The organism is Streptomyces sp. NPDC046900 (assembly GCF_040644975.1).
GTDB lineage: Bacteria > Actinomycetota > Actinomycetes > Streptomycetales > Streptomycetaceae > Streptomyces.
The window spans coordinates 1-55,433 of sequence record NZ_JBEYXD010000057.1; the positions used below are offsets into that span (position 1 = coordinate 1).

Sequence of the window (55,433 nt, forward strand, 5' to 3'; positions counted from 1 at the left end):
TCTGCGGTGAGGACGGTCGCAGAACACTGAGCACATGCGCCGGACTCTCACCCGGCACAAGCCGCACATAATTGGTCCTGCCCCAGTGGTAGGTGACGGACGACGGTGTCACCTCGGCGCCCCAGCGGTCGGTGCCGGGGGCGAGCTCGCGCATCGGCGGCCATGGACCGGGCCGCCCCTGCGGGTCCGTGAGCACGACGTCGGCGGCGACGGCGTCGTGCCCCTCGCGGAAGACCGTCGCGGAGATCTCGAACTCCTCGCCCACCACCGCCTTCGCCGGGCGGCGGCCACCGTCGACAGCGGGCCGGACGTCCACGATCGGAATGCGTCCGATCACGGGCCTGGTGCCCCCGGCGACAGGCGGCGCACCGTCCCCGTGCACGGCCTGCGGTTCCATGGATGTCACCTCCTCCCCGGTCTCGGGCCCGGGTGGCCGCCGGCTCTCCGGTCCTCGTTCACCACTGTGTACGGCGTCGCCTACGCGGTCGCCGTGGGCCGAGTGCCGCCCGCGGTTCGCTCGCGGGGCCGGTGGGTGTTCAGATACAACTCGGCGGCGTCGACGGCCTCGCGCGCACAGCGCTTGCCCATCAGCACGCACAGCGTGTAGCCCGTGTTCTCGAAGTTGCCCCGCACCGCCCGGTTTTCGGGGGACGCGAGCATCAGGCGCTCCCACGCCCGGTAGCGCTCGAGATGTCTGGCGACCTCGGCTCTGGCCGGCAGCAGCATGGCACCGGTCACCTCCCAACGTCTTCGCTGGAGCACGGATCCGGACGGTTCGCGGGTGGTTCGCGCGTCGCTGTCCGGACGGTGCGTGAAGGCCGCGCACGGAGTGAGGGTTGATCCGTTACGGCGATCGAGACTTTCACCCATGGTGCACGGCACATCACGTAGCGTCCTGTTCGGAATTCAACCACTGAGTCACGTGTGCACCCGTGTTTCGGGAATGTCTCGTGTTGCACGAATGGAGTAGTGCTCTCACCCTGGTACTGACTCAGGAGCGACGAACGCTCACGCTTCGTGTTCGGGGCTCGGCCCACCTGGGAGCGAGGAGAGGCGAGAGCTTCGCCGGTGAGGAGCCAACGAGAATGAACACCCCAGCGCCCTGCTACTACCACCTCGACGTGGAGATCAGCCCCGAGCGAATCGGGCAGGTCCGGCGGATTCTGGCCGCCCATCTCCGGTACTGGAACCTGGAGACCCTCGTCGAGCCCGTCTGCCGCTGCTCGGACGCGCTGCTGCGCACGATCGACGCACACGCGGTGGACAAGAACGCCACCATCGAGATGTGGTGGAACGGCCATCACCTCATCACCGCTGTCCAGGACAGCGAGCGGGACATCCGGCCGCACTACGCGCCGAGCGGCTGCCTCGCGCAGATCGCAGCGCTGAGCAACGGCTGGGGGTGTTGTGCCACCGACACCGGCGGCAAGATCATCTGGTTCTCGCAACGAGCCCGGACCGGTGACCACGCCCCGCTCGTCCCCCTGGGCCCCTCGCCGAGTCTGCGCGAGAGACGCCCGCTTCCGCGTGCGCTGCCCCTGACGGCGGATGCCGCCGCGCGGGAACGGGAACATACGTCGGCCTGGCGGCGGGAGCCCGCCGTGGCCCCGGCCTGACGACCGGTCGCCGGTGTGTCCGCCGAGGCGGACACACCGGGCCCTGCGCCCGGCCGCGGCGCCTGCCGCACTCACGGCGGGGTGCGTCGTCACGGCCCAGCCGACACAAGCCGCCGGCCGTTGCCGACCAGGCCTCGGCTTCCCGCGGAGCAAACACTGTCCGCAGAGGCGGACTCACCGGGCGGCTGACTCGGCCGCGATGCTGTCGCACTCACGGCGGGATCCGTCGTCAGTACGGCGCCGGAGGGCCCAGCCGACACATGCTGCGCGCCGTTGCCGGCCACGTCTCCGCTTCCCCCGGGGCCACCCAACTGTCCGCCCAGGCGAACTCACCGGCCGCGACGCCTGCTGCACTCACAGCGGGATCCGTCGTCAGTACGGCACCGGACGGCTCGCGCTCATGACGTCCGTCCAGCCGACGCATGCCGCGCGCCGTTGCCGGCCAGGTCTCCGCTTCCCGCGGAGCCACCCGCTGTCCACCCAGGCGGACACACCGGGCCCTGCGCCCGACCGCGGCGCCTGCCGCACTCACGGCGGAGTCCGTCGTCAGTACGGCGCCGCACGGCTCGTGCTCGGCCAACCCGTGGCCCCCTGACCACACTTCCAGCGCACCCGACCGCCTTCCGGTCGGCCACCGCTCCGCCCGCGGCGGCCCTTGCCGGCCGCAGCCCAGGCCGGGGCGCCATGGAAGACGTCCGGGCCCGGTCGGCGAAGGCACGGCTCGGCCTGGTGACCGTACGTCGTCAACCGGCCGTAGGCGCCCGGACGTTGCACCGGGGCGCAGCCGCCGCGGATGCGTACCCCTGCCACGGATCCCGTCACCTTCGCCCTTTCGGCCAGGGGGTCCGGCCTGACAGACTCCGGAGCGTGCCCGACTTCGACATACTCGTCATCGGATCCGGCCCGGGTGGCCAGAAGGCCGCCATCGCCGCGGCCAAGCTCGGCCGCCGGGTCGCCGTCGTCGACCACCCCGACATGGTCGGCGGGGTCTCCATCCACACCGGGACCATCCCCTCAAAGACCCTGCGCGAGGCCGTCCTCTATCTGACCGGTCTCACCCAGCGGGATATGTACGGGCAGAGTTACCGGCTCAAGGAAGACATCACCGTCGCCGACCTGACCGCGCGCACCCGGCATGTGGTCGGGCGGGAGGTCGACGTCATCCGCAACCAGCTCTCCCGCAATCATGTCTCCCTGTTCGCCGGCAGCGGCCGGTTCGTCGACCCCCACACCGTGGCCGTGCGCGAAGCGACCGGCAACGAACGGCTGTTGAGCGCCGAGCACATCATCATCGCGACCGGCACCCGGCCCGCCCGCCCGGCGAGCGTCGAGTTCGACGGCCGGTCGATCATGGACTCGGACAATGTGCTCGAGCTGGAGCGGGTGCCGCGTTCGATGGTCATCGTCGGGGCGGGCGTGATCGGCATGGAGTACGCCTCCATGTTCGCCGCCCTGGGCAGCAAGGTCACCGTGGTCGAGAAGCGGCCAGGAATGCTGGACTTCTGCGACGTCGAGGTGATCGAGTCGCTGAAGTACCACCTGCGGGACCTGGCGGTCACCTTCCGGTTCGGCGAGACCGTCGCGGCGGTCGAACGGCACTCCAAGGGCACCCTCACCATCCTGGAGAGCGGTAAGAAGATCCCTGCCGACGCCGTGATGTACTCGGCGGGCCGGCAGGGGATGACGGACGGACTCGACCTGGAGAAGGCGGGCCTGAGCGCCGATCAGCGGGGCCGGATCACGGTCGACGACAAGTACCGCACCGAGGTTCCGCACATCTACGCCGTCGGCGATGTCATCGGCTTTCCCGCGCTGGCCGCCACCTCCATGGAACAGGGCCGTATGGCGGCGTACCACGCCTGCGGCGAGCCGGTGCACGGGATCTTCGACCTCCAGCCGATCGGCATCTACACCATTCCCGAGATCAGCTTCATAGGACGGACGGAGGATCAGCTCACCGAGGACCGCGTGCCGTTCGAGGTCGGGATCTCCCGCTACCGCGAGCTGGCCCGGGGGCAGATCATCGGCGACTCCCACGGCATGCTGAAGCTGCTGGTCTCCCCCGAGGACCGGACCCTGCTCGGCGTGCACTGCTTCGGCACCGGGGCCACCGAGCTGATCCACATCGGCCAGTCGGTGATGGGCTGCGGGGGCACGGTGGACTACCTGGTCGATGCGGTCTTCAACTACCCGACGCTCGCGGAGTCGTACAAGGTCGCCGCGCTGGACGCGACCAACAAGATCCGGCAGATCGACCGGCTCAGGGACTGACGGAACCGGCCGCGGAACCCGACCGCAGCGCCTGGCCACGGCACGTGTGGCCAGGCGTGCGGAAGACCCGCTGGCAAGCGCGCGAAGGGACCTGGAGGCGGCGCCTCGTGGGGGTACCGGCGCACCGGAGGGTGACACCGACGTGCGCCGTCGGCCCTTCGCATGGACAGCCCGCCCTCCGGTGATCGAGACTCGGCGGATGGCAAGGTACTTCGACGTTCACCCCGACAACCCGCAGCCACGCACGATCGCTCAGGTTGCCGACAGCATCCGCGACGGTGCGCTCGTGGTCTACCCGACGGACTCCTGCTTCGCGCTGGGATGCCGGCTCGGCAGCCGCGACGGCATCGACCGCATCCGGGCGATCCGTCATCTCGACGACCGCCACCACTTCACGCTCGTGTGCCGGGACTTCGCGCAACTGGGCCAGTTCGTGCAGATCGACAAGGACGTGTTCCGGGCGATCAAGTCATCGACGCCGGGCAGCTACACGTTCATCCTCCCGGCCACGCGCGAGGTGCCGCGCAAGTTGCTGCACCCGAAGAAGAAGACGGTCGGCGTCCGCATTCCCGATCATGTGGTCGCCCAGGCACTGCTGGACGAACTCGGGGAACCGCTCCTTTCCAGCACGCTGCTCCTGCCGGGTGAGGAGGAGCCGATGACACAGGGGTGGGAGATCAAGGAGCGGCTCGACCACGACGTGGACGCCGTGCTCGACTCGGGTGACTGCGGTACCGAGCCCACCACGGTGATCGACTTCTCCGGCGGCGAGCCCGAGATCGTACGCAAGGGTGCGGGCGACACATCGCGTTTCGAGTGAGGTGACGCCGAGTTCCCGGGGCCGGGTGGGCGTTCGCCCACCCGGGGGATGGCCGTGCGCGAAGCCGGCATTCGTCTGTGGCGGGCCGTGATGATCCAGCGGCCACCGCGGCTGCCGCAGACCGGTGAACGAGGTGACGATCGACCTCGTGCACGGACGGCTGGACCGGCTCCCGCGGCAGGTGCAGTCTGAGAGACGGCGGGCGAGCGCCGCACGGCCCGCAGGGACCCGTGGCACGGCTCGCGGCCCGCGGCATCGCCTCGCACCTCGCCGCAGAACTCCGCACGGAAGTGATCGCGATGGAAGCCAAACAGTGGACCGTGCAGATCTACATCACCGAGGAAGGCGACGACACCCACGCGCGTGCCGTCCTGAGCAGCCGTGACACGGCGACCGTCACCGGCCGGGGCGTGGCCCGGCGCAATCCGGTCGACCGGCCCATTCCGGAGATCGGCGACGAACTCGCCGCGAGCCGCGCCCTGGAGGACCTCGCCATCAGGCTGCACGACGTCGCCTCCGACGACATCGTGGAACTGGCGGGCCCCGCCGCACCGTGACGGCGCCGGAAGGCGCGTCCCCGCACCGCGACGGCGATGGGCCGCGGGCCCCGCCGCGCACGCCTCAGTCCGGGAGCGGCAGCCGGCGCGTCTCCCCCGGCTGGACGGACATCGAGCGGTCCGGCAGCCGGATGTCGATGGGGGAACGGTCCGACGAGGGCACCGCGATCTCCAGGCCGCCCCGCAGGAGCCGGAGCCGTACGCCCCAGTGGCCGCGGTAGCGGAGGGAGAACCCGTACGACGACAGCTCCGGCAGCGGTGCGGGATCGAGCCAGAGCGCTCCCTCGCGGGTCTCCAGACCGGTCAGTCCGCGCTGGACGAGGTCGAGGGTGCCCGCCATGGCGCCGAGGTGGATGCCCTCCCCGGTGGTGCCGCCCTGCACATCGGCGATGTCGCCGCACAGGGCCTCCTGGCAGTACGTCCACGCCTCGGCGCGCCGGGCCCGGGCGAGGACCCAGCCGTGGACGAGACCGCTGAGCGTGGACCCGTGACTGGTGCGGGCCAGGTAGTAGTCGACGGTGCGCCGCCAGGCGTCCGCGTCGAGCCGGTGTCCCAGGCGGGCGAACAGCCCCTTGAGCTCGGCGGGCCCGAAGAGATAGCCGAGCATGAGCACGTCGGCCTGTTTCGAGGCCTGGTAGTGGTTGGCGCTGTCGCCCTCCGCCTCCAGGATCCGGTCCAGGCGCCGGATGTCGCCGTACCGCCTCCGGTAGCCGTCCCAGTCGAGTTCCGCGAGGGCGCCATAGCCCTCGAACTGGCTGATGACGTCGTCGTGGAAGGGCACGTGGAGGGTGCGGGACACGTCCTCCCACAGCTCCAGTTCGCGCTCGTCCAGTTCGGTGCGCTCCACGAGTTCCTGGCGGCGGGGTTCGGGGAGGGCCCGCAGCACCTCCAGGGTGCGGGTGAGCACCCAGGCGGCGGTGACGTTCGTGTACGCGTTGTCGTCCACTCCCGGCTCCGGCGCGCCGGGATACGCGTCGTGGTACTCGTCCGGGCCGACCACGCCACGGATGCGGTGCCGTCCGAGGCTCTCGTCGTAGGTCGCCGAGTCCGCCCAGAAGCGGGCGATCTGCAGCAGCATCTCGGCGCCCTTGGTGTTCAGGAACTCGGCGTCGCCGCTGGCCTCCCAGTACTGCCAGATGTTGTACGCCACCGCCGAGCCGACGTGACGCTGCAGCCGCGTGTGGTCGGGCAGCCACCGACCCGAGCGCGGGTTGAGGTGCAGCTCCTGGGTCTCCTCGCGTCCGTCGCTGCCGCTCTGCCAGGGATACAGCGCGCCTCTCCGGCCGATCGCGTGCGCCGCGGCCCGGGCCCGGTCCAGGCGCCGGTGGCGGTAGCGGAGCAGGGCGCGGGACACCTCGGGGAAGTGCAGATTGAGGTACGGAAGCACGAACAGCTCGTCCCAGAAGACATGCCCGCGGTAGGCCTCCCCGTGCAGTCCCCGGGCGGGCACTCCCACATCGAGGTCCGCGGTGTGCGGCGAGAGGGTCTGCAGGACGTGGAAGAGGTGCAGCCGCAGGATCTGCCCGGCCTCACCGGGGACGTCGAGACCGGCCCGGCGCCAGAGCTGGTGCCAGGCGGTGCGGTGGGTCGCGAGCAGCTCGCCGAAGTCCGGGGCTGCCTCCACCCGGTCGATCGCGGCGTCCAGCGGGTCGCTGATCGCCGGGTCGCGGGAGGTGTGCAGGGCGACGGTCTTGTCGACGGTGACGGTCCGCCCGGGCTCCAGGTGCACACGCACCGCCTGGACGGCACACGGCGAGGTGTGCCGGACGGTGACGGGCGCCTCGGCGGTCAGCCGGGCCGCCATGCCGATCCTGATGTCGGAGGTGCGGGTGCGGCAGCGCAGCCACACCGTGTCCGGGGCGGCGGTGCCGGTGTGCACGTGTACCAGATGGCGGCCGTCCAGATCGTGGTAGCGCGGCACTCCGGCGTTGATCACGCCGCCGTCGAGCGCCGCCTCGACCTCCAGTTCGTCCGGTGCCCCGGCATCGCCCTCGACCGTGAACTCGGTGCGCAGGGCGGCCAGGTGAGGGTCGGCCATGTGCACCAGCCGCAGCTGGCGCACGCACAGCGTGCGCCCCTCACCCAGCCCGTACCGGGTGCGGCGTTCGAGTACGCCCGAGGACAGCTGCAGGGCCTGGTCGTGGCCGAGCACGATCCCCGTGTCGGGCGAGAGCCACGGCTCCCCCGCACGGCGGAAGCGCAACGGGAGCCAGTTGGGGAGGTTGACCATGTCCTCGTTCTCGACCTGGCGTCCCGCCACCTGCGAGGTGAGCCGGTCGTAGCAGCCGGCCGCATACGTGCCCGGGTAGTGGACCTCGTCGGCGGCGCACTCGGGGAGCGCCCCGCGGGTGGCGAAGTAGCCGTTGCCCAGCGTGCACAGGGACTCCCTCAGACGTTCGTCCGCGGGGTGATAGCCCTCGTACCGCCAGGTCCAGCCGGTCACTGCGGGGTGCCTGCCACGAGGGGTCCTCCGAACGTCGTACCGCCGCGTCGCCACCACTCTCGCGCGTGCCGGGCGGTCACACCTGCTGCGGGACGACCGCGACGGGGCAGTCCGCGTGATGCAGCAGGGTGTGGGCCACCCGGCCGAGCTGGAGCCCGAAGTGGCCGTGCCTGCGCCGAGCCCCGATGACGACGAGATCGGCGGCGGCCGAGCGTTTCAGCAGTGCGGTGCGGGCCGGTCCTTCGACCGTGTCCGGGCGCACCCGGACATCCGGGTGGTGCGCGCTCTCGTCCCGGATGAGGCGCTCCAGCTCGGCGGACGCCTGCTGCTCGTGCCGTGGCTCCGGTTCCCACCTCGCCGGCGGGTGATCGGCGGTCTCGGACGCCGGGCGGCGCCAGGCCCGTACGACGTCCAGCACGCAGTGCCGTGCTGCCGCCTCCCGGAAGGCGAACCGCACGGCCTCGGTGCTCCTGGCCTGATCCCCGGCCCCGAGCAGGATCCGCTCGTGCAGACCGGCCAGCCCGGCCTTGTCGCCCCGGACGACGATCACCGGGCAGTGGGCCCGCGCGGCCACGGCGAGCCCGACCGAACCGAGGAGCACCCCGGTGAGCTGGCCGCGGCCGAGGCATCCGGTCACCAGGGCGCAGGCGGTGTCGCCCTGGCGCACCAGGGCGTGCACGGCGTCCTCGGGCAGGACCTCCGCGACGACCTTCACCCGGGGGTTGCGGCTACGCACACGCTCCGTCGCCGAGCCGACGATGAGCTGCGCCATCAGTTCCCCGGACGGGGGCTCGGGACCGCTCCACGGGGCGGCACCTTCGTAGCGCTCCCACAGGGACGCGTAGACCAGCCGCAGGGGGACACCGTGCCGGGCGGCTTCGTCCACGGCCCAGTCGACCGCCGTCAGGCTGGACTCCGAGCCGTCGACGCCCACGACCAGGGGCAGCTCCATCCTCTTCACCGCCTCTCGCCGGACCACGCGGCCACGCCGCCGGACACCACTTTCACGATCCCACCCGGACCCCGAGGGCGGCCATGGGCGGTTCGGCCCCGGCGGGGATGTCCGGCCCTGTGCGCCCGGCTCGGAGGCGGCCGCGCCGCAGCCGAGCCGACCTGGCGGTTCCGCCTCTCACGTGGTGTCCTGAAGGTGACGGGAAGGGCTCCGACGACAGACGCGGAGAAGCGGCCGGCGGCCGTGCACCGCGCAATCAGGATCCGGGAGAACCGGGTGGGGTCCTTCCCGCCTTGTCCTGCCCCGTCCGGTCGCTTCCCCCCGGGCAGCCCCAGGTTGGGCCGAACGACCCCCCCACCGGGACCGGGCGGCCCGTGTCGCCACCGCCGTCGGGCGTCCACCCTGGTCCTGAGCAGCCACGGCAGGCCGGAGGGGACGATGAGAAGCAGCCTCACGACCGCCCTCCCGGCCGGGACTCCGGGGGCGGCGAAACGGCCGGCCCTCGGCCCGGCCGCGCGGGACGGCGCCCTGGTCCTGGCCGGCTCCTGCCCCGGCTTCCCCGGCGGAGATCCGGTGCGCGCCGGGAAGCGGAGCCGGTGCCGGCACCGGCCGGCCGCCGCCCGTTCGCGGCGACAGGAACGAAAGGACACGGAGCGATGACCTCTGTCACCACCATGACGGCCGCCCTTCCCGTGGAGTACCGCGAACGGCTGATGCACATCGCCCGCGAGGTCTCCTTCCCCGAGGGGACCCGGCTGTTCGAGGAGGGCCGGCACGCCGACCGGTTCTGGATCGTCCGGACCGGGACCGTGGCGCTGGACCTGCATGTGCCCGGGCGCCGGGCCCCGGTCATCGAGTCACTGGGCCGGGGCGAGCTCGTCGGCTGGTCCTGGCACTTCACGCCCCATGTGTGGCAGATGGGCGCCGAGGCCTCGACCCCGGTGCGCGCCTATGAGTTCGACGCACTGCATGTGCGGGCGATGTGCGAGGAGGACGCCGAGTTCGGGCGCGCCATCGCGGTCTGGGTCGGCCGGGTGGTCGCGCACCGGCTGCACGCGGCCCGCACCCGGCTGCTCGATCTGTACGCCCCCTACGGCAGCGGCAGCCGGTGACGCCCGATCCCCGTCACACCCCCGCACCGCGCGGCCCGTAGTGATCCGCCCGCATCCCCGACCGTGCCGCCGAGCGCGCCCGACATCCCGAGGAGGAGACCGTGACCGGCAGCCCGTACGTCGTGAGCGACGTGATGACCCACTCCGTCGCCGCCGTCGGCCGCGACGCGTCGTTCAAGGACATCGTCAAGCTCATGGAGCAGTGGAAGGTCAGCGCTCTTCCCGTGCTGGAGGGCGAGGGACGCGTGGTCGGCGTGGTCTCCGAGGCCGATCTGCTGCCGAAGGAGGAGTTCCGCGACAGCGATCCCGACCGGCGGACGCAGCGGGACCGCATGCCCGACCTTGCGAAGGCCGGCGCGCTGACCGCGGGCGAGCTGATGACCGCACCGGCGATCACCGTGCACTCCGGCAGCACCCTCGCCCAGGCCGCCCGCATCATGGCCCAGCGCGGGGTCAAGCTGCTCCCCGTCGTCACCGAGGAGGGCCTGCTCGAAGGCGTCGTCAGCCGCGCGGACCTGCTGAAGGTCTTCCTGCGGCCGGACAACGACATCGCGGACGAGATCCGGCGCGACATCGTCGACGTCCTCTTCCCCGACCCGGTCGAGCCCGTGCATGTGATGGTCACCGAGGGCGTCGTCACCCTCACCGGGAAGGTCCCGGACGCCACCCTCATCCCGGTGGCCGTCCGTCTGGCCCGGGCCGTCGAGGGCGTCGTCGACGTCGAAAGCCATCTCGCCGGAGCCTGACCGCCGGCCCCGGCGCGCAGCCGGTGAGCGGCCGCGTCAGCCGGTCGTGCGGCGCCACCGGGGACCGACGGACTCCCACTCCCGGTCCCAGGCTCGCATGCGATGCCGCTCCAGCCGGCGGCGCGCCGCACCTTGGCCGGCCAGCACCACGCCGGCGGCGCCGATCCCGGTCAGCGAGCCGACGATCTGGGCCTGCACCCGGGCCTGGGCCTCGGTGGCCGGCCGCGAGACCAACTCGCCGTCCCGACCGGTCCACACGGTGACCGACGTGCCCGTCCTCAGGCCTGGCTGGACCTGGGCCAGACCCGTGTGCTCGGCTCCGGCCGCTCTCCAGTGCACCTTCGCCCACACGCTGCCGCCGCCGTACGCGGGCACCGCCCGCGGGGCCCTGGCAGCGTCCTCGGCCAGTACGGCCCGCACCGGGTGCGAACGGGCGCCCCGCACGGCGAGTTCGTGCTCCACCGCATGCGTGGCGGCCCATCCCGCGAGCACACCGAACAGCACGACGAACACCCCGGTGACGAGCAGGAGCCACGCTTCCAGACGGTCACTGCGGCGCAGCAGCGGATTGCGCCGCCAGCGCCACAGCCACACCCGCGCCACCGTCCTGTGCCGTGTCGTCGCCATCGGTCATCACCTTCTTCCGCGTGCCGCGGGCCGTGGCATCTCCCGCTCAGAATGCTGCCGCGGTGTCCGCCGCCTCACGTGATGGTTCCGGCTCTCCTCGGCCACCGTGTCGCGTCCTCCCCCGGAAGGTCGGGGTCGAGGTCCGGAACGCGGGGCGGTCCCGCGAGTGCGCAGTCCACGTCCACCACGCCCTCGGTTGCCAGTACCAGGCGTCTCACGACGGGCACGAGGGTGGTGTCGCGGATCCGGCCCGTGAGCCTGACGACACCGTCCTGCACCTCCACCCGGACGGGCTCCAGCGGCGCGGGGAACAGGGCGACGACGCTCTGCCGGATCTCCTCCTCGATGTCCTCGTCGTCCCGCAGGAACACCTTGAGCAGGTCCGAGCGGCTGACGATGCCGAGCAGCGTGTCCTCGTCGCCGACCACGGGCAGCCTTTTGACCCCGGCGCGGGCCATGGTGCGGGCAGCCTGGCCGACGGTCTCGTTCGCGCGGACGGTGACGGCCGGAGTGGTCATCAGCTCCTCGGCCTTCACGGCGCCCGACTTGACGAGGTCGGACAGCCGCTCGATGCGCCCGTACCGGGCGGGCTCAGTGCCGCGGAACTCCTCCTTGCGCAGCAGATCCGCCTCGGAGACGACGCCGACGACCCGGTTCTCCTCCTCGACCACGGGCAGCGCGCTGACGTTCCACTGCCGCATCGCCTTGACGATGTCCTTGAAGGTCGCCGTACGGCTGAGCGCGACGACCCTGCGGGTCATGACATCGCTCACGAGGTGGGGAGTGCCATCCATGGTGTCCTCCGGTGATGCTGGGACGGGAACGGGGTCACGGCCGATCGGGGCGGGAGGTCCACCCGTACACGCTGCGGCCGCCCGCGAGTTCGCGGCCCGTCACCAATGCGGGCTCGATGCGTACGAAGACCTCCTTGGGCGAGGGCGCCCAGGAGCGGGGACCCGACCGGGCCAGTCGCGCGTGTTCGGCGGGATCCGTGACCACCGCGGCCGGACCGGTGACGACCACGCTCCAGCCGGAGTGCGCGACCGCGTCGAACTCGTCCGCCTCGAAGGCCACGACCGAGCCGTCGACCGCGCGGACCAGTTCCGAGGCCGCCGAGGTGCGCAGCAGGACCGCGCCGTCGCCGTCGAGGGAGAAGTTGAGCGGCAGGACCGCGGGCAGCGCCTGACGCGTGTGGACGATACGGCCGATCGGGACCTTCGCCAGCAGACGGAGGCACTCGTGGCGGTCGAGTTCACGGAAGCCGTCGTTCGGGTACATGAGTCGGTCCGTCTTTCGCCTGGTGCGGCGGCGCAGCGGTGCGGCCTCGTCCCCGGTCCGGTGCCGAGGCGCTAGACGACCGTGATGCGCCGCCCGGTGATGGTGTCGGGGACGATGCGGATCCACAGATCGCGGTGTCCGCCCACCCAGGGCGTGCTGTGCGCATGTTCCTCCAGCCGGCGCACGTCGTCCGCGTCGGTCACGGTGCCGGCGTGTCCGCGCACCAGGACGCTCCAGCCCTGGCTGAAGGCGGCGTCGATACGGTCGACCTCGAAGGCCACCTGGGCGCCGGCCGCCCGCGACGGCAGCGTGTCCGCCGCGGTTCTGAAGACGACGGATCCGTCGACGACGGCGTAGTTGAGGGGAACGATCTCCGGGCCGCTGTCGGTGGGCAGGGCGAGCCGTCCCACCCCGTGCGTGGAGAGCAGATCCCGGCACTCCTCCATGGTCAGTTCGGTGAACTCCGGACGTCGCCCGGCCTGCCCCATCCCAGGCGGGAGTTCGACATCGCCACCGGTGAGCTCGAGCACCGTGGTCTCGAGCGCACCGGCCAGTCTGAGGAGGGTGCTCACCCCGGGCGCGGCGGTCGGCTGCCCCTCCAGGTACTGGAGATAGCTGGCAGCCATCCCCGCCCGGTTGGCGACCTCGTCCAGGGACAGTCCGAGTTCCTCGCGCCGCAGAGCGATGCAACGTCCGAGATTGCCCGCGGGGTGGCCCGCCACCGCGCCCGACGCTCCCCGTGCGCCCATGGCCGTCACATCCTCTCCTCAGGCCGCCCGGACGGCGACCACTTCGTGCTGCGGACCGCCCAGTACGACCTTGAGCGCCCCGGTGTCGGCGCCCCGGCCGAAGATGTCGTACGCCTCCTCGATCTGGTCCAGCGGGAAGGTGTGCGTGATCAGCGACGAGGTGGGCAGCCGGCCGGCGGCAGCCATGCGCAGCAGCGTGGCCGTGGAGTAGGTGTCGACCAGTCCGGTCGTGATCGTCACGTTCTTGATCCACAGCTCCTCGAGGTGGAGGGTGACGGGCTTGCCGTGCACGCCGACGTTGGCCACGTGCCCGCCGGGCCGGACCATGCGCGTGCACAGTTCGAAGCTCTCCGGCACGCCGACCGCCTCGATGACCACGTCGGCGCCCAGTCCGTCGGTGAGGTCGGCGATCAGCTGCTCGGGCGCCTCCTTGGCATCGGCCACGGCGTCGGCGCCGAACTCCTTCGCCGCCTCCAGCCTGGCCGCGGCAAGGTCCACGGCGATGACGCGTCCGGGAGCGAACAGCTGGGCCGTGGCGATCGCCGCGAGCCCGATGGGGCCGGCTCCGACGACGGCGACGGTGTCACCGGGCTGTACGTGCCCGTTCAGGACGCCCACCTCGTAGGCGGTGGGGAAGATGTCCGCGAGCAGCACGGCGTCCCTGCCGTCCAGCGCGCCGGGCAGTGCGTGCACGGACAGGTCCGCGTACGGGACACGGACGTACTCGGCCTGCGTACCGTCGATCACATGGCCGAGGATCCAGCCTCCGCCTCCGCGGCACTGGCCGTACGTCCGCTCCCAGCAGTAGCCGCACCGGCCGCAGGCGGTGATACAGGAGACCAGGACTCGCTCCCCCGGCTGCACGGTGTGCACATCGCTGCCGGTTTCGACGATCTCGCCCACCGCCTCGTGCCCCAGCACCGTGCCCGGGCGCACCTCGGGCAGATCCCCCTTGAGGATGTGCAGGTCCGTCCCGCAGATGGTGGCGATGTCGACGCGCACGATCGCGTCGGTGGACTCCTTGATGTCGGGGTCCGGAACCTCTTCCCAGCCTGACTGGCCGGGACCGTGGAAGACGAAGCCCTTCATGGCGATCCTTCCTTCCTCTCCCCGGGCCGAGGTCCGGGGACTCTCCGGAAGCCGGTACGGCCGGGCGCCGACGGGGTGCCGCGTTTGCCCAGCAGATCCAGCATGTCCGATCTCTCCGAGATCCGCTTGGGCCGGTCGGCCCCATCGCCCCGCCGGGCAGGCCCGCCCCCACGGGACGCCCGGCCGCGGCAACTTGCCGACACCGCCCGCCACCAGCGGTCCGGAGCGGCTGTGGCCTCCACCCCGCATCGGGCCCTGCGCTCCCCCCTCGCCTGACGGCCGGCTCGTGGAAAAGCCGAGCGTGGCCGGGATGTCCGAAGCGGACGACGGGCCGTGACGGGGGCCGGTCGGCGCCGAGGTCGCCGGACGGGTGAGGCGCTCCGGCGACTCACTGTGACCGGGCGGACGCGGACCAGGAGCGATCACGGTGATCACCGAGTGCGGACAGGTTCGGGCGTTGTGGGCCCACTGACCGACATGCCTCCGCGAGGCCGCCCCGGTTGCGCTGGGATAGCGCGTCTCACCGGGAGCCTGGGGGCGGGATGAACATGAGCGAAGTGGCCGAGGCGGCACCATCGGGTCTCACCGACGTGGTGGGAGCGGAGACGTGCCGGTGCGGTGCCCCGATCCACACGGAGGGTCCGGGAGCGGCGGAGGAGAAGTTCAGGGGCTGCTGGAGGCGGCGCCGGACGCCATGGTCATCGTGGACGACACCGGCACCATCTGACTCGTGAACGCACAGACCGAGGCACTCTTCGTCTGTCGCGCCCACCCCGCGGTCGGCCGGGCCGGCTCCCCCGTGGAACAGGGGATTCAGGACGTCCAGGCCCAGTCGGCGACCTCGGGCATGTCCGTGCCGTGTTCACGGATCCAGGCGTGGTGACGGGTCCGGGCGTCGGCCATCTCCTGACGTACGGCGGCCGCACGGACGGCGAGTCCGGGTACCCGGTCGATGACGTCCATGACCAGGCGGTACCGGTCCAGGTCGTTGCGGACCACCATGTCGAACGGGGTGGTCGTCGTTCCGGACTCCTTGTACCCGCGCACATGCAGGTTGCCGTGGCCGTCCCGGCGGTAGGCCAGGCGGTGGATCAGCCACGGGTAGCCGTGGTACGCGAAGATGACGGGCTTGTCCGCGGGGAAGAGGCCGTTGTACTCGAAGTCGGTCATGCCGTGCGGGTGGTCCTCGTGCGGCAGCAGGCAGGTCATGTCGACCACGTTGACGACACGGACCGCGAGCCGGGGCAGATGACGGCGCAGCAGCTGCGCGGCGGCCAGCACCTCCTGGGTCGGCACGTCGCCGGCGCAGGCGAGCACCACGTCCGGTTCGGTGCCGTTCTCGGTGCCCGCCCACTCCCAGATGCCGGCTCCGCGGGCGCAGTGGGCGCGTGCCTGGTCCATGGAGAGCCAGTCGAAGCAGGGCTGCTTGCCCGCCACGATCACGTTGACGTAGTCGCGGCTGCGCAGGGCGTGGTCGGCCACGGACAGGAGGGTGTTGGCGTCCGGGGGCAGATAGACACGGACGACCTCGGGGCTCTTGTTGAGCACATGGTCGACGAAGCCCGGGTCCTGGTGCGAGAACCCGTTGTGGTCCTGACGCCACACATGCGAGGTCAGCAGGTAGTTGAGGGAGGCGACAGGAGCGCGCCAGTTCAGCCGCCGCGATGTCTTGAGCCACTTGATGTGCTGGTTGACCATCGAGTCCACGATGTGCACGAACGCCTCGTAGCAGGAGAACAGCCCGTGCCGTCCGGTCAGCAGGTACCCCTCTAGCCAGCCCTGGCAGAGGTGTTCGGAGAGGACCTCCACCACCCTGCCGTGCCGGTCGAGGTGTTCGTCCACCGGGAGCATCTGGGCCTGCCAGGCCTTGCCGCTGGCGTCGAAGACGGCCTCCAGCCGGTTGGACGCCGTTTCGTCGGGGCCGACCAGGCGGAAGTCCCGGCGGGCCGTGGTGTTCTCCATGATCCGTTCCAGGAGACCGCCGAGCACCCGGGTGGGCTCGTGCAGGGTCGCGCCCGGCTTGTCGACGGGTACCGCGAAGTCGTCCAGGGACGGGACCGGCAGATCGCGTACGAGCAGCCCGCCGTTGGCGTGCGGGGTGGAGCCCAGCCGCCGGGTGCCCTCGGGCACGCAGGCCAGCACGTCGGGGCCCGGGCGTCCTTCGGGGCCGAAGAGCTCCTCGGGCCGGTACGACTTCAGCCACTCCTCCAACTGCCGCAGATGCTCCGGGTTCTCCCGGACGCCGGGCAGCGGGACCTGATGGGCGCGCCAGGTGCCCTCGACCGGCACGCCGTCCACCTGCGCCGGCCCGGTCCAGCCCTTCGGGGTGCGCAGCACGATCATGGGCCAGTGCGGCCGCTCGGTCACGTCCTCCTCGCGTGCGGTGCGTTGCAGCAGGGCGATGCGGTCGAGCGCGTCGTCGAGAGCCTGCGCCATGGCCCGGTGGACCTGGACGGGGTCGTCACCGGCGACATGGATCGGCTCATGCCCGTACCCCCGCAGCAGCGCGTCGAGTTCGGGCTCCGGGAGACGGGCGAGCACCGTCGGATTGGCGATCTTGTAGCCGTTGAGGTGAAGGATCGGCAGGACGGCACCGTCGTTGACCGGGTCGAGGAACTTGTTGGAGTGCCAGGACGTGGCAAGCGGACCGGTCTCCGCCTCGCCGTCGCCGATCACACAGGCGACCAGCAGGTCCGGATTGTCGAACGCGGCGCCGTAGGCGTGGGCGAGCGAGTAGCCGAGTTCACCGCCCTCGTGGATCGAGCCGGGCACCTCCGGTGCGACATGACTGGGTACCCCACCGGGGAACGAGAACTGCCGGAACAGCTGCGCCATGCCCTGCGCGTCCCTCGTCACGTCCGGATACGTCTCGCTGTAGCTGCCCTCGAGCCAGGAGTTGGCGAGCACGGACGGCCCGCCGTGCCCGGGCCCCCAGATGCACAGCGCGTCGAGGTCGCGCGCCTTGATGACACGGTTGAGGTGGGTGTACACGAGGTTGAGCCCGGGCGAGGTGCCCCAGTGGCCCAGCAGCCGCGGCTTGATGTGCTCGGGCTTCAGCGGTTCGGTCAGCAGCGGGTTGGCCATCAGGTAGATCTGTCCGACGGCCAGGTAGTTGGCGGCTCGCCAGTGGGCGTCCAGAGTGCGCAGTTCGTCGTCGGTCAGTGCGGTGCCGTGGGTTTGTGCGGCGTTGACCATGGGTTACTCCACAAGTCGTCGACGGTCCTCGTCGGGCACGGCAGGCGTCTGGTCTGCCGCGGGGGTGTGAAAACTGCCGGTCACGCCGACCGGGTACCACGGAGACCGGGCAGCCGCAGCACGATCACGCAAAGGTCCATGCAGCGCGGCCTGCGGTGCCGGAAACGAAGAGCGCTCTCGGCCGGTCGCGCGGGGCGCCATGGGCGGCGTGGGTGCCGATCCGGCACGGTCCGCGGGCCGCGGGCGGATGCGGACCTGGCCGGGGGTTCCGGCGCTCCGCGACGACCCGGGGCCGGCCGAGGGCCCGGACGGCGGCTGTCTGCATGAGGACTCTCCTTCGTGCGGGGGCGAGTGGGGTCCGGTCAGTTGTGGGCGACGACGGCCACGGGGGCCGTGGCGTGGTGCAGTACGGCGTGGGTGACCGAGCCGATGCGGGTGCCGAGGGCGCTGCGGCGGATACGCCGGCCGACCACGACCAGCGACGCCTCACCCGAGGCGGCGACGAGGCGGTCGGCGGCAGTGCCCGTCGGGACCTCGGCCGACACCTCCACCGCCGGGTACTTCTGCCGCCGGCCATCCAGCACCTCGCTCAGGGACTCGGGGTCCGGGCCCGCCGGCTCGACGGGGAACCCCTGCCCCGTGGAGAGGCCGTACAGGTAGGAGGACGAAGGGTTCCAGGCATACACGACGCGCAGCGCGGTGGCGCGCAGACGGGCCGCCTCGAAGGCGAACTCGATCAGCGATTCGTCCGGGCTCGCGATGTCGAGGCCCAGCAGGACGGGCCGGAAGGGCGCCGCCGCGGAGGGGATGCCCGAGGGGTCCGGCTCATGTTCGTCGGGCGCCTGCTCCCCCGCCCGGACCAGGACCACCGGCCGGGTGGCGTGTGCGACGACGGCGAGTGAGACGGAGCCGACCAGGAAGCCGACGGTGCCGCTCATGGCGCGCGAGCCCAGCACCAGCAGTTCGGCGTCCTCGGACCGGTCCACGAGCACGCCGCCGGGCTGGCCCTCCACGTGCTCGGAGGTCACCTCGAGCCCCCGGTGCCGCCGGCGGAGGCCCTCGGCGGCCTCGCGGGGGATCTGCTCGGTCCAGTGCTGCTGGGTCTCTGCGCCGAGCAGCGGGGCCTGCGCCATGGGGTCCGCAACGGGTTCCCAGACGTGCACCACCTTCAGCGGCAGACCGCGCAGTTCGGCCTCGCGGGCCGCCCACTCGGCGGCGGCCCTGCTCTCGGGTGAACCGTCGAGACCGACGATGACGGGGCGGGGCATGGTGTCCTCCTGGTCGCAGGTCGCGGATCCGGGCATCCGTGCTCAGGTTCGTACGGGCCAAGGGCCGGGATGCAGGGGCCGCAGGTCCCCCATCGGGGCCGACCGGCCCCATGGGCCGGCCGGGGCGGCGGGGTGGTGCGAGGTCTCGTGACGGCCACGCGATGCCGTCCGCGGGGGTCAAGTGGGACACCGCGAGCCCCGTCCTTGGGTCATGGGAAGGTCCTCCCGTGGGCCTAGGATCCCCGAACGCGTCCACCAACCGGTTCAGGTGTGCGGCACCACGGCGACCGGGCAGCCCACATGGTGGAGCACGGCGTGCGTCACGGAACCGATGTGCCTGCCGAGCCGGGCGTCGCGGGTCGGGCGTCCGACGACGATCAGACAGGCGTGCGCCGCCGCCTGCACCAGCTCCGTGGCGGGCCGACCCGTGGTGACGGTCTCGGACACCGGCACTCCGGGGAACTTCTCGGCCCAGGGGCGCAGCGTGGCCGCCACGAGCTCCCGCCGGTCCTCGATCAGGTTCGCGCCGCGCGCCGCCCCCGCCCTGCCGTCGGCACCGCTGTCCGACACGTCGCAGGCGACATGGATCACCCGCAGCGAGGTGCCAAGACGCCGGGTGGCCGCGAAAGCGAACTCGATCAGTTCGTCGGCGGGGTGCCGGGGGTCGAGGCCGAGCACGACGTCGCGGAACGGTGTCTCGGGTATCTCCTCGGGCGAGACGCCGTCCAGGGGCGGCAGATGTTCGTCGGTGCAGGTCTCCCCGGCCCGTACGAGCACCACGGGGCACAAGGACCTGGCGACGACGCGCTGGGACAGCGAGCCCATCACGAACCCGGCGACGGTGCCGAGGCCGCGGGACCCGAGTACGAGCAACTCCGAGTCCTCGGCCGACGCGAGCAGGACCGTGAGCGCGGAGTCGCCCACCAGCACGTCCTCGACCCGCAGCCCTGGATGCGCGGCATGGACGCTGCGGACCGCACGTTTCAGAACGTGCTCCGGCCAATCGTGCTGGGTGGCGTCCATGGGCACGGAGGGCGGCGGTGTCAGCTGCCGGCTCCAGGCGTGCACGAGGCGCAGCGTGGCACCCCGGCGCAGGGCTTCCCGTGCCGCCCAGTGGGCGGCCGCAAGACTCTCGTCGCTCTCGTCGACTCCCGCGGTGACGTGCCGAACCATGGGTCGGACCTCCTGCGTCCGGGATGTTCTGTTGTCGCGTCGAGCCTCGTGCGCACAGGGCCCCGTGCACAGGGCCGCCCGGGCCGGTCCGGAGGGCCTGCCGGGCCAAGCCATCTCGCGGGCCACGGCGCGCCCCGGGTCCCGAGCACCGGTCTTCGCCCGGCTCGCCGAGGCCGCTCGCGCAGGTGGGCCAGGTGGCCCATGGTCAGCACCGAAGGACCGGGAGACGCTGGAAGCGTCGGGTTCCCAGCACCTTGGAGGCTGTGGTGAACGCGCCTCTCCTCACCAGCATGCTCCGCGCGCTGCCCCTCGGGCACCGGGAACGGCTGATGCGGACCGCCCGCGAGGTGTCCTCCCTCCGTTCCTTGCTCCAGGGAACGCGCCGTGTCGACGTGGACGGCCGCGCCGCGGACCCGGCTGCCGGATCTCTGCGCCCCGTACGGCAGCGGCAGCCCCCGCTGACCGGCAGGGCCGTCGACAGGAGGAGACATCATGCACGGCACCCCGCACATCGTCAGTGATGTGATGACCCAGACGGTCGCAGCCATCGGCCGCCGCGCGCCCTTCAAGGAGATCGTGCAGATGATGCAGGACTGGAGGGTCAGCGCCCTGCCGGTGCTGGAGGGCGAGGGCCGCGTCGTCGGCGTCGTGTCGGAGGCCGACCTGCTGTCCAAGGAGGAGTTCCGCGGCGACGATCCGTCCCGGCAGGGCGCCCCTGAGAGCTCGCCCTTCGCCCGGCTCCGCGGCATTGCGGGCTCGGGCAAGGCGGACGCGGTGACGGCCGAGCAGCTGATGACCTCCCCCGCTCTGACCACGCATGCCGACGCGACCGTCGCGCAGGCGGCGCGGATCATGGCGCGCCACAAGGTCAAGCGGCTGCCCGTCGTCGACGACTTGGGCATGCTGCAGGGCATCGTCAGCCGTGCGGACCTGCTGAAGGTGTTCCTGCGGGACGACGAGGAGATCGCCGAGGAGGTCCGGCGCGAGGTGGTGTGGTACCTCTTCCCGCCGCCGGCCTCGGTCGTGCACGTCGAGGTGGAGGACGGGGTGGTGAAACTGGGCGGCCACATCCGGGACACCGCTCTGGTGCCGGTGGCCGCGCGTCTGACGCGGGCCGTCGAGGGCGTCGTGGACGTACGGTTCGAGCTCACCGCACGAGAGCCGACACCTGCGTAGGCCGGAGTGCGGCGTTCCTTCCCGCCGGGCACCGAGGGCGCCACTGGGGCCGATCGGCCCTGGTGCGGGGCGGTCCCCACGGGTGATGATCGTCGGCACGGGCCCTCCGCGGTCTGTCCTCCACCGGGAAACGAGAGGTACCCCATGGCCGAGGCACACACCTTCAGCGAGCGGAACCCGATCCGGGTCTTCCTGCTGGACGACCACGAGGTGGTACGGCGGGGCCTCGCCGATCTGCTCGACGCCGAACCCGACATCTCGGTCGTGGGCGACGCCGACACCGTGGAGCACGCGCTCGCCCGGGGGCCGGCGGTACGGCCGCACGTGGCCGTCCTGGACGTGCGCCTCCCCGACGGCGACGGCATCAGCGTCTGCCGTGAGCTGCGCAGCCGCATGCCGGAGCTGGCCTGCCTCATGCTGACGTCGTTCGACGACGAGGAAGCGCTGCTCGACGCGATCATGGCCGGGGCCTCGGGCTATGTGCTCAAGCAGATCAAGGGCTCCGACCTGATCTCGGCGGTCCGCACCGTCGCCTCCGGCCAGTCCATGCTCGACCCGGCGACCACGGCACGGCTGATGCGCTCGCTGCGGGCCGACCCGGCCGAGCAGCCGGCCGTGGCGCCCGAGCTGGCGAGTCTGTCGCCACGTGAGCGCGACATCCTCGCCCTGATCGGGGACGGGCTGACCAACCGGGAGATCGGGAAGAAGCTCTATCTGTCGGAGAAGACCGTCAAGAACCACATCTCACGGCTGCTCGCCAAGCTCGGCGTTCAGCGTCGCGTGCAGGCCGCCGTCCTCGCCTCCCAGTTGGAGACGCCCGAGTCCGGGGACCGTTACGCCCGGTGAGCCGGGGCCGTGCGACGGCATCCTGGGGCCGGAGGACGCGTGCTGCGCCGTCTCGCGCCGCAGCGCCGCGCCGTGCCGTGCCGCTCATGAGGTACTCGACGGCCCTGCCCGGCGGTCGGCGTCACCCTGAACGCACGGGGACACGCCACACCAGTCGCGTTCCCCCGCCCTCGCGTCGTTCGCCCACCGTGAGGGTGCCGCCCAGCGCCACCGCCCGTTCCTCCAGGTTCCGCAGCCCGCTGCGCGCCGCGTTCTCCGGCACCCCGCAGCCGTCGTCCGCCACGGTCAGGGTCAGCTCACCGCCCAGGAGCCGGAGGTGTACGTCCACGGAGTGGGCCCCGGAGTGCCGTGCGGCGTTGCTCAGGGCCTCACCGAGGACGGCGACCACATGATCGGCCACATCGCCCGGGACATCGGTGTCCACCAGGCCTTCGATCCGCAGCGCGGGAGTGAAACCGAGGGAGGCGGCCGACGAAGTCACCGCCTCGGACACCCGGCTGCGCAGACCGGCCTCCTGCTTGCCGCCGCCGTGTGTGCGCAGCCCGAAGATCGTGGACCGAATGATCTTGATGGTCTCGTCCAGGTCGTCCACCGTCCGCGACAGCCGCTCGGCGGCCTCGGGGTGGTCCACGAATCGCTGGGCGCTCTGCAGGGTCATGCCCGCCGCGAACAGCCGCTGGATCGCGAGGTCGTGCAGGTCCCGGGCGATCCGGTCGCGGTCCTGGAGCAACGCGATCCGCTCGGCGTCCCGGCGCCGCTCGGCCAGCTCCAGCGCCAGCGCGGCCTGTCCCGCGAAGCCCAGAAGAGGGCCGGCGTCGGTGTCCGTGAACGGGTTCCGCCCCGCGGTGCGCCCCAGCAGCAGCGCCCCGATGGACTTGCCGCTCGCCACCAGCGGCACGCCCACCACGGATCCGAGCCCGCTCCACAGGACCGAGTCCGGATCGATCCGGGGGTCCTGCCGGATGTCGGGGCTGATCAGCGGTTCCGCCGTGCTCAGGGCCGCTTCCACGAAGCCGTCCTGCCCTGACATCACGAGCCCGCTGCGCCGCTCCGCGTCGCGGCCGACCGCGAACAGCGGCCGCAGCACCTCTTCCCCGGCCGCCCGCTCGGCGATCATCCCCACGTCGGCGGAGACGATGCCCCGCGCCTGCTCGACGATCAGCTCCAGCACGTCCGCGCTGGGGGCACCGGAGAGCAGCGCGCTGGTGACCTGCGCGCTCGCCCTCAGCCACCGTTCGCGCAGCCGGGTCTCCTCGTAGAGCCTGGCGTTCTCGATGGCGACGCCGGCCGCCACCGCCAGAGTGGACAGCACGGCCTCGTCCTCGGCGTCGAACTCCGCCGCGCCGCGCTTCTCGGTGAGGTACAGGTTCCCGAAGACCTGGTCGCGCACCCGGATGGGCACGCCGAGGAAGGAGCGCATCGGCGGATGGTGGGCCGGGAAGCCGTAGGAGGCCGGGTGCTCCGAGAGCTCGGACAGACGCAGCGGTTCAGGGTTGCGGATCAGTTCCCCGAGGATGCCGTGTCCACTGGGCAGCGCCCCGATCCTCGCGCGCTCCGCGGCGCCGATGCCGACGGTGAGGAACTCGGAGAGCATACGGTCCTCGCCGATGACGCCCAGTGCGCCGTACTCGGCGTCCACGAGGACGACGGCCGACTCGACGATGCTTCGCAGCACCTGCTGCAGATCGAGTTCTCGTCCGACCGACAGGACGCCCTCCAGGAGGCGGTGCACCCGGTTCTGCGTTCCGCGCGCCGCGTCGATGCGGGCCTGGACCTCGTCCAGCAGCTCGTCCAGCCGCAGCTTGGGCAGGTGCTGCTCCGGCCGCCCATGCCCTTCCCCGCTCATCGCTTCCTCCACCGCATCAGGCAGACAAGGTGCGGACCCGCGGCAACCCTTGGTCCTCACGATACTGGGTGGCGTACCCGACCGGGCGACCAGCGCTCACATACCGTCACCTTCTGGCCCGTGCACTCCGGCACGGGTGGCGCTTCACCCCGCGAGGCTCTCCGAGCCGCCCCGGCGAGGTCGGACCGGACGCAACGGCGCACCACCGTTCGCCGTGCACCCGGGCGTGTTCCACGCCGCGCCCCATGTCCGATTTACCCCTACTGTGCTGTCGAGACGACCGACACCGGGACACGGGAGACGTGGTGGCGCATGCGGGCGGCCGGGACCGGGGGCGCAGGAGGGGCCCCATGGTGCGGGGCAGCCGCCCGCCCCGTGCCGCACGCGTCGCACGGCGCGCCCCGTCCGCCCCAGGAGTCCTGGAGGCCGAGCGCACGGTTCCATGGCTGCGGGTCGCCGCCGCCTACGCCTGGCGTCTCGTCCTGGTCGGGGCCGTCGTCTACGTCGTCTTCATGGTGCTGGGCCGCTTCCAGCTCATCGCCGTGGCCCTGTTCCTCGCGCTCGTCATCACCTCGCTCCTGAAGCCCGTCACCGACCTGCTGAACCGTCTGATGCCACGGCCCCTCAGCGTCGCGATCGCCCTCATCGGCAGCATCCTGGTGCTGGTCTCCCTGCTCGCCCTGGTGGGCGACGCGGTCGTGGGCGAGTCAGGGAAGCTCGCCGGCGAGTTCCGCGGCGGCATCCGGCGGATCGAGAAATGGCTGGAGAACCCGCCCTTCCGGCTCAGCCACCGCAAACTCGGCGATCTGCAGCGGCAGGTCGCCTCCTACATCTCGACCCACCGCTCCGAACTGCTCAGCAGCGCCGTCAGCGGCCTGGGCAGGGTGGTGGAACTGATCACCGGGGCAGCACTCGCGATCTTCGCCTCCGTCTTCTTCATCCACTCCGGGGAGAAGCTGTGGTCGTGGGCCCGCGACACGTTCCTGCCCCGCTCTGCCCGGCCGGCCTGGGACCGGGCGGGGCATGCGGCCTGGCGGACCTTCGCCGGCTACACACGGGGCATCATCATCGTGGCCGCGACGAACGCCGTGCTGGTCGGCATCGCCCTGCTCCTGCTGCGGGTGCCGCTCGCGCTGCCGCTCACCCTGCTGGAGTTCATCGCCGCGTTCGTCCCGCTGGTCGGCTCGCCGGTGGCGCTCGGGGTCGCGACGGTCGTCGCCCTCGCGGGGCGCGGGCCCCTGACGGCCGCGGCCGTGCTGTTGCTCATCGTGGTCATCGGCCAGCTCGAGGGGCACGTGCTGCATCCCCTCGTGATGAGCTGGGCCGTCAGTCTCCATCCGCTCGTCGTCGCCGTGTCCGTGATCGCGGGCAGCATCGTCGCGGGGGTGATCGGCGCCGTCGTGGCCGTCCCGTTCGTCTCCGTCGTCTGGGCGGTGCTGCAGGCGCTGCGGCCGGCACCCACCTGACGTCCGGCGACCGGCCGCGGGGCGCGCCCCGCCCCGCCGTGCGACTCTGGCCTGAAGGCGATGGCACCCCGGCCGTGAGCAGGGGAGGCGATGTGAGTCCAGACGAACGGAGCAGGCCGCAGCACGGCGGTGAGCACATGCGGCGCCGGCACTTCCTCGGTGTGTGCGCGGGCGTCGGGCTCGCCTCGGCGGCGGCCAGTGCCGATCCGGCCCCGCACGCGCGCAAGCGGTCCGCGGCAGCGGCCGCCCACCGGGCCGAGTCCGAACGCGACCGTCCGGGGACCCCGGACTGGCGCGTCACCTCGCAGGGACCTGCCACGTCCGTCGCCGCCTACGCCGACCGGGTGAGTGTGACCCCGGGCGAGGAGTGCGGTCTGTACGTCTCGACGACCGCGTCCTCCGTCCGCGTCCATGCCTTCCGCATCGGCTGGTACGGCGGAGCCGAGGCCCGGCTCGTCTGGTCCTCCGGGCGCATACCGGGGCGGCCGCAACCGGAACCCCGCCTGCTCCAGGGCACCCGCACGGTCCGCGCCGACTGGAAGCCCACCCTCGTGTTCAGCACGGGCGGCTGGCCGGAGGGCGCGTATCTGCTGCGAGTGGACGCGGACAACGGGCACCAGCGCCATCTCCCGCTCATCGTGCGCTCCACCCGGGCCGTGGGACGTACCGTCCTGATGCACGCCCCGGCCACCTGGCAGGCGTACAACGGGTGGGGCGGGTACAGCCTGTACGCCGGGCCGTCGGGCGCCTACGCCACCCGGTCCCTGGCCGTCAGTTTCGACCGGCCCTACGACTCCGAGGGCAACGCCAGGTTCCTGACGTACGAGCGGGCGCTGGTGGTTCTGGCCGAACGGCTCGGCATACCGCTGGCGTACACCACGGGCTTGGACGTGCATCGCGATCCGCGGGTCCTGCGCGACGCGACCGCCGTGCTCTGCCTGGGCCATGACGAGTACTGGACCCCGGAGCAGCGGCGGCACATCACCGAGGCCCGCGACGCCGGCACCAACATCGCCTTCCTCGGCGCGAACACGTGCTTCCGCCGGGTCCGGCTGGAGGAGGGCGAGAAGCAGCCCGACCGCACCGTGGTCTGCTACAAGTCCTCCGTCCGCGCCGACCCGTACTACGCGACCCGCCCCGCCCTGGCGACCACCGACTTCCGCCAAGCACCCGCGGCCGACCCGGAGTCGTCCCTCACGGGTGTCCTCTACGAGGGCTATCCGGTGGACGCGCCCTATGTCGTCCACACGGCCGATCACTGGCTGTACGAGGGCACAGGGGTGCGGGCAGGCGACGGCTTCGACCACCTGGTCGGCGTCGAGTACGACCGGGTCACCCCGCCGGCGCCCGTGCCCGAACCCCTGGAGATCACGGCCCACTCGCCGCTGGTGTGCAACGGCGAGCGCAGTCACAGCGACTCGGCCTACTACACGGTCCCGAGCGGAGCGGGAGTCTTCGCGACCGGCACCATGCGCTGGGTGGAGGCGCTCATGGCCGGCACCGCCGACGGCGGCCGCGACCACGGCATGGACGGCCGTACGCGAGCCTTCGTGACCCGCGCCTCGGAGAACCTGCTGCGCGCCTTCGCGGAAGGCCCGGCGGCCGGCCGTCGGCCAGTACCGCGTCCCAACGTGGACGAGGTGTACACGAGGCCGGACTGAAGCCCGGTCCGGCCTCTGCGTTCACGCCTCGGTCCAGCAGGGCCTCCCCGTTGCGTCCTCGTGCGCCGCGACACGTGCCGCGGCCCGCGGCGATGGCCGAAGGCCGGGTGTGCCAGCATGTGCCGGTGACCGAGCCACTGCCGCGATCTTCCGATGTCGCCCTGCTGGACGTCCACCGGCTCCGGTTCGTCGAAGCGGCCACACCGCTGCTGTCACCCGACGACCGTTCGGCCATGGACCGGGTGTGGGAGGAGGCGGTCCGGGCCAACCCGAGCCTCTTCGACGGGCCGGTGGCAGCGTGCGCGGGTGTCGAACGGGAGGGTCCGCACAGCCTGGTGGTCTCCTGGGCACGGACGACCTACCGGCACTACGCCCTGCGCCGGGTACCGGGTGCCGTCTCCTGGCTGCCGTCGCTGTTCGTCGCCGTCGTCCAGCCGACGGACGACGGGCGCCTGCTGGTGGCACGTATGTCGTCGTCCACGGCCGCGCCGGGCCGCTGGCAGCTGCCGGGCGGCTCCGTCGAACCGCCGGACGACCAGGAGCCCCTCGACCCCGGCACGCTGCGCCGGCACGCCGCGCGGGAGCTGGTCGAGGAGACCGGGCTCGACATGCCACCCGGGGAACTGACGCTGTGGCGCGTCACCCGCGGCCGCAACGGGAACATCGGCGCCCTGTTCACCGCTCCCCGCAAGCCGGCGTCGTTCCTGTACGAACGATTCGAAGCCCTGGTGCGCTCGGAGACGGCAGACGGCGTGCAGCCGGAACTGGACCGGATCGCGCTGATCCGCTCCCCCGGCGATCTGGCCGGACTCGACGGCCCGCACGTGGACTATCTGGAACCGGTCGTACGCCTCTACACCCGGGCGGTGCCGCAGCCATGACCTGCTGACTCTGCGGTGCGCCGCGAGGGTGGCGCCGGCGTACCGCCCCGATCGCCGTGAGGCCGTGACCGCGGTTACCGCAGCTGCTCGTACAGGGCCTCCAGCTCCCCGGACAGCGCCGACTTGACCTGCCGGGTGACGTCGTCGACCAGCACCTCGTGCGCACCGGACTCGATGCCGTCCAGGGCCGCTACGGCGACGTCGCGGGGGCTCGACTTGGGCGCGTCGATACCCGAGGTCATGTCGGTGTCGACGTAGGCCACGTGAAGCCCCGTGACGGTGATGCCGCGCGGCCGCAGGTGCAGGCGCAGGGAGTTGGTCTGCGACCACAGCGCGGCCTTGGAGGCGCTGTAGGGGGTGCCGTCGGCGAGCCAGGAGAGGGCGGAGTGCACGTTGAGGACGTGGCCGCCGCCGTTGCGCTCGATGACCGGCACGAAGGCACGCGCGACCTGCAGCGGACCGTAGAAGTTGATGTCCATGTCACGACGCACGTCGTTCATCGGCGAGTCGAGGTACGAAGCGTGGCTCGCGGTCCCGGCGTTGTTGATCAGGATCGTGACGTCCCCGGCCTGCTCGGCGGCGGCGGCGACGGAAGCAGGATCGCTCACCTCCAGTGCCACCGGGACGGCGTCGGGGTGCGTCACCGTGCGGGGGTCGCGGGCCGTCGCGTAGACCTTGCCCGCACCACGGGCGTACAGCTCCTCCACCAGTGCCTTGCCGATGCCCCGGTTGCCACCGGTGACGAGAACGGTGGCGTTTTTGATCGCGGTCATGATTGCCTCCACAGCAGGAAACCGATCGGTTTCCGCTTACCGTAAACCGATCGGTTTCCTCGTTCAAGTCGAGGCGCGTATTCAGTTTGTTTTTCCGACGCAGGGCGCGGGGCAGACGCGCCCGGCGCCCTGGCAAGGCGCTCAGCGCCCGGCCGGCGGCCTGTGGCTCAGCGCACGCCGGCCGCGTCGAGGAGGGTGGTGACGGTCGGGCCGACCAGGCCGGCCATGGACTCGACCCGGGCGCCGGCGCGGGCGCTCGCACCGTCGAAGACCAGGACCAGTTGCCTGGCCAGCAGATCGGGGTCGCTCGCCCCGCCCCGTTCGGCCTCACCGCGGAAGAAGGCGGTCAGATCCTGCTTGACCCGGCTCGCCACACGGCTCGCGGGATGGTCCGGGTCCTTGAGCTCGGTCAGCACGGCGAGGTAGGGGCAGCCCCGGTAGTCCGGGGCCACCGACTGCTCCTCCGTCCGCTCGAAGACGTGCAGGATGCGTTCGCGCGGCGACCGGCCGTCGTCGGCGTCCGGCAGCAACTCGGCCGCGTAGACGGGAGCCCGCTTGTCCAGACTCGCCGCCAGCAGTTCGTCCTTGCTCTCGAACAACTGGTACATCGAGCGTTTCGACACACCCGCCGTCCGGCACAGCGCTTCGACGCCCACGCCGACACCCTCGAGGTAGGCGAGTCTGGCCGCCGCATCCAGCAGCCGGTCACGGGAACTCTGTTTCGCGTCCGTGGTCATGTACCAGAGGTTAGACCCGTTTCCGCCCCATGGAAACCGATCAGTTTACCTGATGACGGTCCGTGCGGGTCAGCAGATCCTCGGCAACTGCTCGCCGATCGGCATGTCCACCACGCGGGTGCCGCCGAGGCCGGTGCGGGCCACGACCATACCCGGATGGGTCGCCACCGCCTCGCCGACGATCCGGGACTCCCTGCCCAGGGGGTGCGCGCGCATGGCGTCCAGGACCGCGTCCGCGTGCTCGCGCGGGACGAACGCCACCAGTTTCCCCTCGTTGGCCACATACATGGGGTCCAGGCCCAGCACGGCGCAGGCGTTGGCCACGGGCTCCGGGACCGGGACCTCGCGTTCCGTGATCACGACCCCGGTGCCCGAGGCGGCCGCGATCTCGTTCAGCGCCGCTCCGAGGCCGCCCCGGGTGGGATCGCGCAGGACGTGCAGGTCCGGGGTGACGGCGAGCATGGTGTCGACCAGTCCGACCAGGGCCGCGCAGTCGCTCTCGATCTCCACGCCGAATTCGAGGCCCTCCCGCACGCTCATGACCGCCACGCCGTGCACACCGATCGGGCCGCTCACGATCACCACATCACCCGGGACCACTCGCTGCGGCCGCAGGTCGACCCCTTCCGGGATCAGGCCGATACCGGCGGTGTTGATGAACACGCCGTCGCAGTGGCCGGCCTCCACCACCTTGGTGTCGCCCGTCGCCACCTCGACTCCGGCGGCCCGTGCCGCCCTGCCGAGGGCGTCGGCGACGCGGGCGACCGTCTCCGTCTCGACTCCCTCCTCCAGAATGAATCCGCAGGACAGGTACGCCGCGCGGGCCCCGCTCATGGCGAGGTCGTTGACGGTGCCGTTGACGGCGAGATCGCCGATGCTGCCCCCGGGGAAGAACAGCGGGCGTACGACGAACGAGTCGGTGGAGAAGGCCAGTCGGACACCGCCCAGCGACAGGGCGGCGGCGTCGCCCAACTGGGCGAGGGCGTCCGAGCCGTAGGCGGGTGCGAAGACGTGCTGGACCAGCTCGGCCGAGAGCGCCCCGCCCCCGCCGTGGCCCATCACGATGCGGGACTGGTCGCGCAGTGGAGCAGGGCAGGTCCAGGTCGCGGCGTCCACGGCCGGCGTGCCGAGGTCGAGGGTGTCAGACAACGGAGGTCGCCTCCCGGGGCTTGGGGGTGGTGTCCAGGCGCCGGTAGAGGTAGTACGCGGCGCAGGCGCCCTCGCTGGAGACCATGGTGGCTCCGAGCGGGGTACGGGGTGTGCACACGGTGCCGAACGCCTCGCACTCGTGCGGTTTGATCAGGCCCTGCAGAACCTCGCCGCTGCGGCACGCGGCGGGCTCCCGGGTCTGGATGTCCTCGACCGAGAAACGGTGCTCGGCGTCGTATTCGCGGTACTCGGCGGAGAGCCGCCAGCCGCTGGCGGGGATCACGCCGATACCGCGCCAGGCGCGGTCGGTGACCTCGAAGACGTCCTCCAGCATGGCCTTCGCCGCCGGGTTCCCCTCGGGCCGGACGGCGCGCGGGTAGGCGTTGTCGACGGTGTGTTCGCCACGCTCCAGCTGTGCCACGGTCCGGCGTACGCCTTCGAGGATGTCCAGCGGTTCGAACCCGGTCACGACGATCGGGACGCGGTGGCGGGCTGCCAGATCCGGGTACTCGTCGACCCCCATCACGCTGCACACGTGACCGGCGGCCAGGAAGCCCTGCACCCGGCAGCTCGGGGACTGCATGATCGCCTCGATGGCCGGAGGCACCCGGACATGGGAGACCAGCAGGCTGAAGTTCGGGATGCCCAGCTTGCGGGCCTGATACACCGTCATGGCGTTGGGCGGCGCGGTCGTCTCGAAGCCGATGCCGAAGAACACCACCTGCCGGTCGGGGTTCTGCTGCGCGATCTTCAGGGCGTCGAGCGGCGAGTAGACGACCCGGACGTCCCCTCCCTGGCCGCGTACCTGGAACAGGTCCCGACCCGTGCCGGGCACGCGGAGCATGTCGCCGAAGGAGCAGAAGACGACCTCGGGGCGGGAGGCGATCTCCAGCGCCTTGTCGATGACCTCGAGCGGGGTCACGCACACGGGACAGCCGGGACCGTGGATGAGCTCGATCTGGTCGGGCAGGAGCTGATCGATGCCGTGCCGGATGATCGAGTGGGTCTGTCCGCCGCAGACCTCCATCAGCGCCCAGGGTCTGGTCACCGTGGCGTGGATCTCGTCGAGGAGCCGGCGAGCCAGTTCCGGGTCCTGGAATTCGTCGATGTACTTCACTTCCGCGCCTCCTCGCGCGCAGGCGGAAGAGCCCCGCCGGCTTCCGCGGCCATTTCCCAGGGGTCGCCGAACTCCTCCTGCAGCATGCCGAGGTTTTCGAACAGTTCGAGCGTCCTCTTCGCCGACTCCTCGTCGAGGCGCTGCAGGGCGAAGCCGACGTGGACGATGGCGTACTCCCCGACCTGGAGGTCGGGCAGGTACTCCAGGCACACCTCCTTGACCACACCGCCGAAGTCGACGGCGGCCATCCGGGTGCCGTCCCGCTCCTGGATGTCCAGCACTTTGCCGGGTACCGCCAGGCACATGGGCCTCTCCTCGCTGTGGGGGGTACGTGGCCCGGCGGCTGCCGGGACCGTCGGATCAGTCGGAGGTGTCGGGGCGGCGGGCGGCCACCATGAGCTGGCCGAGGGCCAGACCGCCGTCGCCCGGGGGAACGAGGTGGTGGCGCAGCACCGTGAAGCCGTCCGCGGCCAGGACCTCGGCACAGGCCGAGGAGAGCAGGGAGTTGAGGAACACGCCGCCGGTCAGAGCGACCGTGTCCACCGCGTGCCGCTCCCGCGCCAGCACGCACACGCGGTGCACGAGGCCGGTGACGGCCCGGTGGAAGCGGGCCGCGATCAGGACGGGAGGCACACCTGCGCGCAGATCGCCGACGACGGCCGCGAGAACGGGGGCCGGATCCGCCCGCACCGGCCCGGCGCCCGTCTCCGGGTCCCCGACGCCGAACGTGTAGGCGGAGGTGTCTCCGACGGGCGCGCACAGTGCGGCGGCCTCCAGCTCGACGGCGGCCTGAGCCTCGTACCCCGCCCGGTGGCAGACGCCCGCGAGGGACGACACCGCGTCGAAGAGCCGGCCCATGCTGGAGGTGGGAGCGCAGTTGAGGTTCCGCTCCAACTGCCTTTCCAGTACCCGGCGTTCGCCCGGCGGGCAGGCGGCCACGCAGGCCAGCTCGCCGGACCATGCGATCCCGGCCGTGCGCAGGTGCGCGAGCGCCATCCGGTACGGTCGGTGCACCGCGGCATCGCCGCCGGGCAGTGGCACATAGGCGAGGTGCCCGAACCGGGTGAACCCGTCGTAGTCCGCGATCAGGAACTCGCCGCCCCACACGGCCCCGTCGTCGCCGTAGCCGGTGCCGTCGAACGCGACGCCGATCACCGGGCGGCTGCCGTCGAGCCCGTTCTCGGCCATCGCGGCGGCGACATGCGCGTGATGGTGCTGTACACGGACCACGGGGCGGCCGGCCGCGTGGCGTTCGGCCCACCGGCCGGAGCGGTAGCCCGGATGCCGGTCGGCCGCCAGCAGTCCGGGCCGCACCGGGGTGATCGACTCCAGTTGTGCCACGGCACGCTCGAAGGCCCGCTGGGTGGCGAGATCGTCCATGTCGCCGATGTGCGCGGACAGCCAGGCCTGCCGGCCCTCACCGAGGCAGAAGGCGTTCTTGAGGTCTCCGCCGACGGCGAGTCCGGGGCGAACGGGCACCGGGAGCGTCAGCGGCAGGGGCGCGTACCCGCGGGCACGGCGCACGACCAGCGGCAGGCCGTCGCACACGCGCACCACGGAGTCGTCGCAGGGCACATGGATCGGCCGGTCGTGCGTGAGCCAGGCGTCGGCCAGGTGCGCCAGCCGTTCGAGCGCCTCCCCGTCGTCGGTGACGATCGGTTCGCCCGACACATTGCCGCTGGTCATGACGAGCAGTCGAGGACCCGCGGGGTCGCCGGGAAGCCCGAACAGCAGGCGGTGCACCGGCGTGTACGGCAGCATGACGCCGAGGTCGGGGCTGCCGGGCGCCACGGTCCGGGCCGGGCGCGGGGCATCCGCTGCGGGAGTGCCGCCGATGCGTCGGCGCAGTAGTACGACGGGTCTCACGGCTCCGTCGAGCAGGTCGCGCTCCTCGGGGGAGATCCGGACCAGGTGCTCGATGTCGTCGACTCCACCGGCCATGATCGCGAACGGTTTGCCGCCGCGGGCCTTGCGGCGGCGCAGCCTGGCGACCACCTCGGAATCGGTGGCGTCGCAGGCCAGGTGATATCCGCCGAGGCCCTTGACCGCGAGGATCGCGCCGCTCGCCAGAAGCCTGCGCGCCTCGGCCACCGGGTCCGCCGCGGCTGACGGAACCGGTGTGCCCGCGCCGTCCTGCGGGTGGACGAGCAGGCGGAGCCGGGGTCCGCAGTGCGGGCAGGCCACCGGCTGGGCATGGAAACGGCGGTCGGCCGGATCGGCGTACTCCCGGGCGCAGTCGGAACACATCGGGAAGTCCGCCATCGTGGTGTGCGGCCGGTCGTAGGGCAGGCCCGTGACGATCGTGAACCGTGGGCCGCAGTGGGTGCAGTTGACGAACGGATGGCGGTGGCGCCGGTCCGCGGGGTCGGCCAGTTCGCGCAGGCACGCGGCGCACGTGGCGGTGTCCGGCGGGATCAGGGTTCCGGCGGGCCCGTCCGTACGGGAGGCGAGGATGGCGAACGCGGTGTCGCCGGTGACGGGCACCTCTTCGTGTTCGACGCGGTCCACGCGGGCCAGCGGCGGTGCCTCGCGGGCGATGCGGTCAAAGAACCCGGCGATGGCCTCGGGTGCTCCCTCGATCTCCACGACGACGCCCTGCGGGGTGTTGGTCACATGCCCGTACAGGCCGAGTCCGGTGGCGAGCGTGTAGACGTAGGGCCGGAAGCCGACGCCTTGCACCACGCCGCGCACGGTCACCCTTCGGCGCAGCGACGTGGGGACGGCGACGGCCGCCGGGGGCACACCGCTCACGAGCGCGACGGTGCCATGACCCCGGAGCCGTCCGTGTGGTCATGGGTCCGGTCATGAGCGTGGTCGTGACCGTCGCCGTGGGGCTGACGGGCCATGACGGGCATGTGCGGGGGCGCGCCGTCGGCGGCCGCCAGCGCCCGGTCGAGCAGGGCGCCGAGGCCGAACTCCCGGCGGGCCGAGGTCAGCAGCACCTCCACCCCGGGGTTGACCCGTTCGACGTTCGCGCGGAACGCGGCCTCGTCGAACGCCGCCGCCTCGGCGAGGTCGGTCTTCGTGACCACCACCAGGTGGGCGAGGCCGAAGGCGGTCGGGTACTTGAGCGGCTTGTCCTCGCCCTCGGTCACGGAGGCGAGCACGACCCGCAGCGTCTCCCCCAGGTCGTAGGAGGCGGGGCAGACGAGGTTGCCGACGTTCTCCACGAACAGCAGCCGGGTCGCGTCCGGCAGCCAGCCCGCCACGTGGCGGGCGAGCATCCCGGCCTCCAGGTGGCACAGCCCGTCGGTGAGGACCTGCTTGACCGGGACGCCCGAACGCGCCAGGCGCGCCGCGTCGTTCTCGGTGGCGAGGTCGGCGGTGAGCGCCGCCACCGGTACGGACCGCTCGCGGGCCAGCACAAGTTCGCGTTCCAGCAGCGCTGTCTTGCCGCTCCCCGGGCTCGACAGCAGGTTGACGACGGTGGTGCCGCGAGCCGTCAGTTCGGCGCGAAGGGTGTCCGCGGCCCGGTCGTTCTTGGCGAGTACGGCCTGCTTCAGGTTCACCACACGGCACATGGTTCAGCGCTCCTCGGGGATCGGTTCGGGGGTGGGCGCGGTTGCCCGTCCGTCCTCCCACTGCACGCCGACGATCTGCAGCTCGCGGCCCGACAGCAGGTCGGTGGTCCCCCCGTCGCACAGCGGGCAGCTCAGCAGGGGTGGCATACCGACGGCCCATTCGTGTGCGCAGGGTGTGCAGCGGGCCCGTCCGGGCACCGTGTCCGTGACCAGCTCGGCGCCCTCCAGCACGGTTCCCGCGCAGGCCAGTTCGAAGCAGAAGGAGAGGGCATCGGGGACGACGCCGGCCAGTTCGCCGACCTGGAGCCGCACCGAGAGCACCGCCGTGACGCCACCGGCCCGCTCCGCCGCCTCTTCCACCTGGCCGATCACCGCCATCGCGATGGACATCTCGTGCATGCGTCTCCGTCCCGGCCAAGACCGGTCCCCGCCCCGTGGGACAGGGCGTGCGTACGCGGCCCGCCGGTGTCCATTAGAGGTGAGCCGCCATGGAGCACGAGACCGGCACGCCGTCACCCCCCGGCCGCGTACACCGTTCGCCGCAGTGGACCGTCCGGCGGCGCCGGGCCCGTTACGCGAGGCGCCGGAGGCCGGGGGCGGCGGCGCTCCTCACTGCGCGGCGTCGCCGACGAGGCTCTGCGGCGCCGTCCGGCCGTCGTCCTGGTTCCGCAGCAACTCCTCGATCAGCCGGACCGCCTGGGGTACGGCTGCGGACACCGGCGCGGAGAGGCCGATGCGCTCTTCCACCGAGGCGGGTTCGCAGCCCACGACGAGTGTGCGCCGCGGCGGACGTGCCCCGGTTCCGGCGCAGAGTGTGCCGAGCAGCGCGAGTACGGCGTCGGGGGCCATCCGGTGGCCGTCGAGCGGTACGCCCTCCGCGTCCTGGCCCGCGCCGTCGTGCTCGATGACGTACAGCGTCCCGGGCTCGCCGCCGCGCTCGGTGGCATCCACCAGGATCAGCGTGCCGTAGCCGTCGAGGACCTGGTACGCGAGGTGCACACCCCTCACCCCGATGTCCACGACCTCGACCGCGTCGGGCAGATCGCGCCCGGCCAGCGCGCGCACGGTCTCCACGCCGAAGCCGTCGTCCCCGAGGAAGATGTTGCCGATGCCTGCGACGAGGACCCTGCCGTCGTCCGGGGGAAGGCTCATGCGTCGTCCTCCAGTGGGGTGACCTCGTCGGGCCGGAAGTACAGGAAGGTTCCCTGTACGCGGCGGATGTCGGCGCCGGGGTCGTCCTCCACCGTCACCGCCAGGTACACCGTGTCGTCCACGTCGTTCAGCACGGCCTCGACCCTCGCGGTGCGCCCCCGCAGGAAGAGGTCCTGTGCGTCGGTGCGCCGCATCCCCGGCTTCAGGCGCACCCGGCTCCCGACGCCAACCGAGCGGCCCTCCACGACGATCCGGTCGGACACCGGGGTTGCCTCGGTCGCGGTCACCGGATCCCGCCACTCGGGGGGCGCCGAGCCCGCCGGGCCGCGGATCGCATCGGCCTCGGGGGTGTGGACGACGGGGGGAGCACCGGGGCCCTCGGGCGCGGGGACCGGGTAGTCCTCCAGGATGACCGGCGAGGACAGCACCACGTCCGCGCGGCCTCGTTCGCCCGCGAGGACGGGCCAGGTGTGCAGATTGCGGCAGGACGCGGCCGCGCCCTTGGCCCACTCAGGGGGATCGGTCATCGAAAGGAACGACCCGGCGCTCAGCCCCATCAGCAGATGGGTGGCCACCAGGCAGTGCGGGAGTGCCGCGTCCCGGTCCGCGGGCCGTTCCTCCGCGGGTGTCCAGCCGCTCGTGTTCTCCACGACGGCGGTCAGCCGCATGAGCCGGAACGGCCCCTCGAGTCTGCGGGCCGACAGCCGAAGTACGCCGCTGATCTCCTCGTGGCGGTGGATCAGACGGCCGGCGACGCGGCCGTCCCCGTCCAGGACCGCTTCGCTCTCCTCGCTCGCGGGGCAGCCGAAGGGGATGGCGATCCCGTCGCCGCCGGCGAGTTCCGCCACCGTGAGGAGGGCCTCGACGTGCTCTTCGGTTCCCTCGTCCAGGGGGACCAACATCTCATCGGGGAAGGCGAGTTCGGGTACGGTCTCGAACTCGCCGTCCGGGCGGGCGCGCTGGACGGTGCGCCGCCGGGCGCGGAGGAAGCGCAGTTCGACCGCCAGGCAGGCATCCGTCCCGGGTTCCATCAGGCATTCGGTGTACTGGAAGTCGTACTCCTCGTCGACGGCGTCCCAGGCGGGCGGGACGAGCACACCGAACGGCCGGCGCAGCCGGCTCCTGCCGGCGGTGGCGCGGTGCGGGTGGAGGGGGCAGCCCTCGAAGAGGACGGCGTCGGCCACCCGCCGGGCGAGGGCGAGGCGCGCCTCGGTCTCGGGGGCGAACGAGGTGACGCTCACGGCGCGGTCCTTCCGGTGGTCGGGTTTCCGCTGCCGACCGGATCCGCCCCGGTCCGGCCGCCCGTGGCGAGGGCGATGTGCGGGGGCGTGCACAGGGGCTTCTCCTTGCGTACGAAGGCGCGCCTCAGTGCGTGGTAGGGAGCATCCGGGTCGTGGAAGATGCGGTGCATCTCGGCCAGCTCGCGGGCCCGGAAGGCGGACAGCGGCTCGATGGTCTCCTGGCGTTCCAGGTCCGCCTTCTTCGACGCGAGGCGTGAGCGGGTTCCCGGCAGCGACGCCAGCCGTGCCGCCAGCCTGCCTGCCTCCGCCGCGAAGTCCTGCGGCCCGCACTCGACCACCCGGTCGACAAGTCCGAGGCGGCGGGCGCTGACGGCGCTCATCGGAAGGGCCTCGTGCATCAGCCGGTCGGCCGCCGCGGCACCCACCCGGTGCGGCAGCGTGTACGTCCAGTACTCCGATCCGTACAGGCCCATCAGCCGGTAGTGCGGGTTCAGTACGCAGCCGGCGCGGCACCACACCTCGTCGGCCGCCAGGGCGAGCATCACGCCACCGGCCGCGGCGTTGCCGGCGAGCGCCGCGACCACCAGCCGGTCGGTGGTCCTCAGGACTGCTTCGACCAGGTCGTCCATGGCGTTGATGTTCGCCCAGGACTCCGCCGCGGGGTCCTCGGCGGCCTCGATGACGCCCAGGTGGATCCCGTTGGAGAAGAAGTCCCGCCGGCCGCCCAGCACGAGCACCGAGGTGGGACGCGCACAGGCCTCGCGGTAGGCGTCCAGCAGGCGCCGGCACTGAGAGGTGTTCATCGCGCCGCTCGGGAAGGAGAACGAGAGGCAACCCACGCTCCCCTCCTCGCGGTACCGGATGTCCGTCCAGGTGCGCAGGCCCGGACCGGCCAGTGCGGGCAGCCGCGGCAACGCGGGCAGCAGGTCGCCCAGGGCCTGTACGGCCGGGAGTTTGACCGTGGCCGGATGCCCGGGACGCCGTCGGCGGCGCAGCTCGGGGATCCATACGGCGCCGTCCTTCGTCGCCCGGCAGATCGCCCCGGCCCGGGTGGCCAGCAACTCCCCCGGCGTGCCGCGCAGGACGTCCTCTGGGTGGCCGCCGTGCAGGTACCACTCCTCGCCCAGCAGCGTGTCCAGCACGCCCGGCCGGGAGTCGGCGGCGCGCAGTCTGCACAGGACGGTCGCGGTCGGGTCCGTGTTCCAGTCGATCGTCCGGACGCTCTGGTCGAGGTACGGACGGGTCCGCGCCGCTTCCTGCCGGAGGGGGCGGTAGCCGGAGGCGAACCGCTCCACGGCGAGCAGCACGGCGGCCAGCGCCGCGTCGGCGATCTCGTTGCGGTACAGGTCGCTCTTGGCCAGCGGTGGGAGAGGACACGCGACGGACGCCCACACGGCGCCGGCGTCCATCACCTCCTCGGCCTGCAGGACCGTCACCCCCCACTGCTCGGCGCCCTCCTGGATCGCCCAGTCGAGGGAGGACGGTCCGCGGTCGCCCACGGGACCCGGGTGGACGACGAAGCAGGGGCGGGTCGTCCACACCTGCCGGGGGATGGCCGTCCTCAGCATCGGCGCGATGACGAGCTCCGGCGCGTGCCGGGATGCGGCGTTTGTCAACGAGTCGGCGGACAGGGCGAGTTCCACCGCCACGGTGTGGCCGCGGTCCCGCAGTTCGGCATGGACGCGCTGGGTGAGACTGTTGAACGCGCTGGCCACGAGCAGGATGTGCACGGTGGGCTCCCGGCGGACTCCCGGCGGACGACGTGCGGGCAGATTAGCCCCGCCGAGTGTGATCGTGAGGCACGTCCGTCCGTCTGCTCCGAAGACAAGCCGCCGGGTCACTCGAACGCGGGCGCCGGAGGGCTGCTCGGGCGCGAGACCGTGCCGGGGCACGGCTGTTGTGCTCCGGGAGCCCGACCGCCGCCGCCCGCCGCGCTGCGTTCCGCGAGGGCTCCCGCCCCGTTTCCGGCCGCTGGGCGGGCACCACCGTGTGTGACGCCCCTCGCCTCTTGGGGCGCGGCGGTGTAGACATGGCACATGGTCCGGCTCCTGCGTCGAACCGGCACCCGGTCGACCCGCCCAAGCGGCCCGCGCGCGCCACGTGCTCACCGCTTTCGCCGAGCGCCCGCGAGTGAGGGACGGCAGGCTGAGCACCACCGCCAGGAGGAGCGTGCGCCGGACGCGGGGCCCCCCACGCCGGGTCCGCTCGCGGGGATCTGGTCGGCGCTGACCGGGCGCAGTGTCGCCGGGCAGGTCTTCGTCCTGCAAGTGGTCATCGTGCTGCTGCTGGTCTTGTCGGCGGTGGTCGCGCTGCTGCTGCAGGTGCGGCACGACACCACTCAGGAGGCCCGCCACCGCTCCCTCGCCGTCGCCGAGGCGTTCGCCAACGCGCCGGGCACACGTGACGCGCTGAGCAGCCCGGACCCGACCGCGGTGCTGCAGCCGCGGGCCGAGGCGGCACGCAAGGAGGCGAAGGTCGACTTCGTCGTCGTGATGAATACCGATGGCATCCGCTACACCCATCCCAAACCGGACCGCATCGGCAAGAAGTTCGTCGGGACCATCGAACCCGCGCTGGCGGGTGGCACCGTGATCGAGGAGATCAACGGGACCCTCGGCCGGCTGGTGCAGGCCGTGGTGCCCGTCAAGGCGCCCGATGGCAAGGTCGTGGGCCTGGTGTCGGCCGGTATCACCACGGAGCACGTGGGCGGTGCGGCGGATCGGCAACTGCCGCTCGTGCTGGCGGCGGCGGCCGCGGGGCTGCTCCTCGCGACGGCGGGGACCGCGCTTGTCAGCAGGCGGCTGCTGCGCCAGACCCACGGCCTGGGACCGCGCGAGATGACCCGGATGTACGAACACCACGACGCCGTGCTGCACTCCGTCCGGGAGGGAGTGATCATCGTCGGCGGCGACGGACGTCTGCTGCTCGCCAACGACGAGGCCCAGCGGCTGCTCGACCTGCCGTCGGACGCGGAGCGGCGGCATGTGAGCGAGCTCGGGCTTCCGCCCGACACCGCCGCCCTGCTCGCGTCGGGGCGGATCGCCACGGACGAGGTCCACCTGGTCGAGGACCGGCTGCTGGCCGTCAACCAGCGGCCCACGGATCTGGAGGGAGGCCCGGCCGGTCATGTCGCGACCCTCCGTGACTCGACCGAGCTGCGCGCCCTCTCCGGCAAGGCCGAGGAGGCACGCGAGCGCCTCACGCTGCTCTACGACGCCGGTGTGGGTGTCGGTACCAGCCTGGACGTGACGCGTACCGCGCAGGAGCTGGCGCGGCTGGCCGTCCCCCGGTTCGCGGACTTCGCCACCGTGGACCTGTTCGAGGAGGTGCTGCACGGACAGGAGCCGGAGGCGGGCAACGAACTGCGGCGTACCGCGTTCAGCGGGATCCGCGAGGACCCTCCCCTGTACCCGGTGGGCGACCGGATCCGCTTCGTCGCGACCACTCCGCAGGCGCACAGCCTGGGCAGGGGCCGGGCCGCCCTGGAACCCCGCCTCGGCGAGGCCCCCGGCTGGCTCGCCCAGGACTTCGAGCGCACCGCGCAGGTGGTGGAGTACGGAATCCACTCGCTGATCACCGTTCCGGTGCGGGCGGGAGGCGTGGTGCTCGGAGCGGCCAACTTCTGGCGCTCGCAGAAGCCCGAGCCCTTCGACGAGGAGGAGCTGGCCCTCGCGGAGGAACTGGTGGCCCGTGCCGCGGTGTCCATCGACAACGCGCGCCGCTACACCCGGGAGCACGGCATGGCGGTGACCCTGCAGCGCAGTCTGCTGCCGCGGAAGCTGCCGGAGCAGGACGCCCTGGACATCGCCTCCCGCTACCTCCCGGCGCAGGCCGGGGTGGGTGGGGACTGGTTCGACGTGCTGCCGCTGTCGGGCGCCCGCGTGGCGCTGGTCGTCGGCGACGTCGTGGGGCACGGCCTGCACGCGGCGGCCACGATGGGACGGCTGCGCACGGCGGTCCACAACTTCTCCGCGCTCGATCTGCCGCCCGACGAACTCCTCGGCCTGCTCGACGAACTGGTGGGCCGTATCGACCAGGACGAGGCGACCGAGGGCGGCAGTGCCCCCGTCACGGGCGCGACCTGTCTGTACGCGATCTACGATCCGGCCTCCCGGCGCTGCGCCGTCGCCCGGGCCGGTCACCCGCCGCCGGCCCTGATCCGGCCCGACGGCCGCGTCGAGTTCCTGGACGTGCCCGCCGGTCCCCCGCTCGGCCTCGGTGGGCTTCCGTTCGAGACGGCGGAGCTGGAGTTGGCGGAGGGCAGCCGTCTCGTCCTCTACACGGACGGGCTCGTCGAGGACCGCGAGCACGACATCGACGCCGGGCTCGAGCTCCTGCGCACCGCGCTGGCGGAGGCCGGGCCGTCGCCCGAGGACACCTGCCGGGCGGTGCTGGACGCCCGGCTGCCGCACCGGCCGAGCGACGACATCGCCCTGCTCGTCGCCCGCACCCGGACCCTCACGGCCGGCCATGTCGCCCAGTGGGAGGTGCCGATGGACCCGGCGGCCGTCGCCGAGGTACGCGCGGCGGTGACACGGCAGCTGGCGCAATGGGGGCTGGAGGAGCTGACGTTCACGACCGAGCTGATTCTCAGCGAACTGGTCACCAACGCCATCCGCTACGGCAGTTCTCCCATCCACGTCCGCGTGCTGCGCGACCGCAGTCTGATCTGCGAGGTCTTCGACGCCGTCAGCACCTCGCCGCATCTGCGGCACGCGACGATGACGGACGAGGGTGGACGCGGACTCTTCCTCGTCGCGCAGCTCGCCGAGCGCTGGGGAACCCGCTATACGCCGACGGGCAAGGTCATCTGGGCCGAACAGCCGCTGTCCTGAGGCCTGTTCACGGGGGTGATCGCCGCCGAAAACTTGGCGCTTGACGGGTACCCAACACTCAGGGGATCTGATAGTAAACCTTCCTATCAGTGCAACTCACCACCCCCCGAACCCACTTGGAGTCCCCGTGGTACATCCGTTCCACGACACGCAGGGCGCCCGCGGCACCTCCCGACGCACCGTCCTCGCGCTGATCGGCGCCTCCCTGGCGGCAGTCCCGCTCCTCGACGCCACGAGCGTCTCGGCCACTCCGGCAGCCTCGAAGGCGACCGGACTCGACGACCCGGCGAAGAAGGAGATCGCCATGAAGCTGGTGTCGAGCGCGGAGAACTCCTCCCTCGACTGGAAGGCGCAGTACAAGTACATCGAGGACATCGGCGACGGACGCGGCTACACGGCCGGCATCATCGGATTCTGTTCCGGCACCGGCGACATGCTCGACCTCGTCCAGCTCTACACCGACCGCAAGCCCGGCAACGTCCTCGCCAAGTACCTTCCCGCACTGCGCGAGGTGAACGGCACCGACTCGCACGACGGACTCGACCCCAACTTCCCCAAGGACTGGCGCAAGGCGGCCCAGGACACGGCGTTCCAGCAGGCGCAGAACGACGAACGCGACCGGGTGTACTTCAACCCGGCCGTCCAGCAGGGCAAGGCCGACGGCCTCGGCGTCCTCGGGCAGTTCACGTACTACGACGCGATCGTGATGCACGGCGACGGGGACGACCCCACAAGCTTCCGCAACATCCGCAAGCGCGCCCTGCGCACGGCGAAGCCGCCGGCGCAGGGCGGCGGCGAGGTGGCGTACCTCAACGCCTTCCTCGACGCGCGGGTGTGGGCGATGAAGCAGGAGGAGGCGCACAGCGACACCAGCCGGGTCGACACCGAACAGCGTGTCTTCCTGCGCAAGGGCAATCTGAACCTCGACCCGCCGCTGGACTGGAAGGTGTACGGCGACAGTTATCACATCGGCTGACGGCCCGGCTCCCGCTCCACGAGTGAGACCTTCAACGGCCGGAACTCCACCCGGGTCCGGGCCCCGTCCCCGGCCCAGGTGACCTCGACGGCGTCGTCGGCGGCCAGCACACCGGCGACGACGTCGGCCAGGGGCGCGGGCCCGGGTTCGGCGGTGAGGACGGCCAGGCACACATGCACCGACGTGCCTCCGCCGGGCCCGGTGAGCCTTGGCACCCGGGCCCAGCGGGTCCAGGCCGTGCCCTGCGGCGCGCGGACCGTCTCAAGGCCGTCGTCCCAGCCGTACAGCCCGTGCAGCGCCGACACGACGGGCTCCTCAGGTCCGCTGGCCCATCCCGTCTGGGTGACACGGGCAGCCTCCGGCGCCCCGGCCACGCGGTGGATCCGTAGTTCGTACCGCCCCCGCACCACCGTGACGCTCTCCACGCGCAGGCCCGGCACCATCGGGGGCCCGGCGGCGAAGACGGGCCGGTGCCAGGACGCGGCCCAGCCCCAGCCGTCGCCGTGCTCGGCCCCCAGGGGACTGATACGGCGCCGTACGCTTCCGCGGCCGTTCACCACGACCGAGAAGCGGTTGTCCGCGACGTTCCCGGGGGCCGTGGGCCCGGTGCGTGTGGAGTACGCCTGGCGGCCGTAGTGCGGATCGTCCTCCGCCGCCGACTCGCCCTGGTGCGGACGTACGTCGTCGCTGCCGTGGTTGTGCAGTCGTACGATCCCGTCCGCCTGAGTCGACTGCACCAGCAACCCCGGTGCGGGCAGGGCCAGAACACGGTCGGCGGCCTCCACCGGCGCGGGCTCCTCGCGCGCCGTCCACAGTGGATCGCCGGCCGGCGCCAGCAGGGCCACGAACGCCTTGGACGCCCAGTAGGGGGACGCGGGACCGGAGTAGCTCTGCAACGTCGCCTCGTGCGGACCGTGCCAGCCGAGGCCGAGCAGCCCGTCCTCCGTGAGGCAGCCGCGGTCCAGGAAGTAGCGCAGACTGCCGCTGATCAGCCGTCGGGAGGTGCCGGGCGACAGCGGGGTGTGGCCGGTGACGGCGCCCAGGCCGACGGCCGCCGATGCGGCGAACCGGTAGGTCAGCGACCGGCCGAAGTACAGCGGCGCGCCGTCCGCGCCGAACATCGACGAGAAGCCGTCCAGGTGCGTGCGCAGCCGGGCGCCGTGAAGGGCGGACAGTTCCGCGTGCCCGCCGAGGTGGGCGTCGAGCACCGGATACAGGTGCAGGGCCCAGCCGTTGTAGTGGTCGAAGGCGCGTCCGTCCCCGTCCGCGTACCAGCCGTCGCCCCGGTACCAGCCCTCCAGCAGTTCCAGCGCGCGTTCCCGGGCGGCGGCGGTCTCCGCGTCGCCGCGGCCCACGGACTCCAGGAACCCGGCGACGGTGAACGGGAAGAGGTACCAGTTGTTCGGCGAGGGCGTGTGCCGCAGTGCTCCGCGCAGCCACTCCTCCGCCCGGTCCTGGACCCCGGGTGCGAGGTGCTTCCACAGCCAGGGCGCGGTCAGCCGCAGCCCGAGCGCGACGGACGCCGACTCCACCATCGGCTGGCCCTGGACGTCGTGACCGAGGATCAGGGGCCATGACTCGCCGTCGGCGCGGCCCGGGGTCCGCGTACCCGCGTCCAGACCGCGCGCATACCGCTCCAGCCAGCCGTGCGGGTCGCCGCCGCCAGCGCCGGCCACGCGGAACGCGGCGGCGAGGAAGGTGCGGGCGTAGCCCTCAAGACCGTCGGAGCGCACTCCCGAGCGAGAGGGCCGTCCGGGCAGGTCGAGCAGGGCACCGCCCGGTGTGCTCCAGCGCCACGCGGATGCCAGCAGCCCGTCGGCCACGGCCTCCCAGTGGGCTCGGAGGTAGCCGGTGTACGGGCTCGACTCGCGGTCTTCCGGGGGCAGTTCGAAGGGGGTGCTCATGCCTGGAACGCCAGCCTTTCGCGTCGTACGGGATGCAGGAAGCCCGCGCCCGACGCCCAGCGCGCGGTCTCGGCCAGGGCGAGCTCGGCGAGGCGGCGCCACTCGTTGCCCTGACTGCCTGCCAGATGCGGGGTGATGAGCACGTTGTCGCAGTCCCACAGCGGGTGCTCGGGTGGCAGTACCTCGGGATCGGTCACATCGAGGACGGCACGGATGCGGCCCGCGACGGCGGCGTCGGTCAACGCGTCCTGGTCGACGACGGCGCCCCGGGCGGTGTTGATCAGTACGGCGCCCGGGGGCATCGCCCCGATCAACTCGCGGCTGACCAGACCGCGGGTCGCGGGCAGCAGCGGGGTGTGCACGCTGACGGTGTCGCTGCGCGTGAACAGTTCGGGCAACCCGACCCGGGTCACGCCGAGTTCCGCCGCGTCCGCGTCGGTGACGTACGGGTCGTACAGGAGCACTTCGAGATCGTGCGGGCGCAGCAGCTCGATGACCCGGCGGCCGATGAGCGACGCCGACAGGATGCCCACGGTGCGGCGGAAGTTGCCGACGGCGCGGGGCGTGCGCAGCCAGGTGTCCCCGGAGCGGCGGACGCGGTGGTCGCGGGCTCGTTCCAGGACCTGCTTGCCGGTGAGCAGGATCATCGCGAGGGTGTACTCGGCGACCGGCACCGCGTTGGCCGAGGCGGCGGAGGACACCTCGATGCCGCGCTCCCAGCAGGCTTCGGTGATGTGCGAGCGCACGCTGCCCGCGGTGTGCACCACCGCACGCAGTCGGGGCGCAGCCGCCAGGGCGGCGGCGTCCAGCGGGGGGCAGCCCCAGCCGGTGACCAGGAAGTCGACCTCGGCGAGGACGGCCCGGGCCCGCGAGGTGGTGAGGTCGTCGAGGACGGGCGACGGGGCGAGGTCGCAGATCGCGGCCAGTGCGCCGAGCGACTCGGGATCCAGGACGGCCGCGGCGGCCTCCTGGGACATGGCGAGGGCGGCACGGGGGCGGAAGCCGGGACCCGGGGTCGAGAGAGTCATCGGGCTGGGGAACTCCTCACTCGCTGCGGACGTGCGGCGGGAGGAATCCTCTTGGCCCGGTGGGAAGCGGTCAAGGCACCGCTCGGGCCGGTCACCTCCTGGTGGCGGGCCAAGCAGGTCGGGTCCGCCCGTGCTTGCGCGGCGGCCTGCGTACAGACTGGTGGTGAACGAAGGAGCGCCATGGCGGCGGCTCGCGGTCCGATCCAGGAGGTCCCGGCAGCCGCCGCCCCGGGCGAGGGCGAGGAGCCGTTCGCGGCTGCCCGCACGTCAGTACCGGACGGGCCGGCCCAGCGCTGGTGGAGATGACCATGACCCGACCGGACGGCGGCCGGCCCATCGTGGTCGGCGTCGATCCCGACCCGGCGAGGCGCGCGGCTCTGGCCTGGGCGGCCGACGAGGCGGCGCGTCGCCGGGTGCCGCTGCGCCCGGTGCATGTCGACAGCGTGCCGACCACGGAGTTCCGCAGATGGGACATGCCGCACTCCTGGAGTGCGCGGGACCACACGCTGCACGACGCGGGAGAGCATCTCCTCGAGGCGGCGGTGGCGTTCGCCGAAGCCCGCCAGCCGCAGGTCGAGGTGGCCGGGCTGCTGGCCGAAGGGCACCCGGTGGAGATCCTGCGGGAGCAGGCCCACGAGGCCACGGCCCTCGTACTGGGGTCCCGGCATCCGAGCCGGATGACCGAGGTGTTCGGACCGACCTCGATCACTCTGCCCGTCATGGCCCATGCCCGCTGCCCGGTGGTCGTCGTGCCCGAGCCGGAACACCTCCCCGACCGGCCCGAGTACATCGTCGTCGGCGTGGACGGCAGCGCGCGCTCGGCCACCGCCGTCGCCTTCGCCTTCGAGGAGGCCGCCCTGCGGGGCGCGGTCCTGAGGGCGCTGTACGTGCGGCAGCCGGGGCTGCTCGGCGCACTCGACGACGACCAGGCGCTGCAGGAAGGCCGGCTTCTGCTCTCCCGCACCACCGCCGGCCGCGCCGAGGAGCACCCGGACGTGGAGCTGCACCTGGACGTGGTCAGCGGTCATCCGGCGAGGGTTCTGGCCGAGGAGTCCGCGCATGCGGCGGCCCTGGTGGTGGGGACCCGGGGCCACGGCGGCCTCGCCGGTCTGCTGCTGGGTTCGGTGAGCCAGGGCGTACTGCGCCATGCCGGATGCACTGTCATCGCCGTGCCCCACCCACTCGTCCCGGTCGAGGACGAGGGCGCCTGACGCAGCGGGGCCACGCGAAGCCGATCTGGGGGCGGCACACTCGGGGCAGCGCCACCGGGCTCGCGACCGGCCGGGGGCCGGGCCGCTGCGTAGGCTGGTGGCCATGGTGTCGTACACCAGGGAACGGCATGTCGTTCTGCCCTTGTTCAAGGCGCGGTGGCTGAGTCAGACCTTCGTCCACTGGCCCTACGACCCGCGGAGCGTGCAGGCGCTGCTGCCGCCGGGGCTGACCGTCGACACCTACGAGGACGCGGCGTGGGTGGGGTTCACGCCCTTCGTCATGTCGGCTCTGCGCCCCGGCGTTCTGCCACCGACTCCGTCGTCCTTCGCGGAGACCAATCTGCGCACCTTCGTGCACCGCCCCGACGGCCTCGACGGCTTGTGGTTCCTCTCCCTGGAGGTCGCCGTGCCGGCCATGCTGGCGGGGTGGCTGATCGGCGCGCCCTACCATCTGGGCGTGCTGCAGGTGCGGAAGGAGGGCGCCACGGTGCGCTATGCCGGAGTGCGCCGCGGGGGGTTCCCGTCCTATCGCCTCGCCGTCCGTCCGGGAGAACCGATCGACCCGGATCCGAGGGACGTCTGGCTGACCTCCCGCTGGCGGGCCTTCACCCGCACCGGCCGGGTGCTGTGGCAGACCTCCGTGGATCACGAGCCGTGGCCGCTGTGCCGTGTCGAGGCGGTGGAGCTGCGCCAGACGCTGACGGCGGCGGCCGGGCTTCCCGCGCCGGCCGGGCCCCCGGTGTTCCACTTCTCGCCACGGGTGAGCGCGGTGCGGTTCGCACTGCCGCATCCGGTCCGCAGCCACTGAGCGGCCGGGGTCGAACCCGCCCGGGACCTAGGGTGTGACCGGATCGAGCAGCTGGGGGCCGTTGTTGCGGACGTTGTTGACGGCCGTGGACACCGGGCGGGCGGCCAGCCGGCCGTCCGCGGGCGGGTGCAACACTCCGTGCAGCCGGGCCGGGTCCTGCTGCTCGGGGTCCAGCCAGGCGTCCTGCTGGTCGGGGGGCACGGCGAGGGGCATGCGCGGGTGGATGCGGCCCGCGGCGTCGGTGGCGTCCGTGGTGATGACCGTGCAGGTGGTCCACCAGGCCGCGGGGTCGTCGTCGTCGGCCACCGCCGGATCCCGCCAGAACTCGTACAACCCCGCCAGGGCCATCACCTGCCCGTCCTCGGGGCTGATGAAGTAGGGCTGCTTGTGCGCCTTCGCCGGGCCGGCCGCCGGGACCTGCTGCCACTCGTAGAACCCGTCGGCGGGCAGCAGACAGCGCCGTTTGAGGAAGGCCTGGCGGAAGGCCGGCTTCTCATGGACCGTCTCCACCCGGGCGTTGATCATCCTTGCGCCGGTCTTCGGGTCCTTCGCCCAGGACGGCACCAGCCCCCAGCGCAAAGGCCGCAACTGCCGCCGCACAGTGCCACCGCCGCGGGGCGCGCGCTCGAGCACCGCCCATACGTCGTCGGTCGGGGCGACGTTCCAGTTGGGCTCCAGGGCGTCCTGACGGTTCCAGTCGGTGACGTGGAAGAGCCGGGCCAGGTCCTCGGGGCTGCGGGTGGAGACATATCGACCGCACATGGGCTCACTGTGCCACGCGTCGTGACGAGGACTCCGGCGCCTGGGCGGGGGCGGTCACGAGCGGGCGAGGTCGCCCCCGGACGCGGACCCCCGACGCGCCCCCGGCGGGGTCACCGAGGCGAACGCCATCCGGAACAGGTCCCACGCACTCGCGTCACCGAACGCCGCGCCACCGGCCTGGGCCGCTCGCCCCCGGCGGTACGCCGACTCGGTGCCAACGGCACCGGGGCCGGACGGTTCGGCGCAGTCGACCGGGCTCGTCTCCACGGGCCTCCGCTCCTTTGGTACGCGCTCCGAAACGGCCGACGGCCCCCACGACGCGCGAGCGCGGTGCCGCCCGGCAGGGCCGCGACTCGCCGCAACGGCCCCGGCCCAGCGCCCGCAGCCTGCCACCCCCACGCGGGGCACATGTCCTCGTCCCTCATACGCGCCGCGACGGCCACGGCGCGACCACCCGAATGGCCGAACGGCGGCATCCGGGGGCTTCTCGCCCCCACCACTCCGCGGTCCTCCCAAGCCGACGCGCCACTCACCCGTCCGCCGCCCAATGCGCGCCGAATCCGATAAAAGGTGTGATCGTTGTAAACCACTGCAATAAGGACAGTTGGCGAGTGAGGAGCTACGGTGAGCGACCCTGACCGGGAGCCCGGGAGCGCGCGCGTGGCGCACTCCGCGGTCGACGAGGCCTGCGCCGTGGCCGACGCCGTCCTCTACGAGGGCTACCTCCTCTACCCGTACCGGAGATCGTCGCCCAAGAACCGCGTGCGCTGGCAGTTCGGCATCCTCGCGCCGCGTGCCTGGGCGGGGGCCCCCGGCCCCGTCGCGCCGAGCATCTCGGGGTCCGTGGAGTCCTGGCAGCAGCAGACCGAATGCCTGCTGCGGGCAGAGCCCGAGGCCGTGGTCCAGGTGCGCGTGCGCTATCTGCAGATGCAGCAGAGGGTCGTCGAGCTCCGGGAGGAAGACGGCCGCTACACCCCCGTGGACTCCGTGGAGACAGCCGGCGACGTCCATCTGGCCTTCGACGAGGCGGTGCCGCGCGAGAGCGACCTCGTCGTTCCGCTGGCCGCCCTCCTGGCAGGTGAGCGGCACTTCGCCCTGGCTGCTCCCGGCGGTGAGGAGACGGAGGAACTTCCCGATGGCGTGGGGCGGTTGGTGCGCCGGCGGTGCCCCGTCGAGGCGCGGACGACGCTGTACGCCGAGCGGCTCCCCGGCCCCGGAGGACTGCACCGGCTCCGGGTGCGCACGGAGAACACCGGTGAGGCGACCCCGCCGGAGACCCCTCGCGAAGAGGCCCTGCGCCATGCGCTCATCGCGACACACACGTTGATCGGCGGCCAGGGAATCAGCTTCCTCTCCTCCATCGACCCGCCCGAGGAGGCCGCCGCTCACGTCCGGGACTGCCGCAACCTGCACACCTTCCCGGTGCTCGCCGGCGAGGAGGGATCGGACGGCCTCGTCCTGTCCGCCCCGATCATCCTGCCCGACCACCCGCAGGTGGCGCCGGAAAGTCCGGGCGACCTGCACGACGCCGCGGAGATCGACGAGATCCTGACCCTGCGGACGCTGCTGCTCACGGACGACGAGAAACGTGAGGCCCGCGCCACCGACGCCCGGGCCGCGTCGATCCTGGACCGGGTGGAGACCATGCCGCCGGAGGTGCTGGCCCGGCTGCACGGAGCCATCCGCTCCCTCGCCCCGACGGCCGCCGACGCCGTACCGGCCGCGGACGCCGCCGCCCCCGACGAGCGCGGTGCCACGACCGAACCACATCCGCACGCATCCGACGCGTCTCCCGCCCTGGCGTTCGCCGGACCGGTGGCCGCGGCCTACGACCGACTCCGGGACCGACTGCAAGGGAGGCCGAGCACATGACCGTGGAAAGCGGTACCAAGGTCAGCCGACGCAACGACAAGGCCGAGCAACCACGCGGGTTCGACGAGGTCCATATCCTGTGGATCTCCGAGGGCATGAGCTGCGACGGCGACACCATCTCGATGACGGCGGCCGGTCAGCCCGCCATCGAGGACATCGTCCTCGGGCTCGTACCGGGTCTGCCGAAGGTCAATCTCTACAACAAGGTGCTCTCGCCCAGCATGGGCGGCGATGACTTCCTCGCTCCTTTCCGCGCGGCGGCACGCGGCGACCTGGAGCCCTTCATCCTGGTCATCGAGGGATCGATCCCCAACCAGAAGATCATCCAGGGCGACGGCTACTGGACCTCGTTCGGCAACGACCCCGAGACGGGTGAGCCGCTCACCATCAACTGGTGGATCGACCACCTCGCTCCCCGCGCCTGGGCGGTGGTCGCCGCCGGTACCTGCGCCACGTACGGCGGGATCCACGCGATGGCCGGCAACCCCACGGGCTCCATGGGCCTCGCCGACTATCTGGGCTGGGAGTTCAAGTCTCAGGGCGGACTGCCCATCGTCAACGTGCCGGGCTGCCCGATCCAGCCCGAGAACTTCATGGAGACGCTGACCTGGGTGCTCTACCACGCGGCCGGGTCGGCACCGCCGCCCCCGCTGGACCACATGCTGCGTCCGCAGTGGTTGTTCGGGAAGACGGTGCACGAGGGATGCGACCGCGCCGCCTACTACGAGCAGGCCGACTTCGGCCGGGACTACAACTCGCCCAAGTGCATGGTCAAGGTGGGCTGTTGGGGTCCTGTCGTCAACTGCAATGTGCCCAAGCGCGGCTGGATGGCGGGCGTGGGTGGCTGCCCGAACGTCGGGGGCATCTGCATCGGCTGCACGATGCCCGGTTTCCCGGACGCCTTCATGCCGTTCATGGACGAGCCGACGGGCGCCACCTTCTCCGCCGCCCTGATCCGACCCTACGGGGCCGTGATCCGGCGACTGCGCGGGCTGACCAACATGGCGGTCAACCGCGAACCCAAGTGGCGTCACCCCAAGGCCGAGCTGACCAGCGGTTACGACGCCCACTGGCGCCCCTGAGACCGGACAAGCGAAAGAGAGCGAGGAAAACACGGACATGACGGCAACCGAGGCGCGGGGCGCCAAGCGCAAACCCGCGCAGATCGTGGACATGTCCTGGGACCCGATCACCCGGATCGTCGGCAATCTCGGCATCTACACGAAGATCGACTTCGCGAACCGGGAAGTCGTGGAGTGTCACAGCACCTCGTCCCTCTTCCGGGGCTACTCCGTCTTCATGCGGGGCAAGGACCCGCGCGACGCGGGCTTCATCACGTCGCGCATCTGCGGGATCTGCGGTGACAACCACACCACGTGTTCCAACTACGCCCAGCAGATGGCCTATGGCGTCAAGCCGCCGATGCTCGCCGACACCATCGTCAACCTGGGCGAGGCGGCCGAGTACATCTTCGACCACACGATCTTCCAGGACAACCTGGTCTTCGTCGACTTCTGCGAAGCCATGGTCAAGTCCACCAACCCCGGCCTCCTGGCGCGGGCCGAGCGCACCGAGGCACGCCACGCGAACATCCACGGGTACCGGACCATCGCCGACGTGATGCGCGCCTACAACCCGTTCGAGGGCGAGGTGTACAAGGAGGCGCTGAAGGTCAGCCGGATCACCCGGGAGATGTTCTGCCTGATGGAGGGGCGCCACGTCCATCCCTCCACGCTCTATCCGGGCGGTGTCGGCACGATGCCGGAGCCGACCACCTTCACCGACTACCTCTCCCGCCTGGTGCGCGTGCTCGACTTCGTCAAGAAGGCCGTCGTGATGAGCGACGACGTCTTCGACTTCTTCTACGAGGCGATGCCCGGCTACGAGGAGGTGGGCCGGCGGCGCATCATGCTCGGCTGCTGGGGCGCCTGGCAGAACCCCGACGTGTGCGACTACCGCTACGAGACGATGAGCGAGTGGGGCAAGGCGATGTACGTCACCCCCGGCATCATCGTGGACGGCGAACTCGTCACCAACGACCTGGTCGACATCAACCTGGGCATCCGGATCCTGCTGGGCAGTTCCTACTACGAGGACTGGGCGAACGAGCAGCCGTTCGTCACCCACGACCCGCTCGGCAACCCCGTCGACATGCGCCACCCCTGGAACCAGACGACGGTCCCGATGCCGCAGAAGCGCGACTTCGACGGCAACTACAGCTGGGTGATGAGCCCTCGCTGGTACAACAAGAAGACCTCCGAGCACCTTCCGCTGGACACCGGCGGCGGCCCTCTGGCCCGCCTGTGGTCGACGGCGCTCAACGGCATGGTCGACACGCCGTACGTGAAGGCCACCGGCCGCAGTGTGGAGATCTCGCTGCCCAAGAGCGAGCAGCTGCCGGAGATGACGCTGGAGTGGAAGATCCCCAAGTGGAGCAACACGCTCGAACGCGACCGGGCCCGGCCGTACTTCGTCGCGTACTCCGCCGCCATGGCCTTCTACTTCCTCGAGAAGGCGATGGGGTTCGTCCGTGCCGGCGAGACCAAGGTCTTCGAGAACTACGAGGTGCCGGACGAGGCGATCGGCTGCGGGTTCCACGAAGCGGTGCGCGGTGTCCTCTCCCACCACCTGGTGATCAAGGACAGGAAGATCGCGAACTACCATCCGTACCCGCCGACGCCGTGGAACGGCAGCCCAAGGGACATGTACGGCACCCCCGGGCCCTACGAGGACGCCGTCCAGGGCCAGCCGATCTTCGAGGAGAACGGCCCCGACGACTTCAAGGGCGTCGACATCATGCGCACCGTCCGCAGCTTCGACCCCTGTCTGCCCTGCGGGGTGCACATGTACCTCGGCAAGGGCAACACGCTGACCAAGCTGCACTCGCCCACGTACGGAGCGGCTCATGCCTGAGTCCGTGCGGCTCGACGAGGCGGCGGTCGCCGAACGGCTGACGCGCCTCGACCTGCTGCTCGAGCAGATCGAGGGCGCCCCGGGGCCCATGACCGGCGCCGCGGTCGAGGCGGTGCAGGTACTCGCCGCGGTCTACGGGGAGGCGCTGGCCCGGGTACTGGACGGCGCCGACCGCGCCCTCGTCGACCGTATGGCCGGTGACCAGCTCATCGGCCATCTCCTGGTGCTTCACGACATCCACCCGGAACCGCCCGAGCGCCGGGCCGAGCGCGCGGTCGACGCGCTGCGCCCCTCGGTGCTCGAGCGGGGCGGGGACGTCGAGCTGACGGCCGTGGAGGAGGGCGTCGCCCGGGTGCGGCTCGCCGCCAAGGGCTGCGGATCCTCCTCCGCCGCCGAACTGGAGGAGGCGGTCCGCGAGGCCGTGCTCACCCTGGCCCCCGAGCTCTCCGGCGTCGAACGGGCGCCGGGGACTGACGGGCGGCGCAGCACCTTCGTACCGCTCGAAGCACTCACCCTGCGTCCGGCGTCCGTCGCGGAGCCGTCATGACCTCCGGTGCTCTGGCCCGCGTCATCCGCTCCGCCGCGGACCGGCGACCGGAGGCGGAGCGCTGCGACCTGTGCGGCGTCGAGACCCCGTCCGACCACCGGCATCTGCTCGACGTGGGCAACGACGAGGTGCTGTGCGCCTGCCGGCCCTGCTCCCTGCTCTTCGTCGAGGCCGAGGCGAGCGAGGGGCGGTACCGACTGGTGCCGAGCCGGCGGGTACGCCTGCCTCCGGTGGGTACTCGCGCCCTGGGCGTCCCGGTGGGGCTGGCCTTCTTCCTCGCGCGTGCGGACAGCACCGTGACCGCGCACTACCCGAGCCCCGCGGGGGCCGCGCGCTGGGAGGCGGACCCGGAGGCATGGCGCGATGTCGTCGCCCAGTGCCCCCCGCTCGCCACCCTCGAACCGGCTGTGGAGGCGCTACTGGTGAACACCGCCCGTTCCGCGGAGGAGCACTGGATCGTCCCCATCGACGACTGCTTCCGGATGGTCGCGCTCGTCCGACGGGAATGGCGAGGTCTGTCCGGCGGCAGCCGGGTGTGGCCGGCCGTGGACCAGTTCTTCGCGGAGCTGACCGAACAACCGTAGACCGGCAAGGAGGAGCTGATGGGCATCATCCGAGTAGGCAAGCCGCACGTGAAACCCGACACCCCGACCCATGTCTCCGGGCTGCACGAGGGCAACAGGGGGCCTTACAGCCGTCAGACCGGACACCACAAGGACGGGACCGCCGACGCCCGCCGCTCGACCGGAATCCACTGGCGCAAGCACAACGCGATCGCCAAGACCATGCCGAACCTTCCTCCCGGATGAGGCGGCATCCACCACCGCGCCGCTTCCGGTGCGGCACCGCAGACAAGGACCGAGGAGTAGGGAACATGGCCAGACGAGTGCTGATCGCCGAGGCGCTGCTCATTGCGGGCCTGGCGACCGTCGTACTGTGCCGGGAGATGCCCGGGCTGGTACGCGAAGTCAGGATCTGGCGGATGGTGGGACTGCCGGGCGTCACCAGGCGCCGCCGCTGACCCGCCTTCCCGCCGGGCGCCATTGGGCCGGGCCGCGCAGTCAGCCCGAAGTAGTCCGCGGTGGCAGCCATGATGGCGGTCGTGGTGATCTCGG

The 55,433-nt window shown here is 72.0% G+C and carries 49 protein-coding genes and 1 pseudogene; 22 read left to right on the forward strand and 28 right to left on the reverse strand.

Going from position 1 to position 55,433, the window contains the following annotated elements:
- Both ABZ904_RS35740 and ABZ904_RS35745 read right to left on the reverse strand, forming a co-directional pair.
- The coding region (locus ABZ904_RS35740; RefSeq protein ID WP_359412488.1) for a maltotransferase domain-containing protein at positions 1-397 on the reverse strand (397 nt) is incomplete at its 3' end.
- Positions 398-531: 134 nt separating this feature from the next.
- Positions 532-726: pseudogene (locus ABZ904_RS35745) on the reverse strand (DUF5133 domain-containing protein); the annotation flags it as partial.
- A 359-nt stretch (positions 727-1,085) separates the two neighbouring features.
- Between ABZ904_RS35745 and ABZ904_RS35750 the strand changes: the two are divergent.
- The 4 genes from ABZ904_RS35750 to ABZ904_RS35765 all read left to right on the forward strand — a co-directional run bounded on the left by ABZ904_RS35750 (position 1,086) and on the right by ABZ904_RS35765 (position 5,264).
- Positions 1,086-1,616: a pep a2 gene (locus tag ABZ904_RS35750; protein WP_359412490.1), complete on the forward strand. Its 531-nt coding sequence runs from the start codon at positions 1,086-1,088 to the stop codon at positions 1,614-1,616.
- Between the two features lie 867 nt (positions 1,617-2,483).
- Complete coding sequence (gene sthA / locus ABZ904_RS35755; RefSeq protein ID WP_359396170.1) at positions 2,484-3,887, forward strand: Si-specific NAD(P)(+) transhydrogenase; 1,404 nt, start codon at positions 2,484-2,486, stop codon at positions 3,885-3,887.
- A gap of 199 nt (positions 3,888-4,086) precedes the next feature.
- Positions 4,087-4,707 carry an L-threonylcarbamoyladenylate synthase gene (locus tag ABZ904_RS35760; RefSeq protein WP_359396168.1) on the forward strand — a complete coding sequence of 207 codons (621 nt, stop codon included), beginning with the start codon at positions 4,087-4,089 and terminating at the stop codon, positions 4,705-4,707.
- 299 nt (positions 4,708-5,006) lie between these two features.
- Positions 5,007-5,264, forward strand: a complete 258-nt coding sequence (locus ABZ904_RS35765; RefSeq protein ID WP_359396178.1) for a DUF1876 domain-containing protein — start codon at positions 5,007-5,009, stop codon at positions 5,262-5,264.
- Positions 5,265-5,328: 64 nt separating this feature from the next.
- On the opposite strand, the gene ABZ904_RS35770 is transcribed toward ABZ904_RS35765, so the two are convergent.
- Both ABZ904_RS35770 and ABZ904_RS35775 read right to left on the reverse strand, forming a co-directional pair.
- Positions 5,329-7,707: a glycosyl hydrolase family 65 protein gene (locus tag ABZ904_RS35770; RefSeq protein ID WP_360998441.1), complete on the reverse strand. Its 2,379-nt coding sequence runs from the start codon at positions 7,705-7,707 to the stop codon at positions 5,329-5,331.
- 76 nt (positions 7,708-7,783) lie between these two features.
- The gene (locus tag ABZ904_RS35775; RefSeq protein WP_359396164.1) at positions 7,784-8,659 is read right to left on the reverse strand and encodes a universal stress protein; all 876 of its coding nucleotides are present in this window, start codon (positions 8,657-8,659) and stop codon (positions 7,784-7,786) included.
- Positions 8,660-9,315: 656 nt separating this feature from the next.
- On the opposite strand from ABZ904_RS35775, the gene ABZ904_RS35780 reads away from it, so the two are divergent.
- Both ABZ904_RS35780 and ABZ904_RS35785 read left to right on the forward strand, forming a co-directional pair.
- Positions 9,316-9,771, forward strand: coding sequence for a cyclic nucleotide-binding domain-containing protein (locus ABZ904_RS35780; protein WP_359396162.1), 456 nt, complete (start codon positions 9,316-9,318; stop codon positions 9,769-9,771).
- Between the two features lie 101 nt (positions 9,772-9,872).
- Entirely contained in the window at positions 9,873-10,517 is a 645-nt protein-coding gene (locus tag ABZ904_RS35785; RefSeq protein WP_359396160.1) for a CBS domain-containing protein, read from the forward strand.
- Between the two features lie 36 nt (positions 10,518-10,553).
- Here the strand turns inward: ABZ904_RS35785 and ABZ904_RS35790 are convergent, their stop codons facing one another.
- The 8 genes from ABZ904_RS35790 to ABZ904_RS35825 form a co-directional block, all read right to left on the reverse strand.
- Positions 10,554-11,144: a hypothetical protein gene (locus tag ABZ904_RS35790; RefSeq protein ID WP_360998440.1), complete on the reverse strand. Its 591-nt coding sequence runs from the start codon at positions 11,142-11,144 to the stop codon at positions 10,554-10,556.
- A gap of 74 nt (positions 11,145-11,218) precedes the next feature.
- Positions 11,219-11,938, reverse strand: coding sequence for a CBS domain-containing protein (locus ABZ904_RS35795; RefSeq protein WP_359396156.1), 720 nt, complete (start codon positions 11,936-11,938; stop codon positions 11,219-11,221).
- Positions 11,939-11,972: 34 nt separating this feature from the next.
- Positions 11,973-12,422: a pyridoxamine 5'-phosphate oxidase family protein gene (locus ABZ904_RS35800; RefSeq protein WP_359396154.1), complete on the reverse strand. Its 450-nt coding sequence runs from the start codon at positions 12,420-12,422 to the stop codon at positions 11,973-11,975.
- Between the two features lie 71 nt (positions 12,423-12,493).
- On the reverse strand, positions 12,494-13,171 hold the full coding sequence (locus ABZ904_RS35805) for a pyridoxamine 5'-phosphate oxidase family protein (protein WP_359396152.1): 678 nt from the start codon (positions 13,169-13,171) through the stop codon (positions 12,494-12,496).
- 18 nt (positions 13,172-13,189) lie between these two features.
- Positions 13,190-14,260: a zinc-dependent alcohol dehydrogenase family protein gene (locus ABZ904_RS35810; RefSeq protein WP_359396150.1), complete on the reverse strand. Its 1,071-nt coding sequence runs from the start codon at positions 14,258-14,260 to the stop codon at positions 13,190-13,192.
- 813 nt (positions 14,261-15,073) lie between these two features.
- Entirely contained in the window at positions 15,074-17,455 is a 2,382-nt protein-coding gene (locus tag ABZ904_RS35815; protein WP_361828162.1) for a phosphoketolase family protein, read from the reverse strand.
- Between the two features lie 362 nt (positions 17,456-17,817).
- Complete coding sequence (locus ABZ904_RS35820; protein ID WP_359396148.1) at positions 17,818-18,723, reverse strand: universal stress protein; 906 nt, start codon at positions 18,721-18,723, stop codon at positions 17,818-17,820.
- 264 nt (positions 18,724-18,987) lie between these two features.
- Entirely contained in the window at positions 18,988-19,896 is a 909-nt protein-coding gene (locus ABZ904_RS35825) for a universal stress protein (protein WP_359396146.1), read from the reverse strand.
- Between the two features lie 492 nt (positions 19,897-20,388).
- Between ABZ904_RS35825 and ABZ904_RS35830 the strand changes: the two genes are divergently transcribed.
- Positions 20,389-21,072: a CBS domain-containing protein gene (locus ABZ904_RS35830; RefSeq protein WP_359396142.1), complete on the forward strand. Its 684-nt coding sequence runs from the start codon at positions 20,389-20,391 to the stop codon at positions 21,070-21,072.
- Between the two features lie 144 nt (positions 21,073-21,216).
- Positions 21,217-21,918, forward strand: coding sequence for a response regulator transcription factor (locus ABZ904_RS35835; RefSeq protein ID WP_359396140.1), 702 nt, complete (start codon positions 21,217-21,219; stop codon positions 21,916-21,918).
- A gap of 121 nt (positions 21,919-22,039) precedes the next feature.
- On the opposite strand, the gene ABZ904_RS35840 is transcribed toward ABZ904_RS35835, so the two are convergent.
- On the reverse strand, positions 22,040-23,764 hold the full coding sequence (locus ABZ904_RS35840; protein ID WP_359396138.1) for a GAF domain-containing protein: 1,725 nt from the start codon (positions 23,762-23,764) through the stop codon (positions 22,040-22,042).
- A 350-nt stretch (positions 23,765-24,114) separates the two neighbouring features.
- Here ABZ904_RS35840 and ABZ904_RS35845 point away from each other — a divergent pair, with 350 nt between their 5' ends.
- From ABZ904_RS35845 to ABZ904_RS35855, 3 genes are all read left to right on the forward strand, one after another.
- Complete coding sequence (locus ABZ904_RS35845; protein ID WP_359396136.1) at positions 24,115-25,230, forward strand: AI-2E family transporter; 1,116 nt, start codon at positions 24,115-24,117, stop codon at positions 25,228-25,230.
- Between the two features lie 137 nt (positions 25,231-25,367).
- Entirely contained in the window at positions 25,368-26,891 is a 1,524-nt protein-coding gene (locus tag ABZ904_RS35850) for a N,N-dimethylformamidase beta subunit family domain-containing protein (protein ID WP_361828196.1), read from the forward strand.
- 125 nt (positions 26,892-27,016) lie between these two features.
- Entirely contained in the window at positions 27,017-27,772 is a 756-nt protein-coding gene (locus ABZ904_RS35855; RefSeq protein ID WP_360998438.1) for an NUDIX domain-containing protein, read from the forward strand.
- Positions 27,773-27,846: 74 nt separating this feature from the next.
- On the opposite strand, the gene ABZ904_RS35860 is transcribed toward ABZ904_RS35855, so the two are convergent.
- The 11 genes from ABZ904_RS35860 to ABZ904_RS35910 form a co-directional block, all read right to left on the reverse strand.
- Complete coding sequence (locus ABZ904_RS35860) at positions 27,847-28,545, reverse strand: SDR family oxidoreductase (RefSeq protein WP_359396132.1); 699 nt, start codon at positions 28,543-28,545, stop codon at positions 27,847-27,849.
- Between the two features lie 167 nt (positions 28,546-28,712).
- Positions 28,713-29,282, reverse strand: coding sequence for a TetR/AcrR family transcriptional regulator (locus ABZ904_RS35865; RefSeq protein ID WP_361828169.1), 570 nt, complete (start codon positions 29,280-29,282; stop codon positions 28,713-28,715).
- Between the two features lie 69 nt (positions 29,283-29,351).
- The gene (gene hypE, locus ABZ904_RS35870) at positions 29,352-30,431 is read right to left on the reverse strand and encodes a hydrogenase expression/formation protein HypE (RefSeq protein WP_359396129.1); all 1,080 of its coding nucleotides are present in this window, start codon (positions 30,429-30,431) and stop codon (positions 29,352-29,354) included.
- Positions 30,424-31,548, reverse strand: a complete 1,125-nt coding sequence (gene hypD, locus ABZ904_RS35875; protein WP_359396127.1) for a hydrogenase formation protein HypD — start codon at positions 31,546-31,548, stop codon at positions 30,424-30,426. The genes hypE and hypD overlap by 8 nt, the downstream gene beginning before the upstream one ends.
- Positions 31,545-31,853 carry a HypC/HybG/HupF family hydrogenase formation chaperone gene (locus ABZ904_RS35880; RefSeq protein ID WP_359396125.1) on the reverse strand — a complete coding sequence of 103 codons (309 nt, stop codon included), beginning with the start codon at positions 31,851-31,853 and terminating at the stop codon, positions 31,545-31,547. The genes hypD and ABZ904_RS35880 overlap by 4 nt, the downstream gene beginning before the upstream one ends.
- A gap of 55 nt (positions 31,854-31,908) precedes the next feature.
- Complete coding sequence (gene hypF / locus ABZ904_RS35885; RefSeq protein WP_359396123.1) at positions 31,909-34,299, reverse strand: carbamoyltransferase HypF; 2,391 nt, start codon at positions 34,297-34,299, stop codon at positions 31,909-31,911.
- Positions 34,296-35,069 carry a hydrogenase nickel incorporation protein HypB gene (gene hypB / locus ABZ904_RS35890; RefSeq protein WP_361828174.1) on the reverse strand — a complete coding sequence of 258 codons (774 nt, stop codon included), beginning with the start codon at positions 35,067-35,069 and terminating at the stop codon, positions 34,296-34,298. The genes hypF and hypB overlap by 4 nt, the downstream gene beginning before the upstream one ends.
- Before the next feature lie 3 nt (positions 35,070-35,072).
- The gene (locus tag ABZ904_RS35895) at positions 35,073-35,468 is read right to left on the reverse strand and encodes a hydrogenase maturation nickel metallochaperone HypA (RefSeq protein ID WP_359396119.1); all 396 of its coding nucleotides are present in this window, start codon (positions 35,466-35,468) and stop codon (positions 35,073-35,075) included.
- 210 nt (positions 35,469-35,678) lie between these two features.
- A complete protein-coding gene (locus tag ABZ904_RS35900) occupies positions 35,679-36,221 on the reverse strand; it encodes a hydrogenase maturation protease (RefSeq protein WP_361828177.1) in 543 nt (180 codons plus the stop codon).
- Positions 36,218-37,462 (reverse strand): hypothetical protein, encoded by a 1,245-nt coding sequence (locus tag ABZ904_RS35905; RefSeq protein ID WP_361828180.1) that lies wholly within the window; start codon positions 37,460-37,462, stop codon positions 36,218-36,220. Before ABZ904_RS35905 ends, ABZ904_RS35900 begins: the two co-directional genes overlap by 4 nt.
- Positions 37,459-39,192: a hydrogenase maturation protein gene (locus tag ABZ904_RS35910; RefSeq protein WP_361828183.1), complete on the reverse strand. Its 1,734-nt coding sequence runs from the start codon at positions 39,190-39,192 to the stop codon at positions 37,459-37,461. Before ABZ904_RS35910 ends, ABZ904_RS35905 begins: the two co-directional genes overlap by 4 nt.
- Positions 39,193-39,498: 306 nt before the next feature.
- On the opposite strand from ABZ904_RS35910, the gene ABZ904_RS35915 reads away from it, so the two are divergent.
- Both ABZ904_RS35915 and ABZ904_RS35920 read left to right on the forward strand, forming a co-directional pair.
- On the forward strand, positions 39,499-42,297 hold the full coding sequence (locus ABZ904_RS35915; RefSeq protein WP_360998434.1) for a SpoIIE family protein phosphatase: 2,799 nt from the start codon (positions 39,499-39,501) through the stop codon (positions 42,295-42,297).
- A 127-nt stretch (positions 42,298-42,424) separates the two neighbouring features.
- Entirely contained in the window at positions 42,425-43,273 is an 849-nt protein-coding gene (locus ABZ904_RS35920; RefSeq protein ID WP_360998433.1) for a chitosanase, read from the forward strand.
- Here the strand turns inward: ABZ904_RS35920 and ABZ904_RS35925 are convergent.
- Together ABZ904_RS35925 and ABZ904_RS35930 are read right to left on the reverse strand one after the other, a co-directional pair.
- Positions 43,261-45,177 carry a DUF2264 domain-containing protein gene (locus ABZ904_RS35925; protein ID WP_359396106.1) on the reverse strand — a complete coding sequence of 639 codons (1,917 nt, stop codon included), beginning with the start codon at positions 45,175-45,177 and terminating at the stop codon, positions 43,261-43,263. The genes ABZ904_RS35920 and ABZ904_RS35925 overlap by 13 nt on opposite strands.
- Positions 45,174-46,205, reverse strand: a complete 1,032-nt coding sequence (locus tag ABZ904_RS35930) for a hydroxyacid dehydrogenase (protein WP_360998432.1) — start codon at positions 46,203-46,205, stop codon at positions 45,174-45,176. Before ABZ904_RS35930 ends, ABZ904_RS35925 begins: the two co-directional genes overlap by 4 nt.
- Positions 46,206-46,513: 308 nt before the next feature.
- Here ABZ904_RS35930 and ABZ904_RS35935 point away from each other — a divergent pair, with 308 nt between their 5' ends.
- Together ABZ904_RS35935 and ABZ904_RS35940 are read left to right on the forward strand one after the other, a co-directional pair.
- Positions 46,514-47,416, forward strand: a complete 903-nt coding sequence (locus tag ABZ904_RS35935; protein WP_359396102.1) for a universal stress protein — start codon at positions 46,514-46,516, stop codon at positions 47,414-47,416.
- 103 nt (positions 47,417-47,519) lie between these two features.
- On the forward strand, positions 47,520-48,224 hold the full coding sequence (locus ABZ904_RS35940; RefSeq protein ID WP_359396099.1) for a DUF2071 domain-containing protein: 705 nt from the start codon (positions 47,520-47,522) through the stop codon (positions 48,222-48,224).
- Between the two features lie 27 nt (positions 48,225-48,251).
- Here the strand turns inward: ABZ904_RS35940 and ABZ904_RS35945 are convergent, their stop codons facing one another.
- Complete coding sequence (locus ABZ904_RS35945) at positions 48,252-48,986, reverse strand: SOS response-associated peptidase (protein ID WP_359396097.1); 735 nt, start codon at positions 48,984-48,986, stop codon at positions 48,252-48,254.
- 54 nt (positions 48,987-49,040) lie between these two features.
- Positions 49,041-49,253, reverse strand: a complete 213-nt coding sequence (locus ABZ904_RS35950; RefSeq protein ID WP_359396095.1) for a hypothetical protein — start codon at positions 49,251-49,253, stop codon at positions 49,041-49,043.
- A gap of 357 nt (positions 49,254-49,610) precedes the next feature.
- On the opposite strand from ABZ904_RS35950, the gene ABZ904_RS35955 reads away from it, so the two are divergent.
- The 7 genes from ABZ904_RS35955 to ABZ904_RS35985 all read left to right on the forward strand — a co-directional run bounded on the left by ABZ904_RS35955 (position 49,611) and on the right by ABZ904_RS35985 (position 55,339).
- Positions 49,611-50,858, forward strand: coding sequence for a hypothetical protein (locus ABZ904_RS35955; RefSeq protein WP_360998431.1), 1,248 nt, complete (start codon positions 49,611-49,613; stop codon positions 50,856-50,858).
- The gene (locus tag ABZ904_RS35960) at positions 50,855-51,940 is read left to right on the forward strand and encodes a hydrogenase expression protein HypE (protein ID WP_359396090.1); all 1,086 of its coding nucleotides are present in this window, start codon (positions 50,855-50,857) and stop codon (positions 51,938-51,940) included. Before ABZ904_RS35955 ends, ABZ904_RS35960 begins: the two co-directional genes overlap by 4 nt.
- A 37-nt stretch (positions 51,941-51,977) precedes the next feature.
- Positions 51,978-53,771 (forward strand): nickel-dependent hydrogenase large subunit, encoded by a 1,794-nt coding sequence (locus tag ABZ904_RS35965; RefSeq protein WP_359396088.1) that lies wholly within the window; start codon positions 51,978-51,980, stop codon positions 53,769-53,771.
- Positions 53,764-54,318, forward strand: coding sequence for a NifU family protein (locus tag ABZ904_RS35970; RefSeq protein ID WP_359396085.1), 555 nt, complete (start codon positions 53,764-53,766; stop codon positions 54,316-54,318). Before ABZ904_RS35965 ends, ABZ904_RS35970 begins: the two co-directional genes overlap by 8 nt.
- Positions 54,315-54,902 (forward strand): DUF5947 family protein, encoded by a 588-nt coding sequence (locus ABZ904_RS35975; RefSeq protein WP_361828191.1) that lies wholly within the window; start codon positions 54,315-54,317, stop codon positions 54,900-54,902. The genes ABZ904_RS35970 and ABZ904_RS35975 overlap by 4 nt, the downstream gene beginning before the upstream one ends.
- Positions 54,903-54,920: 18 nt before the next feature.
- A complete protein-coding gene (locus ABZ904_RS35980; protein ID WP_359396081.1) occupies positions 54,921-55,127 on the forward strand; it encodes a hypothetical protein in 207 nt (68 codons plus the stop codon).
- A 65-nt stretch (positions 55,128-55,192) separates the two neighbouring features.
- Complete coding sequence (locus ABZ904_RS35985; protein ID WP_359396079.1) at positions 55,193-55,339, forward strand: hypothetical protein; 147 nt, start codon at positions 55,193-55,195, stop codon at positions 55,337-55,339.
- Positions 55,340-55,433: the final 94 nt, after the last annotated feature.

Bases quoted from the DNA above. Each gene is read 5' to 3' on its own strand.
- ABZ904_RS35750 (WP_359412490.1), top strand. From the start codon at position 1,086: ATGAACACCCCAGCGCCCTGCTACTACCACCTCGACGTGGAGATCAGC.
- ABZ904_RS35760 (WP_359396168.1), top strand. From the start codon at position 4,087: ATGGCAAGGTACTTCGACGTTCACCCCGACAACCCGCAGCCACGCACG.
- ABZ904_RS35765 (WP_359396178.1), top strand. From the start codon at position 5,007: ATGGAAGCCAAACAGTGGACCGTGCAGATCTACATCACCGAGGAAGGC.
- ABZ904_RS35775 (WP_359396164.1), bottom strand. From the start codon at position 8,659: ATGGAGCTGCCCCTGGTCGTGGGCGTCGACGGCTCGGAGTCCAGCCTG.
- ABZ904_RS35780 (WP_359396162.1), top strand. From the start codon at position 9,316: ATGACCTCTGTCACCACCATGACGGCCGCCCTTCCCGTGGAGTACCGC.
- ABZ904_RS35790 (WP_360998440.1), bottom strand. From the start codon at position 11,144: ATGGCGACGACACGGCACAGGACGGTGGCGCGGGTGTGGCTGTGGCGC.
- ABZ904_RS35795 (WP_359396156.1), bottom strand. From the start codon at position 11,938: ATGGATGGCACTCCCCACCTCGTGAGCGATGTCATGACCCGCAGGGTC.
- ABZ904_RS35800 (WP_359396154.1), bottom strand. From the start codon at position 12,422: ATGTACCCGAACGACGGCTTCCGTGAACTCGACCGCCACGAGTGCCTC.
- ABZ904_RS35805 (WP_359396152.1), bottom strand. From the start codon at position 13,171: ATGGGCGCACGGGGAGCGTCGGGCGCGGTGGCGGGCCACCCCGCGGGC.
- ABZ904_RS35810 (WP_359396150.1), bottom strand. From the start codon at position 14,260: ATGAAGGGCTTCGTCTTCCACGGTCCCGGCCAGTCAGGCTGGGAAGAG.
- ABZ904_RS35815 (WP_361828162.1), bottom strand. From the start codon at position 17,455: ATGGTCAACGCCGCACAAACCCACGGCACCGCACTGACCGACGACGAA.
- ABZ904_RS35820 (WP_359396148.1), bottom strand. From the start codon at position 18,723: ATGCCCCGCCCCGTCATCGTCGGTCTCGACGGTTCACCCGAGAGCAGG.
- ABZ904_RS35825 (WP_359396146.1), bottom strand. From the start codon at position 19,896: ATGGTTCGGCACGTCACCGCGGGAGTCGACGAGAGCGACGAGAGTCTT.
- ABZ904_RS35830 (WP_359396142.1), top strand. From the start codon at position 20,389: ATGCACGGCACCCCGCACATCGTCAGTGATGTGATGACCCAGACGGTC.
- ABZ904_RS35835 (WP_359396140.1), top strand. From the start codon at position 21,217: ATGGCCGAGGCACACACCTTCAGCGAGCGGAACCCGATCCGGGTCTTC.
- ABZ904_RS35840 (WP_359396138.1), bottom strand. From the start codon at position 23,764: ATGAGCGGGGAAGGGCATGGGCGGCCGGAGCAGCACCTGCCCAAGCTG.
- ABZ904_RS35845 (WP_359396136.1), top strand. From the start codon at position 24,115: ATGGTGCGGGGCAGCCGCCCGCCCCGTGCCGCACGCGTCGCACGGCGC.
- ABZ904_RS35850 (WP_361828196.1), top strand. From the start codon at position 25,368: ATGCGGCGCCGGCACTTCCTCGGTGTGTGCGCGGGCGTCGGGCTCGCC.
- ABZ904_RS35860 (WP_359396132.1), bottom strand. From the start codon at position 28,545: ATGACCGCGATCAAAAACGCCACCGTTCTCGTCACCGGTGGCAACCGG.
- ABZ904_RS35865 (WP_361828169.1), bottom strand. From the start codon at position 29,282: ATGACCACGGACGCGAAACAGAGTTCCCGTGACCGGCTGCTGGATGCG.
- ABZ904_RS35880 (WP_359396125.1), bottom strand. From the start codon at position 31,853: ATGTGCCTGGCGGTACCCGGCAAAGTGCTGGACATCCAGGAGCGGGAC.
- hypB (WP_361828174.1), bottom strand. From the start codon at position 35,069: ATGTGCCGTGTGGTGAACCTGAAGCAGGCCGTACTCGCCAAGAACGAC.
- ABZ904_RS35895 (WP_359396119.1), bottom strand. From the start codon at position 35,468: ATGCACGAGATGTCCATCGCGATGGCGGTGATCGGCCAGGTGGAAGAG.
- ABZ904_RS35900 (WP_361828177.1), bottom strand. From the start codon at position 36,221: ATGAGCCTTCCCCCGGACGACGGCAGGGTCCTCGTCGCAGGCATCGGC.
- ABZ904_RS35915 (WP_360998434.1), top strand. From the start codon at position 39,499: ATGGTCCGGCTCCTGCGTCGAACCGGCACCCGGTCGACCCGCCCAAGC.
- ABZ904_RS35925 (WP_359396106.1), bottom strand. From the start codon at position 45,177: ATGAGCACCCCCTTCGAACTGCCCCCGGAAGACCGCGAGTCGAGCCCG.
- ABZ904_RS35930 (WP_360998432.1), bottom strand. From the start codon at position 46,205: ATGACTCTCTCGACCCCGGGTCCCGGCTTCCGCCCCCGTGCCGCCCTC.
- ABZ904_RS35935 (WP_359396102.1), top strand. From the start codon at position 46,514: ATGACCCGACCGGACGGCGGCCGGCCCATCGTGGTCGGCGTCGATCCC.
- ABZ904_RS35940 (WP_359396099.1), top strand. From the start codon at position 47,520: ATGGTGTCGTACACCAGGGAACGGCATGTCGTTCTGCCCTTGTTCAAG.
- ABZ904_RS35945 (WP_359396097.1), bottom strand. From the start codon at position 48,986: ATGTGCGGTCGATATGTCTCCACCCGCAGCCCCGAGGACCTGGCCCGG.
- ABZ904_RS35960 (WP_359396090.1), top strand. From the start codon at position 50,855: ATGACCGTGGAAAGCGGTACCAAGGTCAGCCGACGCAACGACAAGGCC.
- ABZ904_RS35965 (WP_359396088.1), top strand. From the start codon at position 51,978: ATGACGGCAACCGAGGCGCGGGGCGCCAAGCGCAAACCCGCGCAGATC.
- ABZ904_RS35970 (WP_359396085.1), top strand. From the start codon at position 53,764: ATGCCTGAGTCCGTGCGGCTCGACGAGGCGGCGGTCGCCGAACGGCTG.
- ABZ904_RS35975 (WP_361828191.1), top strand. From the start codon at position 54,315: ATGACCTCCGGTGCTCTGGCCCGCGTCATCCGCTCCGCCGCGGACCGG.
- ABZ904_RS35980 (WP_359396081.1), top strand. From the start codon at position 54,921: ATGGGCATCATCCGAGTAGGCAAGCCGCACGTGAAACCCGACACCCCG.
- ABZ904_RS35985 (WP_359396079.1), top strand. From the start codon at position 55,193: ATGGCCAGACGAGTGCTGATCGCCGAGGCGCTGCTCATTGCGGGCCTG.